Below are 56,382 nucleotides of genomic sequence, written 5' to 3'. Positions count from 1 at the left end.
CATGATCACGCCGGCGCCGAGGAAGCCGATGCCGGAAATCACGTAGGCCACGGTCCGGACGCCCCCGTCCGGGCCGGTCAGGCGCATGCCGAGATCCACGAAGGCGCTCGCCCCGACCGCGACCAGCACCGCCGTGCGCAGGCCCGCGGTGCGCTGCCGGTACTGCCGCTCGGCCCCGATGATCGTGCCCAGCACGAAGGCCACGAGCAGGCCGATCGCGGATTTCAGTTCTTCGGGGAGGGCGGCGTAGCTGGTCATCCGGCGTCTCATGGGAGCGGAGAGGTGACGGAACCGTGACACCATGGCCCGGCCGGGATCGGAAAGCGTGTCCGAAGCGGGATTGACGGCCGCACCGGGCAGCGGGCACACCGGCAAGAGCCTGAGGATCCCTTAAGAATCCGGGACCCGGCCGAGGAGACGTGCAGGATGCAGCACACGGCCCAGGACAAGGCCCGGAACATGGCCCGGGACATGGCCCGACGGGCGGATCCGCTCCGCACCGGATCGTTCTCCGCATGAGCGGCGCCACGAGCGGCGCCCTCGCCGAACGCAGGCCCGACACCGCACCCGACAAAGGGTCCAGCAGCACGCCCGACGCCGCCCTGCACGGCCGCGTCATGGCGCTGCGCGAGGGGCTCGAGCGCGGCCTGATCGGCAGCGCCGGCCTCGTGGAGCGCCTGCTGATCGGGCTCCTCACCGGCGGGCACCTGCTGATCGAGGGCGCGCCGGGGCTCGCCAAGACCCGCGCGGTCAAGCGCCTCGCCGACGGCCTCGACGGCTCCTTCGCGCGCATCCAGTGCACCCCGGACCTGATGCCGGCCGACCTCACCGGCACCACCGTCTGGCGTCAGGACAGCGGCACCTTCGAGTTCCTGCCCGGGCCGCTGTTCCACGCCCTCGTGCTGGTGGACGAGGTCAACCGCGCCCCCCCGAAGGTGCAGTCGGCGCTGCTCGAATCGATGGCCGAGGGGCAGGTGACGGTCTCGGGGACGACGCACCGCCTGTCCGACCCATTCATGGTCGTGGCGACCCAGAACCCGATCGAGCATGCCGGCACCTTCCCGCTGCCGGAGGCGCAGCTCGACCGCTTCCTCCTCCACGTCGTGGTCGACATGCCCGACGAGACCACCGAGCGGGCGATCCTCGACCTCGTGGAGGGCGAGATCACCCACCACGTCGACGCGATGACCGTGCGGCTGTCGCTGGCGGACGTGCGCGCCGCCCGAGAGGCGGCGCTCGCCACCTACGTGTCGCCGGCCCTCAAGGACTACCTCGTCCGGCTGGTGGCGGCGACCCGCACCGATGCGGCCGCCCCGGACCTGCGCGCCATGATCGAGCACCCGGCCTCCCCCCGCGGCACCCTGGCGCTGATGATGGCCGGCAAGGCCCGGGCCTGGCTGCGGGGGCGCGACCACGTCACGCCCGAGGACGTCGCGGAGCTGGCCCGCGACGCCCTCTCCCACCGGATCGGCCTGACCTGGCGGGCGGCCGCCGAGGGCCGGACGGCGCGCGGCCTCGTCGGCGAGCTGGTGCAGCGGGTGCGGGCGCTCTGACGGTGTTCGGGTTCGGGCAGGCGCGGCGCAGATCCCCTCTCCCCGCCGCGGGGGCGGTCGGCCCGACCGCCGGGGGCCCCTTCCCCGCCCGGGAGGCGGGGCGAGACCGCGCCGAGCACGGCATCCACCTCTCGGGCGAGGCCCTGATGGGCCTGCGCCACCTCGCCCGGCGGGGCTCCGCGCCCGCCACCCGGACGCTGGCGGGCCTGCCGGGCGGCATCGTCACCCGGCGCCGCGGGCGCGGATCGGAGCCGGAGGACGTCCGCCTCTGGTCCGAGGGCGACGACCGCCGCTTCATCGACCGCAACGCCACGGCCCGCACCGGGCAGCTGCACGTCCGCACCCACCACGACGAGCGCGACCGCGCGGTGGTGCTGCTCGCCGATTTCCGGCCCGCGATGCTGTTCGGCACCCGGAGGGCCCTGCGCTCGGTGGCGGCCGCCGAGGCCCTGGCGCTGCTCGGCTGGCGGGTCGCCGCCGACGGCGGCCGGGTCGGCCTCGCGGTCGCCTCCGCCGGGGCGCCGACCGTGCTGCGGCCGGCGGGCGGCGAGCGCGCCATGATCGCGGTCACCGGTGCCCTCGCCCAGGCCCACGCCGACGCCTTGGGGGCCGAATCCGGCGCGCCGGCCCGCGCGGAGCCGCCGCTGGAGGCGACGCTCGCCCTCGCCCGCAGCCTGCTGCCGGCCGGCGGCCACCTCGTCATCGCCAGCGCCCTGGACGATCCCGGCCCGGGCTTCGACGAGCTCCTGACCCTGCTCGCCGAGCGGATCGCCATCCGGCTGATCCTGGTGAGCGACGCCTTCGAGCGCGCCCGGCCGCCGGGCTACTACCCCTTTGCCCTCGCGGACGGCCGCCGCGGGACCGCGCTGCCGACCGCGGGAGGACAGGCGGACGCGTCCGCCGAGGCCCGGCTCGCCGACTACGCCCGCCGCGGCATCGCGGGCGTGCGCCTCGACGTCGAGACCGGCCCGGAGGCCTACGCGCCGCTCATGGAGCGCCTCGATGCCGTGCTGTAAGGCCGGACCCGGCGGCGCGATCCCCGGCGACCTGATCCGCGGCGCGACCCGATGAATCCCGTCGCGCCCGCCGAGATCCCCCTGTCCCTCGACCAGCTCCGGGGCCTGCACCTGCCCGGAGGCGCCGCCGGCGCCGTGCAGGGCGAGGTCGTGGCCGCGGCGGCCCTGGGCTTCCTCGCCGCCCTGCTGGTCGGGCTCGTGCGCTACGCGCGCGGCCGGGCGCGGGCCACCCTGCGCCGGGCGGCGCTCGCCGAGCTCGCCCGGAGCCGTGGCCTCGACCCGGAGGCGCGCCTCGTCGCACAGGCCCGGCTGCTGCGCCGACTCGACCGATCCCTCGACCGATCCGGCGAGGCCGAGGCAGGGACCGGGACCCGGGCGACGGGCCCGGACTGGGCGGCCCGGCTGGACGGGCTGTTCCGGACCGACTTCTTCACCCGGGGCGCCGGCCGGGTGCTCGCCGACGGGCTGTACCGGCGGCAGGATCCCGACCTCGACGCCCTGGACGCCGAGCTCGCCCGCCTGATCGGGCGGCTGCGGGCATGAGCGGATTCCTGCCCGCGTGGCTCAGCGCGCTCCTGTCGGCCTTCGACCTCGCCGCGCCCTGGGCGCTGCTGGCGCTGCCCCTGCCGCTGCTGGCCGCGCGCCTGATCCCGGCGGAGCCGGAGGGGGGCAGCGGCGCCCTGCGCGTGCCCGCGACCCTGGTGGCCGGCGCGCGCGCCGGCGCCGACCGCGCGGCCCGCGGGCGCCGGCGGGCCCTGCTCACCTGGACGCTGTGGATCGCCCTGGTGGCGGCGCTGTCGGGCCCGCGCCTCGTCATGCCGGCGGCCGCCCTCCCGGCCTCGGGCCGCGAGATCATGATCGCCATGGACCTGTCGGGCTCGATGGAGCGGCGCGACTTCGCCCTCGACGGCGAGACCGTGAACCGGCTCACCGCGGTCAAGCGTGTCGGCACCGACTTCATCCGGCGCCGGGCCGGAGACCGGATCGGCCTCGTGATCTTCGCCGACCAGGCCTACGTGGCGGCGGCGCCGAGCTTCGACACCGCGGCGGTCGCCCGGGCGCTGGACGAGGCCACGATCGGCATCAGCGGCCGCTCCACCGGGATCGGCGACGGCCTCGGGCTCGCCCTGCGCCGGCTGGACCCGCGGGACGCCGGGGGCGACGCCGCCGGGGCCAGGCCGGGCGAGAAGGCCGCGAAGGCCGTGATCCTGCTGTCGGACGGCGCCAACAATGCCGGCCAGACCGCCCCCAAGGACGTGGCGGAGCTCGCCAAGGAACTCGGCATCAAGGTCTACACGATCGCCCTGGGGCCCCGCGACATGGCCGACGCCGACGGCGAGCAGGACGTGGTCGACACCGAGACCCTGCGCGACATGGCGCGGGCGAGCGGCGGCGAGGCGTTCCGGGTGCGCACCACCGAGGATCTGGTCCGGGTCGCCGACGCCATCGACCGGCTGGAGGGCGGCCGCGCGCTCGCCCCGCCCGTGCCGCTCCGCCGGGACCTCTGGCCCTGGCCGGCCGCCCTGGCTTTCCTCAGCGCCGCGCTCCTGCTGGCCAGCCGGAGGGGCGCGTGATGGTTCGATACCCCGCGCGCCCGACCCTCCCCCGCGTCCCGCGGTGCCGGGGCGCGGCGCCGGCCTCGGGGGCGGGAATGCGGGTCGGAGGGTCCGCCCGATGAGCGCCCTCGACGCCGTCGCCCTCCTGCGCCCCTGGTGGTTCCTGGCGATCCCGGTCGTGGTCCTGCTGGCCCTTCGCGCCGCGTGGCGCTCGGCGCCGCTGGGCGACTGGGCCCGGGCCGTCGATCCGGCGCTGATGGCCCATCTCGCCCGGGCCGGCGCGGTCCTCGGCGGCCGGCGGCAGGCGAACCTCGCCGCCGCGCTGGCGGCCGGGCTGATCGCCCTGGCGCTGACCGGCCCTGCGGTGGAGCAGGCGGACGGGCGGACCTTCCGCAACCTCGACGAGACCGTGCTCGTCGTCGACCTGTCGCGCTCGGTCACCGAGGGCGGCAACCTCCAGGGCGTCCGGCAGGCCGCCGCCGCCGTGGCGGAGGCCGCCGGCACCCGGGCGGTCGCCCTCGTGGTCTACGCGGGCGACGCCTACCTCGCCGCCTCCCCGACCACGGACCGCGACAGCCTCGGCACCACCCTGTTCGCCCTCGACGCCGACACGGTGCCGGACCGCGGCTCGCACCCCGAGCGCGGGCTGGCGCTGGCCCGCCGCACCCTCGCGGAGGCCAGCGTGGTGGCGGCCGACGTGGTGCTGATCAGCGACGGCGACGGCATCGGCGAGGCCGCCACCCGCGAGGCCCGCGCCATCGCCGAGCACGGCTGGCGGCTCCAGGCCCTCTACGTCCCGGCCGACAAGCCGCTGCCGCCCGGCGCGCCGAAGCCCGACCGGACCGCCCTCGACGCCCTCGCCCGGGCCGGCGGCGGCACGGCCGCCGACATCGCGACCCCGGGCCCGGTGCTCGACGCGGTCGGGGCCGGCCTCGCCCAGCACCTCGCGGCGGGCGGCTACGGCGTCCTGGCCTACGCGGATCTCGGGCGCTGGCTGCTGCTGCTGGCGGCGCTGCCGGCGCTGCTGCTGTTCCGCAGGAGCGCGTGATGCGGCTGACCCTTCCCGAGACCGGCCTCGCCGCCCCGCTCCGGGCCGGCCTGCCGCCGCGCTGGCGGCGGCTCGCCCGGATCGCCGGCCTCGCCCTCGCCGGGATCGGCCTCCTGGCGCTGCTCGGGGTCTCGCAGCCCCGCACCGGCTTCGGGCGGCTGCTGATGGGTCTCGGCCTGCCGGGCCTCGCCGCGGACGTGTTCGTCGATCCGGCCTGGCGCGCCGCCGCGCTCTACGAGGCCGGCCGCTACGAGGAGGCGGTCGCGCTGTTCCGTGCCGGCGGGCGGCGGGCGAGCTACAATCTCGGCAACGCTCTGGCCAGGGCCGGCGACCTCGACGGGGCGCTCGCGGCCTACGACGAGGCCCTGCGCTTCAACCCCCGCGACGCCGACGCCCAGGCCAACCGCTCGCTGATCGCCCGGATGCGGGCCGAGGTGATCGACCGCGGGCCCGGCGGCGGCATCGCCAACGGCACCGCCCAGTACGGCGCCCGCTACAACAACACCGCCAACCAGGACCAGAACAACGACATCAACGCCGCCTCCAGCGGCGAGGGTCTCGCCGGCAACAAGGAATCGAACGCCAGCGCGTCGCTGCCCGGCAACAGCAAGGTCGCCCGCCGCGGCAAGGCCGAGCAGCAGTCGATCGACGCCGGCAAGGGCCAGGCCCGGGGCTCGGCCGGCGACGCGGCCGGCCGCGGCCGGACCGGCGGCGGCTCCGCCATGGTGGCCGAGGCGCCCGAGCGCGAGGTCCGCCGGGTGACCAAGAGCTTCGAGGCCCACGAGATCCGCCCGGACCGGCTCTGGCTCCAGACCCTGCCGGACGATCCCGGCCGCTATCTCAAGCTGCGCCTGCGCGCCGAGCAGACCCGCCGGGTCGAGGCCGGCACCGCGATCCCCGCCGGGAGCAACCCGTGGTAAGTGTTTTCGGCGTTTCCGAGCGGCGCGCCCTGACCCGCGCCCTGACCCGCGCCCTCATCCTCCTCGCCCCCTTCCTCGCTCCCCTGCCCGCCCGGGCCGAGATCGAGCCGGGCGACCTCACGCTGACGGTGACCGCGGAGCTCAACGGCAACAGTGCCCCCTTCCCCCGCGAGATGGTGCTGCTGAAGATCCACGGGGTCTACAAGCAGCCGATCCTGCTCGAGGAGGTGGTGCAGCCCTCCCTCGCGAACTTCTCGTGGACGCAGCTCGGCCGCGACCACTGGAGCCGGACCAAGCTCCCCGACGGCCAGAGCGCCATCGCGTTCGACCGCACCGTGGCGGTCTTCCCGCACCATGCCGGCCAGTTCACCATCGAGCCGTTCGTCCACAAGCTCACCGTCAACGATGTCGGCGAGCGGCGGGTCGTCGAAGTCCGCTCGAAGCCGATCCCCTTCCCGGTCGCACCCTGGACCGAGCCCACCGGCGGCCCCGACGCCAAGGAGCCCTGGTGGCTGCCTGCCAAGGACGTGGCGATCACCGATTCCTGGAGCCCGGACCCGGAGACCATCAAGGTCGGCGAGACCACCCGCCGGATCGTCACCCTGGAGGCCCAGGGCATGGTCGCCGAGGGCCTGCCGCCCCGGCCGGTCATGCGCACCCGCGGCATCATCACCTTCGCGGGTCCCGTCACCCGCGAGACGCTGCTGACGCCCTCGGGACCCGTGGCGCGGGCCACCTACCAGTGGGACGTGAAGCCCGGCGTGCCGGAGATCATCCCCCTCGACGCCATCGCGATCCCGTGGTTCGACACCAACACCCGCACGATGCGCGAGACCGAGATCCCGGCCCGGCAGATCGGCGGCGGCCTGCCCGACCGCGAGACCGAGCGGGCGCCCCCCGCGATCCCCTCGCCCCTCGTCGTCGCCGCCTCGGCGCTCGCCGCCTTCGGGCTGGGCCTCGCGCTGATCGGCTTCGGCCTCGGGCGGCCGCGCCTGCGCCTCTCCGGCGCGGTGCGCCGGGCCCTGCGCGCGGCGGCCCGGGCCGGCGACCCGGCCGGGTTCCGCGCGGCCCTCGACGCCGCCGAGCGCGAAGTCCCCGACCTCGCCCGGACCTGGCGGGCGCGGCCCGATCTCGCGGCCGCCTTCGCGGCCCTCGACCGGGCGGTCTTCGGCGCGGCGGGCGCCCCGGTCCCGGATCTCAGGGCCCTGGCCCGGACCCTGTCGCATGCCGCGCCGGGAGAAGCCGCGACCCCCACGGCGGACCGGCTCGCACCGCTCGACGGCCCGGTCCGCTGAGCGCGGCGCAGCGCGGCTCCGCATCTCGTGAAGGCGGGCGCGGGAACGCAAGCCGGGACCGGGATTTGGGCTGCCGCAACCGCCCGGCACCGGAGATCCCCATGCCCGCGACCCCGCACCGATCCGTCCGCGCCGCCACGCGCCGTCCGACCATGGGCGCCCCGACCGTCGCCCTCGCCACCGCTCTCGTGACCCTCCTGGTCCTGCCGGCCGCGCTGCCGTCGGCGGCCCTCGCCCGGTCCTCCGGCACCGAGCGCACGCTGAAGATGGTCGACACCGACCACGACGGCACGATCGACCTGGCCGAGGCCCAGGCCGCCGCCGGCAAGGTCTTCGACGCCGCCGAGACCGACAAGGACGGCACCGTCGACGCCAGGGAGCTGAAGGGCCGGCTCAGCAAGAAGGACCTGAAGGCCGCCGACACCGATTCCGACGGCACCCTCGACCGCAAGGAATACCTCGCCCTGGTCGCGCAGCGCTTCAAGGCGGCCGATCCCGACAACGACGGCACCCTCGACGTCAGGGAACTCAAGTCCCCGGCGGGGCGCAGCCTGCTGCAGCTCCTGAAGTAAGCGCGCCTCCCGGACCTGCCGCCGTTGCACAGTTCATGAGCAAGTATTATTCCTGTGCAACGGCTCACGTTCTGAGCAGGCATCAATATTTTGCACTATCTTGCGTCATCTGAATTGGCCTCGTAGGTTTCGGTTATCCGAGCGGTAAAGCATCGGGTGAACCACCAGGGAGGAGCGCGATGGCACGCGCCAACGAGGTCAAGGACAGGTTTCGCGCGCGGCTGCAGGCGGCCGACGAGCGCAGCAACGACTTCCGGCGGAAGCTGCTCGAGGACGGGTCCCGGGCGCTCCAGCCCGTCATGGGCGTGCTGAACCTGATGGCCGAGGTCCTCAACGAGGAGGACAACGTCCACGGCAGCATCACCGGCCTCGAGGCGAAGATCGATCAGGACAACTTCATCAGCCTGTGCGCGCAGCTGCGCGGCACCGAGTCCGAGCAGAAGATCAAGATCAAGTACGGTCCGGAACTCGGCGGCAGCAACTACATCTCGGTCTCGGGCCTGAACCAGCGCTACAACGAGCGCCTCGTGCCGGGGGCGGCGAGCTGCTCCATCGGCCGGACGGTCGGCAGCGACATCCAGCTCGACGAGCACCGGGGCGACGAGCTGGCCGAAGTGGTCCGCGAGGTCGTCGAGGACTTCTACGCGGCCCAGATCGAGCAGCGCAGCCACTTCGCCTCCGCGCGCTGACGCCAGCGGCGCCGCGAACCGATCCGCGCGCCGCCGGCATCCGCCGGCCCGCCCCCGTCCTCGGGGGGACGGCCGGACCCCGCCGAAGGGCTCGGCCCTTTGGAGGCGCCGCCTCAGTCGGCGATGAACTTCAGCCGGTGGTCGCGGTAGAGGTCGACGATCGCCGCGGCGGTCTCCTCGATGGACCGGCGGGTGACGTCGATCGTCGGCCAGCGGTTCTTGGTGAACAGCCGGCGGGACATGGTGATCTCGTCCGCCACCGCCGAGCGGTCGACGTAGAGGGACGATTCGTCGGCGTTGAGGCTCGACAGCCGGTTCTGCCGGATCTGCACGATGCGCTCCGGCGACGCGAACAGGCCGACCACGAGAGGCTTGCGGGCCCGCTCGATCGCCGGCGGCAGCGGCATGCCCGGCACCAGCGGCAGGTTGGTGGTCTTGAGGCCGCGATTGGCGAGGTAGATCGAGGTCGGCGTCTTCGACGTCCGGCTGACGCCGAGCAGGATCACGTCGGCCTCCTCCAGATTGTCCGGCAGGTTGCCGTCGTCGTGGGCCAGCGTGAAGTTCATCGCGTCGATGCGCTTGAAGTACTCGGCGTTCAGCATGTGCTGGGCGCCGGGCCGCGCCGTGGTCTCGGCGCCGAGATACGCGCGCAGCAGGTCGTGGACCGGCCGCAGCACCGACAGGCAGGGCGAGCCGGTCTCCCGGGCGACCTCCTCCAGCCGCTCGCCGAGGTCGCCCCCCACCAGCGTGTAGAGGACGAGGCCCGGCGCGGCCCGGATCTCCGAGATCACCCGGTCGAGCTGCGCGGCCGAGCGCACCAGCGGGTAGACGTGCTCGATCGCCGACACGCCCTCGTACTGGGCGGCGGCCGCGCGCCCGACATTGATCAGCGTCTCGCCGGTGGAGTCGGAGACGAGGTGGAGGTGGAAGTAGCTGCGGCCCATTCCGATCGCCTCTGCGGTCGACCTCTCGGCCGACTGTGCGGTCGCCTCGCGCGGCGCCCACGTTGTCCACCGCCGGCCGCCAGGGGAGTCGATGAGTGTGGATAGGATGCCCCGCCGGGCCGGTCCAGGGCGATCCCGGTGCGCGCTGTCGACTCCGCCGTTCACAGGCAGATGATCGGGACGCGCCGAATCCGGCTCTCTGGACGAATCGGCCGCGAATCTGGCGCCCGTACACGACTCGGCGTTGCCAAGGCGCTGTCGGACCATCCGGTTCTCGCAAGTTGGCGGAAATCCTTTAAAGCCCCGTTAACGGCGCGGCGGCGGGGACCGCCTGTGGACGCTTTTGTGCCCCCGAGATTCGGCCCCCCAGAAGAAAAAACAGACTCCAAGATTCTCTCTTATCTTTTCGAAGGGGCCTGTGTGGGGATCGGCGCGCCTCGACTCGACAGGACGCCCGCCGACGGGCATGCGGGGTGAGGGACACGGGATGGGAGCGACCATGACGGGGACGGAGCGCGAGCCCGGGCAGACGACGTCGGGGACGACGTCCGAGCGCAAGGTGCTGCGGGTCCTCGAGGGCGAGGCGATCGGGCCGCCCCCCGCCTGGATGATGCGCCAGGCCGGGCGCTACCTGCCGGAATACCGGGCGACCCGGGCCGAGGCCGGCTCGTTCCTCGACCTCTGCTACAGCCCGGACTTCGCCGTCGAGGTGACGCTCCAGCCGATCCGGCGCTTCGGCTTCGACGCGGCGATCCTGTTCTCCGACATCCTGGTCGTCCCCCACGCGCTCGGCCAGGACGTGCGCTTCGTGGAGGGCGAGGGACCGCGCCTCGACCCGCTCGACGGTCGGGACGCGTTCGCGCGCCTGCGGGAGGCCGGCGACCCGGCGATCATGACCCACCTCGCGCCGGTCTTCGAGACGGTGACGCGGCTGCGGGCCGAATTGCCGGGCGAGACCACGCTGCTCGGCTTCTGCGGCGCGCCCTGGACGGTGGCGAGCTACATGATCGGCGGCCGCGGCACGCCGGACCTCGCCCCCGCGCGGGCGCTCGCCGAGGGCGACACCGCCCTGGTCGACACCCTGATCGACCGCCTCGTCGCCGTGCAGACCGAGTACCTCGTGCGCCAGCTCGAGGCCGGCGCCGACGCGGTGCAGATCTTCGAGTCCCACGCCGGCACCCTGCCGCGCGCCGTGCCCTCTGCCGTTCCGGCCTCGGGCGGCACGGTCGAGCCCGTCGGCGACGTCGCCGAGAGCGCCTTGCCGGGCGCACCTGCCTCCGATGCCCTCACCCGCTGGTCGCTGCGGCCGATCGCCCGCATGGTGGCGGGCGTCCGCGCCCGGGTGCCGGGGGCGAAGATCATCGTGTTCGCCCGCGGCTCGGGCCTCGACGGCCACGCCCGGGTGGTGCCGGAGACCGGCGCCGACGCGATCGGCGTCGACTGGGGCGTGGACCTGAAGGCCCTGCGGCAGACGGTGCCGGCCGCGACGGTCACGCAGGGCAACCTGCATCCCGACACGCTGATCGCGGGCGGCGCGGCCCTCGACGCGGCGGTGGACGCGGTGCTCGAGGCGACCGCCGGCCTGCCGCACATCTTCAACCTCGGCCACGGCATCACGCCGCAGACGCCGGTGGCCCATGTCGAGCGGATGCTCGCGCGGCTGCGCGGCCAGGGCTGAGGCCGCGCGTGCTGTACGACTGGATCAAGGCCCTCCACGTCATCAGCCTGATCGCCTGGATGGCCGGGATGCTCTACCTGCCCCGGCTGTTCGTCTACCACGCGAGCCTGCCGCCCGGCGCGGAGGCGCAGTCCGCGACCTTCAAGGTGATGGAGCGCCGCCTGCTCAAGGCGATCATGAACCCCGCCATGATCGCCACCTGGGTGTTCGGGCTGGCGCTCGCCTGGATGAGCGGCTTCTACGCGAGCGTCTGGCTGCAGGCGAAGTTCGCGCTGGTGCTCGCGATGTCGGGCATCCACGGCTGGCTCGCCCGGATGGTCAAGGATTTCGCCGCCGACCGGAACACCCGTGGGCACAAGTTCTACCGGGTGCTCAACGAGGTGCCGACGCTGCTGATGATCGGCATCGTCATCCTGGCGATCGTCAAGCCGGGCCTCTGATCCCGCGATCCCGCGATCCTGTGATCCCGGCCGGAGCCTTTCCGCGGCCGGCCCGTTGGGAGGCCATGTCGAAGCCTCTCGTCCTCGCCCTCGCGCTGGCCGCCCTCGCGGGCCCGGTCGCCGGCGCGATCACCGCGTCCCCCGCCCGGGCCGCGAGCTTCCCGTGCGACAGGGCCGAGGCCCCCGACGAGAAGGCGATCTGCGCCCATCTCCCCCTCAACGACCGGGACGTCGAGATGGCGACCCGGTTCGAGATCCTGAAGAGCGTGCTGCCGATGGGCGGCCAGGCCAAGCTGCGCGACGACCAGGAGGCGTGGCTGACGGAGCGTCGCGCCTGCGGCGGCGACGTCGGCTGCCTGACGGCCGCCTACGACGCCCGGCTGAAGGTCCTGCGCGGAGTCCTGGCGGAATTCGCCAAGCAGGGCCCGTGAGGTCCCGCGCTCAGGCCGCGCGCGGCAGGACCGCGGCGTCGACGCGGCAATCCGGCCGGCACGCCGCCACGCAGGCGCGCGCCAGCGCCTCGGTGGCGTCGACCAGCAGGCCCGACGAGTCGCTCCCGGCGAGCGCGAGCGGGATCTCCGTGCAGGCCATCACCACCCGGTCGCAGCCGGCCTCGGCCAGCGCCCGGACCTGCGCCTCCAGCAGCGGCGTCGCCTCGGCCACCCGGTGCGCCTTCACCAGCCGGATCGCCGCCGCCACCGCGGCCTGACCCGCCTCATCGGGCGCGCGGCACGCGAGCCCGTGCCGCGCCAGCCGCTCCGGGTAGAGCCCGGACCGCAGGGTGCCGTCGGTGGCGAGCAGGCCGATCCGGCTGCCGCTCCCGGTCCGCGCCAGGGTCTCGGCCAGGGTCTCGGCCACCGCGTCGACGATGTGGAGGATCGGCAGGGCGGTCGCGGCCTGCAGCGCCGCGTGCCAGTGATGAGCGGTGTTGCAGGGGATCGCGATCCGGGTGGCGCCGCCGGCCTCGAGGCGCGCCAGGGCGGCGCGGAGCGCCGGCAGCGGGTCCGGGCCGGTGCCCAGGATCGCGTCGGCGCGGTCGGGGATGTCGACGGCCGAGCAGACCAGGGTCGGGATGTGGTCCTGATCGCGCCCCGCGGGCGTCGCCCGCACGAGCTTGGCCAGGAAATCCACCGTGGCCATCGGGCCCATCCCGCCGAGTACACCGAGCATCGCCGCCTCCGACCGTCGCGGCCGCCGTGATGGGCCGCGGCGGGGCGGGAATCCAATGCCGTGTCGGCACCGGCCATGCCGATCTGGCACCGGTTCCTAGAGTTCGGCCGCCAGGGCGGCGGCCGCGGCCCAGACCGCCGCGACCGCGCCGCCGCGACCGGCCCTGCGGTAGAGCCGGATCTCCAGCGGCGTGCCCGGCCCGGCCGCCACGAGGCTGCCGTCGGCGAGCTCGCGGGCGACGAGGCTCTCGGGCAGCCACGCGCGGCCGTGGCCCGCGAGGACCATGAACTTCAGGGCCTCCGCCATGGCGTTCTCATTGACGTGGGCGGCCGCCGCCCCGTCACCGGCGAGCGCCGCGACCCGGCCCAGGAACGAGTCCCGGGGGTAGCCGAGCCCGGGCCGGTCCGCGGCCGGCCCCGGCCGGTGCACCGGCACGAGGCTGTCCCGGCCGATGGTCAAGTGCGGGAAGGCGGCCGGGTCGAGGGGGATCGGCACCAGGGGATGGTGGTAGGTCAGCAGCAGGTCGTAGCCGCCCTCGGCCAGCGCCTGCACGCAGGCGTGGAAATCGTCCGGCAGGAGCCGGCTGCCGAGCGGCCCGGTGCGGGCCTCGACGTCGCGGAACCAGCCCGGGAAGACGGTCAGCGCCAGGGTGTGGAGCGCCGCCACCGAAACGGTCCGCGGCGGCGGCCGGATCCGGGCGCGGAGCGCGTCGCGGCTGCCGTGGAGCCGCCGCACGGTCTCCTCGGCGGTCTCCAGGAACAGCCGGCCCTCCGGCGTCAGGGCCGTCGGGTAGGTGCTGCGGTCGACCAGCGCGACCCCGAGCCAGCCTTCGAGCGCCCGGATGCGGCGGCCGAAGGCCGGCTGGGTGACGTGGCGCTCGACCGCCGAGCGCGAGAAGCTGCCGGTGCGCGCGAGGCTCAGGAAGTCCTCGAGCCATTTCAGCTCCATCTCGGCTCCATCGCGCGGCGGTCTCAGAGCCGCGCCAGGAGCCGCTCCGCCAGCGGGTTCTCGGCCGCGAAGGCGTAGTCGACCCGCCGCACCGTGACGGCCCGCGCGCCGGCCTCGACCAGGGCGCCGGCGAGCTCGAACACCGCGGCCTCCCGGCAGCGCAGGACGATCTCGCCCTCCGGCCCCCGCGGCGCGCCGTAGGGCAATTCGGCCTCGTGCAGGCCCGCGATCGTGGCGAGGTCGATCGTGCCGCTCTCCGGCAGGGCGGCGCGCACCTCGCGGGTGGTCCGGGCGCGCTCCTCGGCGGCGATGCGGCCGAGCACCGTGCGGAGCGCGGCCCGCTGGCCCTCGCCCCAGGGGGCCTTCAGCGAGGCGACGAGGTTCGCCTCCGAGCGCAGGATGATGCCGTCGTCCAGCACCTTCAGGGCGTTGGCCGAGAGCGTCGCCCCCGTGGTGGTGATGTCGACCACGATCTCGGCCGAGCCCGCCGCCGGCGCCCCCTCGGTGGCGCCCAGGCTCTCGACGATCCGGTAATCGGCGACGCCCTTCTCGGCGAAGAACCGGCGGGTCAGGTTCACGTACTTGGTGGCGACCCGCAGGCGCCGGCCGTGGCGGGTCCGCATGCCGGCCGCGACCTCGTCGAGGTCGGACATGTCGCGCACGTCGATCCAGGCCTGGGGCACGGCCACCACCACGGTGGCGTTGCCGAAGCCGAGCGGCGTCAGCAGCTCGACCTGGTCGCGCACGTCCGGCAGGGTCTCGCGGATCAGGTCCTCGCCGGTGACGCCGAGATGGGCGGCGCCCGAGGCGAGCTGCGCGGCGATCTCGGAGGCCGAGAGGTAGCGCACCTCGACGTCGGGCACGCCGATGAGCTTGCCCCGGTAGTCGCGGGCGCCCGCGCCTTGAGCGAGCTTCAGCCCGGCCCGGCCGAAGAACGCGCTGGCATTCTCCTGCAGGCGGCCCTTGGACGGGACGGCGAGGATCAGCGGCATGGCGGCCGCGTCCGAGGCACTCATCGGCCGGCTCCCGCCACGCGCTCGATCCAGAAGGTGCATCCCACCGCCGGCAACGGCGCCGGGCTGCCGAGATGGCCGAGCAGGCCGTCGTAGCGGCCGCCGCCGACCAGGGTCGGCCCGTCCCGCTCGGTCACCTCGAAGATGAAGCCGGTGTAGTAGTCGAGGTTGCGGGCGAAGCCGCCCTGGAAGCGGAAGCGCTCGATCGGCAGGCCGCGGGCCGCGATGAAGCCGGTGCGCTCCTCGAACAGGTCGAGGGCGGCCGCGAGGGCGTCGTGCCGCAGGCCCGCGTCGGCGACGAGCGCCCGCAGGTCGCGGGCGGCGGCGTCCGGATGGCCGGCGATCGCCCGGTAGCGGTCGAGGAGCGCGCGGTTCTCGGCGTTGAGCCCGGCGCCGCCATGGGCCTGCGCGGCGGCCTTGGCGAGGAAGCGCTCGGCGATCTCGCCGGCGCTGCGCCCGCCCACCGCCGAGATCCCGGCGATCGCCAGCACGTCCTCCACGAAGGCGCGCACGCCCCGCGGGTCCTGGCCCTGGATCGCCGCCAGCAGGCCCGCGTGGGGATCCTCGGGACGGGTGCCCTCGGCGCCGTTGGTGACGGCGTCCAGCGAGCGCCCGGCGGCCAGCGCCCGGAGCGTCCGGCGCTTGGCGGCGGGCGGGACCGCGAGCCCGTCGAGGAGCGCCACGGTCAGGCCCATATCGCCGAGCCGCACCGCCGGGTCGGTCCGGCCGAACAGGGCGAGGCCCTCCAGGGCGAGGCCCAGCACCTCGGCGTCGGCCGCCGGCGTGTCGGTCCGCCCGATCGACTCGATGCCGGCCTGGAAGAACTCGTCGGGCTCGTCGGCGGCGAGCCGGAAGACCGGGCCGCAATAGCTGTAATCGGCCGCCTGCCCGTCGGCCTCCGCCCGGTGCAGGCGGCAGACCGGGATGGTGAATTCGGGCCGCAGGCACAGCTCGGCGCCGCCCGCATCCTGGGTGACGAAGATCCGCCGGCGGATATCCTCGCCCGAGAGTTCGAGGAACGGCTCCAGCGGCTGCAGCACCGGCGGCGTCACCGGCCGGTAGCCCGCCGCCGCCAGATGCGCGGAGAGCCGCGCGCGCGCCGCGTCCCCCGCCCCCGTCTCGCCCGCCTCCGGTCGTGTCATCGCGATCCACCTCGCGGGGCAATCCACCTCGCGGGCGCTCTGTAGCAACCGCGACCGGACTTGGCGACACGCACCCGGGAAGCGTGGGGCCGGCGCGCCGCGCAGAACTGCGCAGACCCCGCGCCGCGGCCGGATTCCGCTACGGCGTCAGTGACCGGACCGGCTCAGAGCGGCTCAGAGCGGCCGGAGGCTGCCGAGGCGCGCGCCGCGCGGGCGCCGGACCGGCTTGCGGCGGGCGAGCACGGTCAGGGCGGGCGCCCCCGCCATCCCGGCGCTCAGGATCGGCGCGCTGCCGGTCCCGGGCGTGGCCTGCGCGACGGCGCTGGGCAGCCGGCCGAGGACCGGCCGGGCGGCCCAGGCGGGTCCCGCGCCGGCGCAGAGCAGGCCGAAGGACAGGACGAGGATCTTCGCGCGCATCCCGACATCTCCGCGGCACCGACCGACGACAACGCCGCCGGAGCCTCTGCGTTCGACGTGCGGTTCGACTTACGGTTCGATGCGCGAGTGTCTCAGATCTCCGTTGACGGAAAATGCCGGGCCAGCACGGCGCGGACCTGCGCCACCAGGTCGGCCTCGGGACACGAGAATTGCGCGGGCCGCGCGGCCTTCCACTCGGCGTTGCTGGCGATGGACTCGGCCGCCCGGGCGCCCTCGATCAGGTCCTTGATCTGGACCTCGCCGGCCAGGCGCTCGTTCGAGCCCTGGATCACCGCCACGGGCGCGCGGCGGCGGTCGGCGTACTTCATCTGCGCCTTCATGCCGGCGGCGCCGAGGTAGAGCTCGGCCCGGATGCCGTCGGCGCGCAGGAGCGCGACGAGCCGCTGGTAATCGGCCATGTTCTCCCGGTCGAGGACTAGCACCACCACCGGCCCGGGAGCCTCGGCGCCGGCGATCAGGGGGCTGCCCACGAGCTGGAGCGCCGAGAACAGCCGCGAGACGCCGATCGAGAAGCCGGTGGCCGGGACCGGCTCGGCCCGGAACCGCCCGACGAGGCCGTCGTAGCGCCCGCCGCCCGCCACCGAGCCGAAGCGCACGGTCTGGCCGTCCTCGTTGGTGACCGGGAAGGTCAGCTCGGCCTCGTAGACCGGGCCGGTATAGTACTCGAGGCCGCGCACCACGCTCGGATCGGCCCGGATCACGTCGTGGCCGTAGCCGGCGGCGGCGCAGAGGCGCATGATCGCGTGCAGCTCGGCGATGCCCTCGCGGCCGGTCTCCGAGTCGCCGACCGCCTCGTGCCAGCCGGCGAAGAACTTCTCCCAGAACGCCACCTTGTCGGCGCCGTCGCCGGCATCGGCCTGGAACGACACGTAGGCGAGGATCCGGCCGATCGCCGTGGCGTCGAGGCCCGCGCCCTTGGTGAAGTCGCCGCTCTCGTCCTTGCGGCCGGACCCGAGCAGGTCGCGCACCCCGTCGACGCCGAGCCGGTCGAGCTTGTCGATCGCCCGCAGGACCGTGAGGCGCTGGCCGGCCTTGTCGGGGCCGGCGAGCCCGATCGCCTCCATGACGCCGTCGAGCACCTTCCGGTTGTTGACCTTGACCACGTACTGGCCGCCGAGCCCGAGGCGGTTCAGCGTGTCGGCCATCAGCATGCAGGTCTCGGCATCGGCCGCGACGCTGCCGGCGCCGACGATGTCGGCGTCGAACTGCATGAACTGGCGGAAGCGGCCCGGCCCCGGCTTCTCGTTGCGGAACACGTAGCCGGCCCGGTAGCTCCGGTAGGGCTTGGGCAGCCCGTCGTAGTTCTCGGCCACGAACCGGGCCAGCGGCGCCGTCAGGTCGTAGCGGAGCGACAGCCACGCCTCGTCGTCGTCCTGGAACGAGAACACGCCGGCGTTCGGACGGTCGAGGTCGGGCAGGAACTTGCCCAGGGCCTCTGTGTACTCGACGAACGGCGTCTCCAGGGCCTCGAACCCGTAGAGCTCGAAGCTCCTGCGGATCGTCTCCAGCATCCGCCCCTGCGCGGCGATCTCGCCGGCGCGGCGGTCGACGAAGCCGCGCGGCAGGCGGGGCTTCAGGGTCTCGGCCTTCTCGGCCTTCGGGGTCTCGGGCTTGGACATGGGCGCATTCGCTCTCGCGGACCCGGAATCCGGGTCCCGCATCGAATCTTCGATCGTCTCCGGCGGGCGGAGATCCTGCGGCCGGGCTCTAGAGCATGCCGGGCGAAAGGGGAATTCGGTTTGCGGGCGCTCTGGCCGCCCGATCATCCAGCAATGTCGTCCTTGCGGGCGGAGCGAGCGATCCAGGCAGCGCCACGCTTGTCGAGGTCGCGCCGCCCTGGGTCACGTCGCTGCGCTCGTGATGACGGAAAGAGCGCATCGACCGGAGCGGTGAAGCGGAACCCTGCCGGAACTCCGCACGCGCCGATGCGCCTTTTTCCGGATCGGGTTCCGCTTCGCTCCACTGGTCCGGCACAGGGCGCGGTTCACCCGGACCTAAAGACCTCAGTACGGCGCCGTCAGCTTGAGCCAGAGCAGTGCCGCGAGACTCACCACGGCGATCGGCATCTGCAGCGGGCGCAGGCGGGCATGCGACAGGGGCACCTCGCCGGCGCGCGCCGCGATCGGGTCGAGGATCCCGATGGCCGCGTAGCCGAGGATCAGCATCGCGAGGGCCGGCACCGCCTTGCCCATCACCGCCGCGAACAGGCTGCCCAGCCCGAGGCCGTAGAGGACCAGCATGGTGACGATCTGCGACACCTGCGGGCCGCCCTCGGTCCGGAAGCTGACGCCGCGGCGCACGCCGGCCAGGAACAGCAGGATCGAGGCGGCGTAAAGCAGGGTGAACAGCGCCACGAGGTAGTCGAGGGGTTTGCCGTTCAGCCACCACGCCACGGCGGTGCCGACGGCGATCGGCAGCATCGGGCCGAAGCCGAAGACGATCTCGAGCCAGGGGATCCGGCGCGGCTCGTGCGTGGTGAGGGTGCGTCCGGTGGCGTCGTCGCGCATGGCGGTCTGGGGGAACTCTCGATTCGACGGTCTGCTGCGCCGCAGCACCGGGACAGGGAACGGCCGCGCGCCGGCCCGGTTCCGAAACCCGGGTCCGGGCCCGGTTCGACGCGGTCCGTGTAGCGCCGCCGCGGCGCTCCGGCGAGGCCCCGCCGGTCCGTAAACGCGTCACCCGGTCGCCCGCGTCCCCGTCGGCGTCCCGGGCCAATGTCCGGGCCCTTGAGTGCGGGCGAGAAAGGCGTTATCTGTGTCTGGCCCTCATCACAAGGTCTGCGCCGCAGCGCGCCCGTGAGCCGCGAGGGTCCTGCCTCATCGGTTTCGCCAACCTGACCCCGGGCCCCTCGCCGCAGCGCGGCCCGCTCTCCGGTGCCCATCCCCCGGGCACCTGGCACTGAACCGGCCCTCCCACCACCTCCGTCGGTTGCAAGATACCCCCATGACGCCAAATCCCGACGCCCTCGCCGACGATATCGAGACCGGGGAGCCGGCCGACGCGCCGACCATGCCCGCCGCCCTCGAGGGCGTCCGCGAGGTCAAGCTCCAGGACCTCAAGTCGAAGACGCCGACCGACCTGACGGCCTTCGCCGAGGAGGTCGAGGTCGAGAACGCCTCGACCATGCGCAAGCAGGAGCTGATGTTCGCCATCCTGAAGCAGCTCGCTGCCAAGGAGGTCGAGATCATCGGCTCGGGCACCGTCGAGGTGCTGCAGGACGGCTTCGGCTTCCTGCGCTCCTCCGACTCGAACTACCTGCCCGGCCCCGACGACATCTACATCTCGCCGACCCAGATCCGCCGCTTCGGCCTGCGGACCGGCGACACCGTCGAGGGCCCGATCCGCGGCCCCAAGGACGGCGAGCGCTACTTCGCGCTCCTGAAGGTCAACACGATCAACTTCGAGAATCCGGAGAAGATCAAGCACAAGGTCCACTTCGACAACCTGACGCCGCTCTTCCCGACGAAGCGGTTCAAGCTCGAGCTGGACAACCCGACCAAGAAGGATTTCTCGCCGCGGATCATCGACATCGTGGCGCCGATCGGCAAGGGCCAGCGCGCCCTGATCGTGGCGCCGCCGCGCACGGGTAAGACCGTGCTGATGCAGAACATCGCGCAGTCGATCACCCTCAACCACCCCGAGTGCTACCTGATCGTGCTGCTCATCGACGAGCGGCCCGAGGAGGTCACCGACATGCAGCGCTCGGTGAAGGGCGAGGTCATCGCCTCGACCTTCGACGAGCCGGCCACCCGCCACGTGCAGGTCGCCGAGATGGTGATCGAGAAGGCCAAGCGCCTCGTGGAGCACGGGCGCGACGTGGTGATCCTGCTGGATTCCATCACGCGCCTCGGCCGCGCCTACAACACCGTGGTGCCGTCCTCCGGCAAGGTGCTGACCGGCGGCGTCGACGCCAACGCCCTGCAGCGGCCCAAGCGCTTCTTCGGCGCCGCCCGCAACATCGAGGAGGGCGGCTCGCTCTCGATCATCGCCACGGCGCTGATCGACACCGGCTCGCGCATGGACGAGGTCATCTTCGAGGAGTTCAAGGGCACCGGCAATTCCGAGATCATCCTGGACCGCAAGGTCTCCGACAAGCGCATCTTCCCGGCGATCGACATCACCCGCTCGGGCACCCGCAAGGAGGAGCTGCTGGTCCCGCCGGACTCGCTCAAGAAGACCTACGTGCTGCGCCGCATCCTCAACCCGATGGGCGTCACCGACGCGATCGAGTTCCTGCTCGACAAGCTGCGCCAGACCAAGAGCAACGGCGACTTCTTCGACTCGATGAACACCTGAGGCCGTCCCCGGCCGCGGGCATCGCCGCCGTCCCCGCGAGCGGAGCGATCCAGGCAGCGCCGCGGTGGCAAGCCGCGCGCTGGCCTGGGTCACGTCGCTGCGCTCCGGTCCCTCAGGATCGGGGAGCGGATGGGACGGGGGTCGCGCCCGCCGTGCGGGACGCCTGTCCCGCGGCGGCACGAAACGCGATTCCGGCCCGATCGGGCCGTTGACCGTCTCCTAACCGGCCTCTGCCAAGGTTCCATCCGGGCGCCAGGTAGCGTATCGGCCCCGCGACAGCCCCGCCGGCCGGTCCATCCCGGCGGCGGGGCTCGTCGCAGCCCGGCTTGCACCGATCCCCGGATCCGTGACACTGGCGCGATGCCCCGCTCGCCCTGGACCGGTCCGGATCCGCTCCTCCTCGCCTCGACCAGCCCGACCCGGCGCCTCCTCCTGGAGAGCGCCGCCCTGCCGGTCGAGACCGCCGCCCCGGACGTTGACGAGCGCGCCCTCGAGGCGGCGAGCGCCGGCCTGTCCCCGCCCGACCTCGCCCTGCACCTCGCCCGCGCCAAGGCCGAGTCGGTGGCGGCGCGCCATCCCGGGCGGATCGTCCTCGGCGCCGACCAGGTGCTCGACCTCGACGGCACCGTGTTCCACAAGCCGGCCGACGGCGCGTCGGCCCGGGCGCAGCTCGCCCGTCTGTCCGGGCGCACCCACGCCCTTCATTCCGCCGTGGTCCTGGCCGGGGTGGTCGAGGACGCCTTCGTGGAGACCGCGCGGCTGACCCTGCGCCCCCTCGATGAAAGGGCGATCGCGGCCTATGTGGACTGCGCCGGCGCGGAGCGCGTGCGGGCGAGCGTCGGCGGCTACCAGCTCGAGGGGCCGGGGATCCACCTGTTCGAATCGGTCGCGGGCGATCACAGCACCGTGCTGGGCCTGCCGCTTCTGCCGCTCCTCGCGCGGCTGCGCGCCGCCGGGCTTCTGGCTTTCTGAGGGAGTACCGCCTTGGCGGGACACGACCATTCGCACGGCGGCCACGGAGGGCATACCCACGGCGGCCACGCCCAGGGCGGTCATGCCCATGGCGGCCTCGGCGGCCACGCGCACGCGCCGAAGGATTTCGGCACGGCCTTCGCCATCGGCATCGTGCTCAACACCGCCTTCGTGGTGATCGAGGCGGCCTACGGCTATCTCAGCAACTCCATGTCGCTGGTGGCCGATGCCGGCCACAACCTCTCGGACGTGCTGGGCCTCGCGGCGGCCTGGATCGCCGCGATCCTGGTGCGCCGCCGCGCCAGCGCGCGCTTCACCTACGGCTACCGCGGCTCCTCGATCCTGGCCGCCCTGTTCAACGCCGTGTTCCTGCTCATCGCCATGGGGGCGGTGATCTGGGAGGCGCTGGTCCGGCTGGTCCACCCGGAGCCCGTCGCGGGCACGACCGTGATGGTGGTGGCGGCGGTGGGAATCCTGGTCAACGGCCTGACCGCGTGGCTCTTCGCCAGCGGCGCCAAGGGCGACATCAACGTCCGCGGGGCGTTCCTCCACATGGTGGCCGACGCCGCCGTCTCGGCCGGGGTCGTGGTGGCGGGCCTCGTGATCCAGCTCACCGGCCTCGCCTGGCTCGACCCGGCGGTCAGCCTCGTCATCGCCGCCCTGGTGGTCTGGGCGACCTGGGGCCTGCTGCGCGACAGCGTGGCCATGTCCCTCGACGCCGTGCCGCCGGAGATCTCCCCGGACGCGGTGACCGGCTTCCTCCTCGAGCGGCCGGGCGTCGCCGGCCTCCACGACCTGCATATCTGGCCCATGAGCACCACCAGCGTCGCCCTGACGGTCCATCTCGTGATGCAGGAGGGGCATCAGGCCCACCGCCAGCCCGGCAACGGCTTCCTCGCCGAGACCGCCGAGGGCCTGCGCGACCGGTTCGGCATCGGCCACGCCACCCTCCAGGTCGAGGAGGCCGGCGGCCCGGCCTGCCGCCTCGCTCAGGATTGCGCGGCGTGAGCGGCGCCCAGCCCCGCGCCTTCGTGGTCGGCCACCCGATCGCCCACTCGCGCTCGCCGCTGATCCACGGCCACTGGCTCGCCGTGCACGGGATCCCGGGCTCCTACGAGCGGCTCGACGTGGCCCCGGAGGCCTTTCCGGACTTCATCCGCGCCCTGCCCGCGTCCGGCTACCGGGGCGGCAACGTCACCATCCCCCACAAGGAGGCGGTCTTCGCGCTGGTGGACACGCTCACGCCGCGGGCGAAAACCATCGGCGCGGTCAACACCCTGGTGGTCGGGCCGGACGGGCGGATCCGCGGCGACAACACCGACGCGCCGGGCTTCTGCGCCCATCTCGACCACAGCCTGGGCGCGGCCTGGCCGGACCGGGCGGGCGGCACCGCCCTGGTGCTCGGCGCCGGCGGCGCGGCGCGGGCGATCGTGGTCGGGCTCGCCGAGCGCGGCCTGCGGCGCGTCTGGGTCGCCAACCGCACCGCGGCCCGGGCCGAGGCGGTGGCGGCCCTCGCGCCGGGCGTCGGCGCGGCGCTCGCCTGGGACGACCTGCCGGCGGCGCTTCCCGAGACAGGCCTCCTCGTCAACACCACGTCCCTGGGCATGAAGGGCCAGCCGCCCCTCGCCGTCGACCTGTCGCTCCTGCCGGCGGACGCGGCCGTGGCCGACATCGTCTACGCGCCCCTGGAAACCGAGCTCCTGGCGGCGGCGCGGCGGCGGGGGCTCGCCGCCGTGGACGGGCTCGGCATGCTGCTGCACCAGGCGGTGCCGGGCTTCGCGGCGTGGTTCGGCCCGCGCCCCGCCGTCACCCTCGAGCTGCGCGACCGGATCGTGGCGGACCTCGCCGGATGACCCCGAAGGCCGGATCCGGACCCGTCATCCTCGGGCTCACCGGCTCGATCGGCATGGGCAAGTCGGCCACGGCCCGGATGTTCGCGGAGCGCGGCGTCCCGGTCCACGACGCCGACGCCGCCGTCCACGCCCTCTACGGGCCGGGCGGCGCGGCCGCCGCGGCGATCGGTGCGGCCTTTCCCGGCGTGCTCGACGATCGCGGCGGCGTCGACCGGGCGCGGCTGCGCGCCGCGGTGCTCGACGCGCCCGACCGGATGGCGGCGCTGGAGGCCATCGTCCATCCCCTGGTGCGCGCGGCCAGCACGGACTTCCTGGCGCGGCACGCGGCGGCGCCGCTGGTCGTCCTCGACGTCCCGCTCCTCTACGAGACCGGCGGCGAGGGCCGCTGCGACGCGGTCGCGGTGGTGAGCGCCCCGCCCGAGATCCAGCGCGACCGGGTGCTCGCCCGTCCCGGCATGACCGAGGCGGCCTTCGCGGCGATCCTGGCCAAGCAGATGCCCGACGCCGAGAAGCGCGCCCGGGCAGATTTCGTCATCGACACGGGCCGGGGTTTCGCCGCCGCCGAGGCCGCGGTCGCGCGGATCGTCGAGCGACTGACGGCGCACCGTGCGCCGCCGCACCGCGGCGACGGATGAAACGCCCGGAGGATTGAATATCTGCGGTTGTGTTCCGGGGGGAATACGGACGGCAGGATGGACGTGATGGCGCGGCGCTGGGGCGGGATTTGTCGCATTCGGTCGGGCGGCATCCGGGCCGCGACCCTTCTCGCGCTGCTGGCGGCCGGGCCCGCGCAGGCCCAGTACGCCGCCAGCTGCCCGCCGCCGAAGAAGTTCGCGGCCGGCGCCTGCGTCACCGTCTGCCCGGGCGGCTACGAGGACCGGGGACCCGTCTGCGTCTACCGCAACACCTCTCGGTAGGGCGAGGCGCTCGACGGTTGGTCGACGGTGATGGACGGGGACGGCCGTGCAGGGCGGGTTAACCGCCCGGGCTTATCCCGCTAGGGTCCGCCCCCACCCCCCCGCGAGTCGCGAGACCCATGCTGCGCGAGATCGTCCTCGACACCGAGACCACCGGCACGGAGGCGAAGGGAGGCGACCGGCTGATCGAGATCGGCGCGGTGGAGCTCCTCAACCACATCCCCACCGGCCGGACCTTCCACCGCTACTGCAATCCGCAGCGGCCGGTCTCCGAGGGCGCCTTCAACGTCCACGGCCTGTCCGACGCGTTCCTCGCCGACAAGCCGCTCTTCGCCGAGATCGCCGGCGAGTTGCTGGCCTTCCTGGCCGACGGGCGGCTCGTGATCCACAACGCGCCCTTCGACGTCGGCTTCCTCAACATGGAATACGCCCGGCTCGGCGCGAACGCCCCGCCGCCGATCCAGCTGGAGGACGTCGTCGACACCCTGCCGATGGCCCGGCGCAAGCACCCGGGCGCGGCCAACAACCTGGACGCCCTCTGCAGCCGCTACGGCATCGACAACACCCGGCGCACCAAGCACGGGGCACTCCTCGACGCGCAGATCCTGGCCGAGGTCTACGTCGAGCTGCTCGGCGGCAAGCAGACCAGCCTCGGCCTCCTGGAGGCCGCGACGGCCGCCCCCGTGGCCGGATCGGCGGCCCTGGCGTCGGCGGCTCCGGCGGCGCCCCGCCCCTACCGGTCTCGCCTCACGGATGCAGAGCGTGCCCGGCACGACAGCTTCCGCGCGAGCCTCGGTCCTGCCGCGATCTGGGCCGAGTATATCGGGGCGGACGATCCGGCCTGATCGCCGGTCCGTCCCGCTCTCCGATCCGCACGCCTGCCGCGCGCCGCCGGCTGTTGCCGCATCGCACAGGGGTGTTTATTGCAATGCACAAAACGCCGTCGACGGAGCCTCTCGCGGGGTGACGGAGGCTGGCCCGCGCGGTGACGGTGCACTCCCTCGGGGGAGGCACGGGCGCGCCGGATCCGGCCGTGACGGAGATGCTGAGGCAGTGAGGCGCGCACGCATGACCGAGGATTTCGGCAGTCGCGACGGACAGCGCGACGACAAGACCGGCCCGTCACCCTTCGCCGACATGATCGAGGCCACCCGCCTGACCGGCCTCGGCCGGCTCGAGGAGGCGACCGCCCTCATCCAGCGCAGCCTCGGGGGGCAGAAGGCTCCGCCCGCCGATCCGCCGGCCGCGCCGCAGCCTCCCGCGCGCCGCGACGCGCCGGCCGCCGAGACGCGCAGTCCCGCGGCGGAGTCCGGGACGCGGATGCGCGAGGTGGTGGGGCAGGTCGTGCGCGGGCTCGCGCCGGTGCTGAAGGGCCTGGGCAACCCGCTCCGGTCGCCGGCCCCGCCGCCCGCCGACCGGGCGGGCGGGACCGGGGGCCGCTTCGTGTCCCTGACCCATGCCGAGCCCGCCGGCACCCGCGAGTACAAGCTGTTCATCCCGAGCCACCCGGACCGGGCGGCGCCGCTGATCGTGATGCTGCACGGCTGCACGCAGAACCCGGACGATTTCGCCGCCGGCACCGGCATGAACACCCTCGCCGAGCGCGCCGGCGTGTTCGTGGCCTACCCGGCCCAGAGCCGCCAGGCCCACGCCCAGCGCTGCTGGAACTGGTACGAGCCCCGGGACCAGGGCCGCGGCGCGGGCGAGCCGGCGATCATCGCGGGCCTCACCCGCGCGATCATGGCGGAGCACCCGATCGACCCGGCCCGGGTCTACATCGCCGGCCTGTCGGCCGGCGGCGCCGCCGCCCTCAACATCGCTCGCGCCTACCCGGATCTCTACGCCGCCGTCGGCGTGCATTCGGGCCTCGCGGCCGGCTGCGCCCGGGACCTCGGCTCGGCGCTGATGGCCATGCAGGTCGGCGCCCCCGGTCTCGGCACCCCGACATCCTTCGGTACGCCCGCGCCCGCCACCCGCGTCCCGACGATCATCTTCCACGGCGAGGACGACGGTACCGTGAGCGTGCGCAACGCCGATCAGGTGCTCGCCCAGGCCAAGGTCGCCGGGCTGACGCCGCGGTCGGAGACCTTCGAGGGCCGCGGCCACCCCTTCACCCGCACCCGCTACCGGGACGAGGCGGGCCGGGTCGTGGTCGAGGATTGGCGGGTGCGCGGCGCCGGCCACGCCTGGTCCGGGGGCCGCCCCGACGGCAGCTACACGGATCCCGAGGGGCCCGACGCGTCCCGGGCGATGCTCGACTTCTTCGCCGAGCACCGGCTGGGACCGGCGGGGCGCCCGTAAGGGGTTTCCGGAGGGCCGCGCGCGCTGGCGGGTTGTCAGGGCGCGGCCCTGCTGTATCGCAGGGCGCTGCCCCGCCTCCACAAAAGGTCCCGGACCTTTTGCATCCAGGACCTCCCATGAGCACCACCCCCGCGCCGATCCCGACCCTCCAGGGCCTCGCCGAGGTCGCCGACCGGTACGACCTGATCCTCTGCGACGTCTGGGGCGTGCTGCACGACGGCCAGAAGGCCCACACGGCCGCCGGCGAGGCGCTGATCCGCTTCCGCGGCCTCCCGGGCGCGCGGCCGCGCCGGGTCGTCCTCGTCTCGAACGCGCCCCGGCCCGGCGACGGCGTCGGCCGCATCCTCGACCGGTTCGGCGTGCCGCGGGAGGCCTACGACGCGATCCTGACCTCGGGCGACCTCACCCACGACCTGATCGCCGCGCGCCCGGGTGCCCGGATCCGGCATCTCGGGCCGGAGCGCGACCTCGGAATCTTCCAGGGGCTCGACCTCAGCCTCGTCCCGGAGACGGAGGCCGACCTCGTCGTCTGCACCGGCCTGTTCGACGACCGCAGCGAGACCCCCGACGATTACCGGCCAGAGCTGGAGCGCCTGGCGGCCCGCGGGCTGACGATGATCTGCGCCAATCCCGACCTCGTCGTGGAGAGCGGCAACCGCCTGATCCCCTGCGCGGGCCTGCTCGCGGCGGCCTACGCGGAGATCGGCGGCCCCGTGGTCTACGCCGGCAAGCCGCACCGCCCGGTCTACGAGGCGGCGCTCGCCAAGGGGGCAGCGCTCACCGGGGCCCCGGTGGACCCGGCGCGGGTCCTGGCGATCGGCGACGCGATCCGCACCGACATCGCCGGCGCCCGCGGCTTCGGCATCGCCAGCCTGCTGGTGGCCCGCGGCATCCACGCGGAGGAACTCGGCGTCACGGCCGCGCATCACCGCCTGGGCGACGTGGCGGACTGGCTCGGCCGGCAGGCGGTGCATCCGGACGCGGTGATCGAGCGGCTGGTCTGGTAACGGCCGGTCCTCCGAGGCGGGCCCTTCGAGACGGATCCTGCGCGTATTGCCGCCAGTCTAACCCCCTGAAATCCCCGACAAGCTTGACACCGCGCGGGAAATTGCGTGGATTCGCGCGTGTGAATCGGTCCCGCGCGCAGCAATCAGCCCCGACATTCGCCTCACGCGTCGGGCGATTCGACCGGAAGACCTGTCCGATGGCGGCGCGCGCGACGATCGGGGCCGGCGAGACGGCGGGTCTTGCGTGACCCTGGTCTCCGGACTGCCCGATTTCCTGCTCTATCTCGGCACCGCGACCGGGCTGATCGGCCTCTACCTGCTGATCTACACCCTCGCCACCGCGCACAACGAGCTCGCGCTGATCCGCCGGGACGTGACGGCGGCCGCCGTCGCGCTGGGCGGGAGCCTGGTCGGCTTCACCCTGCCGCTGGCGGTGGCGATCTACAACGCGCGGTCGCTGCTCGACTGCCTGATCTGGGGGCTGATCGCCCTGGTGATCCAGATCGCGATCTACTGGCTCGTGCGCCTCGCGGTGCCGGACCTGTCACGGCGCATCGAGGAGGACCGCGCCGCCGCCGCGATCCTCCTCGGCGCGGCCTCGCTGGCGGGCGGCGTCGTGAACGCCGCCTCGATGACCTATTGAGGCGCTGGTGACGGAGACCGCGCCACGTCCCGACGCAGCCTCCGGCGACGCCGCCGGCGGGCCCGGGACCGGCTTCGCCGCCACCCGCCGCTCCAAGCGCTCGGCCGCCGTGTCGCTGGTCCTGGTCGCCGGTGCCGGCGCGGCCGCGCTGACGCTCGGCGGCCTCGACCCGTCCCAGCGGGAGGAGGAGGCGCTCGTCTACGGGACGCTCGGCGCCTGCATCGCCCAGCAGCTGCGCGGCGCCGAGGCCTGCATCGCCGCCTACAAGAGCGCGCAGGAGACCTACGCGGCGACGGCGCCGCGCTACGAGACCGAGGCCGATTGCCAGCGCCACCACGGGACCGGCGGCTGCACCCCGGGCGCGCAGGTCACGGAGGCCGCGCGCGGCCGCTACCTGCCGGTGATGGCCGCCTTCATGATGGGGCGCACGGACGCGCAGGACCTGCCGGTCCAGCCGCTCTACCCGCACGCGCCCGAGGAGGAGCGCGACGAGGCCGGGGCCGCGACGGCCGGGCACGGCGGCGGCTACTGCACCGGTGCGGGCGGGCGGGTCGCCTACGCGGGCGGCGCCTCGCGGGTCCACGTCCCCGCCTCGGTCGCCCGCACCACGAGCGCGACCCCGCGCACGATCAGCCGCGGCGGCTTCGGCGGCACCGGGCGTGCGACGGCGTTCTCCGGAGGCTCGAGCGGCCGCGCCGGCGGGTTCGGGGGCGGATCCGGGGGCGGCTGATGCGCCGCGTGCCGGTCCCGGAGCGGCCCGACTGGCGCCAGCACGCCGCGCGGGCCGGCTTCACCTTCCACACGTTCGACGGCGCCCCCTACTGGGACGAGAGCGCCTACTACGCCTTCAGCCTCGCGGAGATCGAGGACGCCATCGAGGCGCCGAGCGCCGCGCTGCACGACCTCTGCCTCGCCTTCGTGGACCGGGCGGTCCGGGACGCGGTGATCCTCGCCTCGCTGCGGATCCCCGAGCACGCCTGGGACGCGATCCGGGCGAGCTGGGACCGGCGCGATCCCAGCCTCTACGGGCGCTTTGACTTCAGCTACGGGGGCGACGGGCCGGCCAAGCTCCTCGAGTACAACGCCGACACGCCCACCGCCCTCTACGAGAGCGCGGTCTTCCAGTGGCTCTGGCTGGAGGACGGGCTGGCGCGGGGGCGCCTCCCCGCCGGCGCCGACCAGTTCAACACCCTGCACGAGGCGCTGGTGGCGCGCCTCGCCGCCGTGGCGCCCCCGGAGGGCGTCGCCTTCGCGGGCTTCCCCGACGCGCCGGAGGATCGCGGCACGCTGGCCTATCTCCAGGACTGCGCGCTCCAGGCCGGCCGCCCCGCCCCCTTCCTGCCGGTCGAGGCGATCGGGCTCGACGCGGACGGGCGCTTCGTGGACGCGGCCGGCGCCCCGATCGGCTGCCTGTTCAAGCTCTACCCGTGGGAGTGGATGTTCGCCGACCCGTTCGGCCGCGCGGTCGGCGCGGCCACGACCCGGTTCCTGGAGCCGCCCTGGAAGGCGGTGCTCTCCAACAAGGGGCTGCTGGCCCATCTCTGGGCGATGGCGCCGGGCCATCCCAACCTGCTGCCGACCTATTTCGAGGCGGACCCGGCCAAGGCCGCGCTGGGCCGGAGCTTCGTGAAGAAGCCCCTCTACGGGCGCGAGGGCGCCAACGTGCTGATCGTGCGCGACGGCGCCGTCGCGGCGCGCGACGAGGGGCCCTACGGCGGCGAGGGCTACGTGCGGCAGGCCCTGGCGGAGCTGCCCGATTTCGCGGGCCGCCGCGCGCTGGTCGGCAGCTGGATGGTCGGCGACCGGCCCGCCGGCCTGTGCCTGCGCGAGTCGGACGGCCTCATCACCACCGACCGGGCCCGCTTCGTGCCGCACCTCATCGACCCGTGACCCAGTCCCGCGCCGCCGCGGCTCACCGGCCCAGCGCCGCGAGCTCCCGCCGCATGTTCGACCGCGCCGGCCCCTCCAGCTCCGCCCGGGCCCGGGCGGTGACGAACAGCGGCCGGCCGGATGCGAGGGCCCCCCGCAGGAAGGCCGCGCGCCCCTGCCGGTAGGCGGCCGCGCCCACGACCGGGACGAATTCCCGCGCCACGCCGGCGGCGTAGCCGTCGTAGGCGGCGGGCGCCGCCCCCAGGATCGCCATGTCTAGGTCGAGGAAGAGCGCGACGTCCGCGGCGAGCGCGGCCGGGAGACCGTCCGGGACGGCGTGCCGCTCGGTCGCCAGGATCATCGTCTCGGCCGCCGCCAGCGTGGGCGCCGGGACCGCGCCCTCCGGCAGCGCCCGCAGGAGCGCGGCGCTGCGGCGCTCGTTGTCCGCGGCGCCCGGCCGGTAGACGGCGTCGTGGAACCAGATCGCCAGTTCCACCGCGTCGGGATCCCGGACCGTCCCGCGGCGGGCGCGGAACGCCTCCAGCAGCGCGTCGATATGCGCCTGGCCGTGATAGACCTGGTGCGGCTCGGCCAGCCGGGCGCGCAGGTCAGCCAGGATGCGGGGATGGCCGTCGAGCATCGGCCGATCCTCTACCCGATCCGCCGCCGCGGGACGAGGCGGATCGCGCCGCAGGCCCGGGAAGACGCTCCGGGCACCCGCGATGGACTTCCCGGCCTCGCGCTCCGACGCCCCGCGAGATCATCGTCCCCGCGACGATGATCGGGGATGTGATCGTCGAACGCCCCGATAGACGCGCCGCTGTCGATCCCGAGAGATTTATTGGGCGCGATCGACCCGATCCCGCGTCTGGTCTTCGCGCGGAACGCCGGCTACAGGGGCAGAACCATCTGGAGGATCCCCAGCGCCCATGAGAGCGACGAGCCTGAGAACGACGACTTGGTTGATGCTGACGGCGCTGCTCGCCGCCGCCCCGGCCCGTGCGCAGGCCCCCGCGCAGGCCCCCGCGCAGGCCCCCGCGCAGGCCCCTGCCCCGGCACCGGCGGGGCCGGCGACCAAGCCCGAGAGCGATCCGGCTCAGGAGACGATCCGCAAGCTCAACGCCTATGTCGGGCTCCTCAACCGGACCCTGCGGGCGCAGGAATCGCTCGGCCGCTATCAGAGCTGGGTCAACATGAAGACCGGTCCGACCGGCCGCGAGCGGATCATCTACGGCCTCTACGGGCTCTACGACGTGCGCGGCGAGATCGCGAAGGCGGAGGCCGCGACGGCGCAGCCGCCCGCGATGCCGGACCTCGACGGCGCCGTGAAGACCTACATCGCCGCCTATCAGGCGCTCGCCCCGACGGTCACCGAGGCGGAGGGCTACTACGAGCGGCAGGATTACCGCGCGGACAAGATGGAGCAGGGCAAGGCGCTCCACGCCAAGCTCGCCGTCGCGGGGCCGGCCTTCCTGGCGGCGCGCGCCAAGGTCGACGCCGCGCTGCGGGTCGAGAAGGAGAAGAGCGACGCGCTGGAACTCGCCGCCATCGAGGCGCGGGAGGGCCGCAAGGCGCGCTGGCACGTCGCGAACGTGATGACCGCCTGCCGCAAGGTCATGGACCTGCTGCCCACCGACGCCAAGCCGGTCGTCGACATGGCGGCCTTCGACGCCGCGCTCGGGCGCTACGCCGTCGCCGTGAAGGACATGGACGGGTACAGCGCCGCCAACCCGAACTCCTTCCACGTGTTCGAGAGCCGGCCCCGCGCGCTCCTGGGCAAGCTGCGCGAGTTCGACGACAAGCTCGCCAAGGCCAGGGGCGACGCCCGGCGCGGCGCCGGGCGCGACGTGACCTGGATCGTGAACGACTACAACATGATGGTGTCGACCGCGCAGACGGCCACGACCTTCTCGCGCTGACCGGGGGCGTCCTGGGGTGTCCGGGCCCCCGTCAGCGGGCGCTCCGGCCCGGTTCCGTCAGCCGCAGCGAGGTCGCGGCCGCGGTGACGGCCGCCTGCCAGCGCGCCTGCTCGGCCGCGGGGTAGCGGACGCGCAGGGTGACGAAGGCGCCGCCGCGGCCGCCCGCCAGCAGGGTCTTCCGATACAGAATCCCGGCCGCCGTCGTGCAGGAGAGCACGATCCAGCCGGGCTTGCGCGCCGCGTATTCCGGCGGCTGCCGCAGGCAGGTCTTCCGGTCCGCGGCCACGACGGCGTCGAGATCCTGGTCGAGCACGTCGTTCAGGCCCGACACCGTCAGGTGCAGGTGGCCGTCGGCCGAGCGGAAGGCCTGCCCGTCGCCGTTGTCCGGCGGCGGCTCCGCGACGAGGTCGGCGGGCACGTCGACGGAGAAGCCGAAACGGGCGTTGACCACGTGGCGCAGCGCCGGCGTGTCCGGCAGCGCCCGGCTCCAGTCGCGCCGGACCTGCGCGATCCGCGCGGTGTAGGCCCGCGTCAGGCAGGCCGTGTCCGGGCAGGCATCGCGGACCCGCGCGCGCCAGCGCGCGTGGTCCTCGCCGAAGGTGTCGATCGCCTGGCCGGTCTCGCCGTCGACCCCGCGCGTCTCGCCCACGATCCGGTCGAACAGGCGCCTGAGTTCCTCGTCCAGCCGCGTTAGGGCGGGGTCGGCACAGATCAGCGTCTCGACCCTGTCCCGGATCCCGGCGCAATCCGACGCCGCCCGGGCGCCGACGGTGCCGAGCGCACAGACTGCGCCGACGAGGCCTGTTCGGAGGATCGATCGGGGGATCGATCGCGGGCTCAGGCGCGCCGGACGGGCTTGGCTACGCACGGATATCCTCCTGTGGCGGTCTGGACGCGATCGGCCGTCGGGCCTTCCGGATCCGGGCAGGATGGCGCGCCGCCGCTCATCGGCCCGTCGTGGTCTTGAGCATCAGGATGTCGATGTCGCGCCGGGGCACGTAATCCGTCACGACGCTCTCGAAGGTCGTCGGGCCGGTCTTGCGGAGTCCGGTGGCGCAGAACGACACGAGCGTCGTCGGATCGCCCTTGTCCACGGTCAGCTTGAACGTGCCGATCGGTCCGGCCCAGTTGCCGCCGGAGGTGATCACGTAGGACAGGTACTGCTCGAAGGCCTGCACCCCCTGCCCGCCCGCAGCCTCGATCCTGCGCGCGAGCCCCTGGGCCGCCTTCAGGAAGGCCGCGTCCGTGCAGTATTTCCGCGCGTACTCGGCCTTCTCGTCGGCGCCCTCGGTCGGGGTCCCGAACGACAGGCTGGAGAGGCCGCCGACGCCCGGGACGTAGCTCTGCCGGACGACGACGTCGCGGCCCGCCGGGAAGACCTGCCGGCGCCAGAACTTCGACCGCAGGGTCCAGACCGGGAACAGGCTCGTCGTGCCCTTGCCCATGTCCTGGGGCTCCAGGAGGCCGTCCGCCACGAGGCCGCGGCGCTGATCCGCGCCGAGGGCGGCCAGCGCGGCCTCGGTCGCCTCGACCGTCGGGACGAGGGGGATGCCGAGGCTCCGCAGCCGCCCGGTCACCTCGACCTCCGGCTTGCCGGCCGGCGTGACGAAGGCGCGCTGCTCGACCTGCGAGTCGACCGGCCGGCCGTCGACCTCGGTGGTGAAGCGGAGGAAGTTGTCGTGCTTCGGGTCGGCGATGCTCAGCATCGCGTCGGGACCCCCGGAGATGTCGGGCATCGGGAACGCGATCGTCGTCTCGACGTCCCGGTCGGTCAGGTTGCGGAAGCGGTAGACGATCCGCACCGCCTTCTCGGACAGGAAGAGGTCCTCGGAGACGAGGGCGATCCGGTCCGTCTTCTCCAGGACCAGACCGCCGGTCGCGAGGGTCGCGACGCTGTCGTCGGCCCGGGCCGGACGCGGCAGGGCCGACGACAGAGCCGTCGACAGGGCCGCCGACAGGATCACCGGCAGGAGCAGGGTCAGGCGCGGGATGCGGGTCGTGGATGGGATTCGCACGGCTGTCGGGCTCGCGGGTTGGATCCGTCGGTGCGGGGCGGGGTGAGAACCGGCGCGTCGCCGGTCAGCGATCGGCGGGCGGGTTTCGGACGATCCGGTCACGCCTCCGGCTCAGTCGCGGAGCGGGCTCGGCAACCGTCGGTCCCGGTGGGAGACGGGCCTCGATCCGCCGCCCCAGGGCGGTGAGCGCTTCGGCGAAGGCGTCATCGGTCGCGGCACACCATCCTCCCCGCGGCGCGCCCGCACGCGCACCACCGAATCTCGGACGGACCGAATGGAAGCTTTCGGGCAGAGTTGAGGCCGACCGAGAGGGCCATGTCAGGTCGAGGCGCCAGGTCGAGGCGTCAGGTCGAGGCTGTGAGAAGACACCGCCGTCGGCGGCCGCGCGCGATTGCGCCGCCGCGACCGTTCGGTCTATCGGCTGCCCGGGATGGCCGGCGGCCCCGGGCGCCGGCTCGATCCGCGACGATCTGCGAGGAGCGCCCCGTGCCAGCCGAAGACGCCCCGATCGGCCGCTTCCCGATCCCCCGCCTGGAGACGCTGCCGGACGACATCCGCGCGCGGATCGAGGCGGTGCAGGAGAAGTCCGGCTTCATCCCGAACGTGTTCCTGGTGCTCGCCCACCGTCCGGACGAGTTCCGGGCGTTCTTCGCCTACCACGACGCGCTCATGGACAGGCCGGGCAACCTGACCAAGGCCGAGCGCGAGATGATCGTGGTGGCGACCTCGGCCATCAACCAGTGCCAGTACTGCGTGATCGCCCACGGGGCGATCCTCCGGATCCGCGCCAAGGACCCGCTGATCGCCGACCAAGTGGCGATCAACTACCGCAAGGCCGACATCACCGACCGGCAGAAGGCGATGCTCGACTTCGCCATGCTGGTCAGCCAGTCCGCGCACCAGGTCGGGGAGGCCGCGTTCGCGGCGCTCAGGGCCCACGGCTTCGACGACGCGGATGCCTGGGACATCGCCGCCATCGCGGCCTTCTTCGGCCTGTCGAACCGGCTGGCGAACGTCAGCAACATGCGGCCCAACCCGGAATTCTACGCGCTGGGTCGCGGCTGACGGCGCGGCGTCCCTCGCTGCCGGTTACCGGACCGCCGGAGCGGGTTCCGGGCGTCCACCACGCCTTCAGAAGGCTCGGCGCCCCCGCGGGACCGCCGGAGCCCCGCCGTGCGACCTGGCGTCGCGCGCGGGGAGCGGATGAAACGGCTCCGGCCCTCTGAGCCCGGCGGCGACCGCGCGCGGGGACGGGGGGCGGACGGGGCGCGCCGTCCTTACCAGTGCTTTAAGCCTATAGGAGCCGCCCGGTCCGGCTGTTAACAGGCGTTAAATTTTGTGGCCGACCCGGTGAGGGGGCGAATCCCGGCTTGAACCTTCGAAGCGGCGCGGCCCAGCGTCTCGACCTGACCGCGTGCGATCGCGAGCCCATCCACATCGTCGGCAGCGTCCAGCCGCACGGGTTCCTGCTCGGCCTCGAGGCCCGGTCCCTCACCATCGTCCAGGCGAGCGCCAACGCCCCCGCGGCGGCCTCCGTCGGCACCGTCCTCGACGCGGCCCTGCCCGACCTCGCGGCCGTCGTCCGCCACCACCTGGAGGCGGCGGAGCCCCAGGACGGCGCCCTCTATCTCCGGACCGTGACGCTGGAGACCGGCGGCGGGCGCCAGGCCTACGAGGTCGCGGCCCACCGGGTCGACGAACTCGTCGTGCTGGAGCTGGAGGAGATCGACGCGGCCGCGGCCGAGATCGGCGTCGACGTGCTCACGCCGCGCCTGCGGGCCTTCGTCGAGCGCCTGCAGACCGCCCGCACCGTCGAGGATCTCTGCCAGTTCGTCGCCGAGGACATCCGCCAGATCACCGGCCTCGACCGGGCCCTGGTCTACCGGTTCGACCGCGACTGGCACGGCACGGTGCTGGCGGAGGCCGGCAACGGCGTCCTGCCCTCCTACCTCGACCTGCGCTTCCCCGCCTCCGACATCCCCGCCCAGGCGCGCGAGCTCTACCGCCGGAACCGGTTGCGCATCATCCCGGATGCCGGCTACGTCCCCGTGCCGATCCGGCCGGCCACCACGCCCTCCGGCAAGCCGCTGGACCTCAGCCAGTCGGTGCTGCGCTCGGTCTCGCCGGTCCATGTCGAGTACATGCGCAACATGGGCACGATGGCGTCCATGTCGGTGTCGATCCTCGTCGACGGCGCCCTCTGGGGCCTGATCTCCTGCCACAACCGCGCGCCCAGGCGCGTGCCCCTCCAGGCGCGCAATGCCTGCGACGTGCTCACCCAGATCTTCGCCCTGCAGCTCTCGGCCCGCGAGCGCGGCGCCCAGTCCGAGAAGCGGCTGGCGCTGGGCGCCGTGCAGGCGCGCCTCCTCGCGTTCATGGCCGAGGAGGACAGCTTCGTCGACGGCCTGCTCAACCACCCCGACGACGTCCTGGCCCTGGTGGACGCGACCGGCGCCGCGGTGGTCACGGCGGACCGCTGCCGGCTGCTCGGGGCGACGCCGACCGAGCGCGAGGTCCGCGCCCTCTATCGGTGGCTGTCCGAGCGCGAGGATGCCGAGGAGGTCTTCGTCTCCGAGGCCCTGTCGGAGGCGTTCCCGGCCGCCGCCGCCTTCTCCGACCGGGCGAGCGGCCTCCTGGCGATCTCGGTCTCGAAGAAGTACGCGAGCTACATCCTCTGGTTCAGGCCCGAGGTCGTGCGGACCGTGAAGTGGGGCGGCAACCCCGTGAAGGCCGTCCGGCCCGACCCGGAGGGCGGCCCGGACCGGCTGCACCCGCGCAAGTCGTTCGAGATCTGGAAGGAGACCGTGCAGGGCCGCTCCCTGCCCTGGTCCGACCCGGAGGTGGAGGCCGCCGAGGACCTGCGCGCCTCGGTGCTCGGCATCGTGCTCCGCCGGGCCGAGGAGCTCGCCGCCATGAGCGAGGAGCTGCAGCGCTCGAACAAGGAGCTGGAGGCGTTCTCGTACTCGGTCAGCCACGACCTGCGCGCGCCGTTCCGCCACATCGTCGGCTACGCGAACCTGCTCAAGACCCGCGAGGGCGCCCAGCTGTCCGACAAGGGCCGGCACTACGTGGAGACGATCATCGAGGCGGCCTTCTCGGCCGGCACCCTGGTCGACAGCCTCCTGAGCTTCTCGCAGATGGGCCGGCACGCCCTCAACAAGGTCTGGGGCGACATGAACGCCCTGGTCGAGGAGGTCCGCCGGAAGGTCCTGCGCGACGTCACCCCCGACCGGACCCTCCGCTGGGAGATCGCGCCCCTGGGCCGCGCCTATGCCGACCCGGTGATGCTGCGGCTCGTCATCGAGAACCTGCTGTCGAACGCCGTGAAGTACACCCGCGGCACCCCCGACGCGGTGATCGCGATGGGCAGCCTCCCGCCCCGGGAGGGCGAGGCGGTCTACTACGTGCGCGACAACGGCGCCGGGTTCGACATGGCCTACGTCGACAAGCTGTTCGGCGTCTTCCAGCGGCTGCACCGGGTCGAGGAGTTCGAGGGCACGGGCATCGGCCTCGCCAATGTCCGCCGCATCGTCGAGCGCCACGGCGGGCGGACCTGGGCCGAGGGCAGGCTCGGCGCGGGCGCCACCTTCTACTTCACCCTGCCCATCCGGGAGGAGGCCCACTGATGGCGGGACTGAAGCCCATCCTCCTGGTCGAGGACAACCCGAACGACATCGAGCTGACGCTGGCGGCCCTCGAATCGAGCCAGCTCGCCAACGAGATCGTCATCTGCCGCGACGGCGCCGAGGCCCTCGACTTCATCTACCGGCGGGGCGCGCACGAGAAGCGGCAGGCCCAGGACCCCGCGGTGGTCCTGCTCGACCTGAAGCTGCCGAAGGTCGACGGCCTGGAGGTGCTCGCCAAGATCAAGGGCGACCCGGTCACCCGCCAGGTGCCGGTGGTGATGCTGACCTCGTCCCGCGAGGAGACCGACCTCGTGCGCTCCTACGATCTCGGGGTGAACGCCTTCGTGGTGAAGCCGGTCGCCTTCGAGGAGTTCTTCGCGGCGATCAAGGAGATCGGCGTGTTCTGGGCCCTCCTCAACGAGCCGCCGCCGTACCGGGGAGGCTGGCCATCGAACGCGTGATCGGACCTTCCGCGGGCCCGCTGCGCATCCTCCACCTGGAGGACAGCGACCTCGACGCCGAGCTGATCGAGGCCGAGCTGGAGACCCTCGGGCACCCGGTCGCGATCGAGCGGGTGATGACCCGCGACGCCTTCGCCCGCGCGGCGGTCGCCGGCCGGCACGACCTGATCCTGGCGGACTACGTCCTGCCGACCTTCGACGGCGTGAGCGCCCTCGGCATCGCCCGGGCGCAGTGCCCCGACACGCCCTTCATCTTCTGCTCGGGCACGCTCGGCGAGGACGTCGCGGTCGAGGCCCTGAAGAACGGCGCCACCGACTACGTCGTCAAGCAGCGCCTCGACCGCATGCCGCGCACGATCGTCCGGGCGCTCGCCGAGGCGCGGGCCCGCGCCGACAAGCGCGAGGCCGAGGCCGCCCTGCAGGCGCTCAACGAGACGCTGGAGGTGCGCATCGCCGAGCGGACCCGGGAGCTCGCCACGGCCAACGAGGCCCTCCAGGCCCAGATCGTCGAGCGGGAGCGGGCGGAGGACGCCCTGCGGCTCGCCCAGCGCCTGGACGCGGTCGGCCAGCTCACGAGCGGCGTCGCGCACGACTTCAACAACCTGCTGACGGTGATCGCCGGCAACATCGAGTTCCTGGAGAAGGCCGTCTCCGACGCGCGCTCGAAGCGCCGCCTCGCCATGATGCGCGGGGCCGCCGAGCGCGGCGCCCGGCTCACCGCGCAGCTCCTCGCCTTCTCCCGGCGCCAGCGCCTGGAGCCGACGCCGGTCAGCCTCAACCAGACGGTCGCCTCGATGCGCGACTTGCTGCAGAGCTCGATCGGCGGCGCGGTCCGGATCGAGACGACCCTCCAGCCCGACCTGTGGCCCGCCCTGGTCGACGCCACCCAGATCGAGCTGGTGATCCTGAACCTCGCCATCAACGCCCGCGACGCGATGGCGGTGGGCGGCCGGCTCGCCATCGAGACCGCCAATGTCAGCGTCGCCGGGGCGCCGACCCGGCCTGAGCAGCCGGCGCCCGGCGCCTACGTCATGGTGGCGGTGAGCGACACCGGTACCGGGATGACGCCGGACGTGCTGGCCCGGGTGTTCGAGCCGTTCTTCACCACCAAGGAGGTCGGCAAGGGGTCGGGTCTCGGGCTCGCCCAGGTCTACGGCTTCGTCAAGCAGTCCGGCGGCGGCATCCGGATCGACACGGTCGCGGGCGAGGGCACCTCGATCAAGGTCTACCTGCCCCGGGCCGCCGAGCCCGAGGGCGCCTTGCCCCGCCTGCCGGCCGCGGCCGAGGCCGCGCGGACGCACCCGCCCGGGAGCGGCCCCCGGCTCCTCGTGGTCGACGACGACGCCGAGGTGCGCGAGGTGACGACGACCCGCCTGATCGAGGCCGGCTACGCGGTGCGCGAGGCGGCCTCGGGCCTCCAGGCCCTGGCCGCCCTGGAGGCGGATCCGGGCGTCGACCTCGTCGTGATGGACTTCGCCATGCCGGGCATGAACGGGGCCGAGACGGCCCTGGAGGTGCGGAAGCGCTGGCCGGCGCTGCCGGTCCTGTTCGTCACCGGCTTCGCCGACACCACCGCCCTGACCGAGGCCGGCGCCGTCGGCGCCGACGCGATCGTGCTGAAGCCGTTCCGCGTCGGGGAACTCGAGGGCAAGGTCGCCGCCGCCCTGGCGGCGCGCCCGCCGGCGCAGCTCCGGCTGATCTCGGGCCGCGACAGGAGCGCCTGAGGGACGTCGCGCTGGCGTCCCGCTGGCGTCCCTGGGGCTCTCCCGGGCGTTCTCCACACGGCGTGCGGGCCCCGCACGGCGTCCCGGGCGGCGCGTGCGCGCCGACGCGGTTGCGCGAACCCGCCCGCTGGGGCACCGATGGCGCTGTCCTGTCCCGCCGGTTCCTCGCCCCATGTCCGAGTCACGCGCCTGGTCCGATGCCTGAGACCGTCGGGACCGCGCCCCCGGCCTTCCTCGCGGAGGGCGGTGCGATGGGCGCCCGGATCCGCGCCCACGACTGGTCCGGCTCGCCGCTCGGCCCGCCGGACAGCTGGGCGCCCTGCCTGCGGGCGACCCTGAGCCTGATCCTGGGATCGCGGTTCCCGATGTTCGTGGCGTTCGGGCCCGACCTCGTCTTCCTCTACAACGACGCCTACGCGGAGATCCTGGGCGACAGGCATCCCGCGGCGCTCGGCGCGCGCTTCCGCGACGTCTGGAAGGAGATCTGGCCGGAGATCGGCCCCCTGATCGACCGGGCGCTCGCCGGCGCGGCGACGTGGTCCGAGAACATGCCGCTGACCATGAACCGGCACGGCTACGACGAGCCGACCTGGTTCACCGTCTCGTACGCGCCGGTGCGCGACGAGGCGGGCCGGGTCGCCGGCCTGCACTGCGCCTGCACGGAGACGACCGGCCGCGTCCAGGCCGAGGCGCGCCTGCGCGAGGCGGAGGCCCGGATCCGGGCCCTCGCCGACCACCTCCCGGGCGGCTACGTCTACCAGCTCGCCATGGCCCCCGACGGCGCCGACCGGCGCTTCCTCTACGTGTCGCAGGGCTTCGAGCGCATGACCGGCCTGGCGGCCGGGGACGTGCTCGCCGACCCGGCGGTCGCCTACGACCTGATCCTGCCGGAATACCGCGCCGCGGTCGCCGAGGCGGAGGCCGCCGCGATCCGCGACCTCGCGCATTTCGACGTCGCGGCGCCCATGCGCCGGCCGGACGGCACCCACGTCTGGACGCGCATCATCTCGGCCCCCCGCCGCGTCGGCGACACGCTGGTCTGGGACGGGCTGCATCTCGACGACACGGTGCGCCGCCGGACCGAGGAGCAGCTGCGGGAGAGCGAGCGGCGCCTGCGGCTCGCGACCGAGGCGGCCGAGATCGGCCTCTGGGACGTCGACGTCGTCGCCGACACCCTGTTCTGGCCCGCGCGGGTCAAGGCGATGTTCGGCATCTCGGCCGACGTGCCGGTCACGATGGCCGATTACTACGCCGGCCTGCATCCCGAGGACCGGGCGGCCACGAGCGCGGCCTACGCCTCCGCCCTCGATCCCGCGCGGCGCGCCGTCTACGACGTGGAGTACCGCACCGTCGGCAAGGAGGACGGCGTCGTGCGCTGGGTCGCCGCCAAGGGGCGCGGGATCTTCGAGGGCGCGCGCTGCGTGCGGGTGATCGGCACGGCGATCGACATCACCGCCCGCAAGCAGGCCGAGGAAGCCCTGCGCGCCAGCGAGGCGCAGTTCCGGGTCCTGTCGCAGGTGCTGCCGAACTTCGTCTGGGCGACCGACGCGGCCGGGGCGGCGAACTGGTTCAACGCGCGCGTCTACGCCTACGCGGGCCGGGAGCCCGGCACCCTCGACGGCGCGGGCTGGCGGGGGATCATTCATCCCGACGATCAGGACCGGGTCGACGAGGAATGGCGGGCGGCCGTCCGGTCGCGGGCCGACTACCAGTCCGAGTACCGCCTGCGCCGCGCCGACGGCGCGTATCGCTGGTTCCTGGCCCGGGCGCAGCCGGTCCTGGGCGCCGACGGCGCGGTCACCCGCTGGGTCGGCACCAGCACCGACATCGACGACCAGAAGCGGCTCATGGCCGAGCTCGTGCGCTTCAACCTGACCCTGGAGCAGCGCGTGGCCGAGCGCACGGCCGAGCACGACCGGGTCTGGCGCAACTCGCGCGACCTGCTGGCCGTGGTCGGGGCCGACGGCATCTTCCGCGCGGTCAATCCGGCCTGGCAGACGATTCTGGGGCACGAGCCCGCCGCGGTGGTGGGGCGCAGCTTCCTGGACTTCATCTGGCCCGAGGATGCGGGCGCGACCCAGGAGGCGCTCGAAGCGGCCGCCGCGGCGCGCGACCTGACCGATTTCGAGAACCGCTACCGGCACAGGGACGGCACCCTGCGGCTGATCTCGTGGCGCACCTCCGTCGAGGGCGCGCAGGTCTACGCCTACGGCCGCGACGTCACCGCCGAGAAGGCCCAGGCCGAGGCGCTCCGGCACGCCGAGGAGGCGCTGCGGCAGTCGCAGAAGTTGGAGGCGGTGGGCCAGCTCACCGGCGGCGTCGCCCACGACTTCAACAACCTCCTGACGATCATCCGCTCGTCGGTCGACTTCCTCCGCCGGCCGGACCTGGCGGAGGAGCGCCGGTCCCGCTACCTCAACGCCGTCTCGGAGACGGTGGACCGCGCGGCGAAGCTCACCGGCCAGCTCCTCGCCTTCGCGCGGCGACAGGCGCTGAAGCCCGAGATCCTCGACGTCGGCGCGCGGCTGCGCGGTGTGGCCGACCTCCTCGACACGGTCACGGGCGCCCGCATCGCGGTCGTGACCGAGCTGCCGGAGCGGCCCTGCTTCATCCGGGTCGATCTCAGCCAGTTCGAGACCGCGCTGGTCAACATGGCGGTGAACGCCCGGGACGCCATGGACGGCGCCGGAACGCTGACCCTGCGCCTGCGCTGCGGCGCGGCGCTGCCGCCGATCCGCGGCCATGCCGGCGCGCCCGGCCCGTTCGCGGCGATCGACCTCGTCGACACCGGCACCGGCATCGCGCCGGACGTGCTGGCGCGGGTGTTCGAGCCGTTCTTCACCACCAAGGAGGTGGGCAAGGGCACCGGACTCGGCCTGTCCCAGGTCTTCGGCTTCGCCAAGCAGTCCGGCGGCGACGTCGCGGTCGAGAGCGCGCCCGGCCGCGGCGCCACCTTCACGCTCTACCTGCCGCAGGTCGAGCCCGAGGCGTCCTGCGCCGCCGCCGCGGAGGCCGCCGCCCTCGACCCCGGCGGCGCGGGGCAGCGGGTTCTGGTGGTGGAGGACAACATCGAGGTCGGCCGCTTCGCCACGCAGATCCTGGAGGATCTCGGCTACGCGACGACCTGGGCGACCAACGCCGAGGAGGCGCTGGATCAGCTCGGGGCCGACGGCGCGGCCTTCGACGCCGTGTTCTCCGACGTGGTCATGCCCGGCATGGGCGGGATCGCGCTGGCCCGGCTCCTCCGGCAGCGGATGCCGCACCTGCCGGTGGTTCTGGCCTCCGGCTACAGCCACGCCCTCGTCCAGGAGGGGATCCGCGAGTTCGAGCTGCTGCCCAAGCCCTACTCCGCCGACCAGGTCTCGCGCGTGCTGCGCAAGGTCGTCGGCGCGCGGCGGAGGCGGCCGAGGGGCGGGCAGCCGGGCGGGCAGCCCTGACGCGGCGGGGCGCTGCCGGGACCAGCGGAGACCTGACAGAGACCTGACGCCGCAGCCGGGCGGCGACGGGCGGTCCCGGCGCCATGTTCCCGCGGGAGGTTCCGCGCGCGCGGGAGACGCCGCGCCCGCCCCCGGAGGTCCCATGGACAGGGTCATGTACGCGCTCGTCACCCTGGCGGAGGCGGTGCTCGGGATCTTCGGCGTGCGGGCGCTCTACGAGCAGCCCGCCTACGCGGTCGTCGAGCGCCTCGACCGCGGGGTCGAGATCCGGTCCTACGCGCCGCGCCTCGCGGTCGAGACCGACGCGCGCGGCCAGGGCGACGGCGACGCCTTCGGGCGGCTGTTCCGCTACATCACCGGCGCCAACCGGGCCGGGGACCGCATCGCCATGACGGCGCCGGTCGAGAGCGGCGGCCAGCGCATCGCCCAGCACATCGCCATGACCGTCCCGGTGGAGCGGGACGGCACCGGCACGATGCGGTTCTTCCTGCCCCGCGCGGTGGCGGCGGCCGGGGCGCCGGCCCCGACCGAGCCGGGGGTCCGGCTGGTCGAGGTCCCGGCCGAGCGGGTCGCGGCCCTGCGCTTCTCCGGCCGCCTCACCCCGGAGGCGCGGGCCGCGCAGGCGGGCATCCTCGCCGCCGTCCTGGCGGCGGCCGGCCGCGCACCGGCGGGTGCGCCCTTCGTCATGGGCTACGACCCGCCCTTCGCGATTCCGTTCCTGCGCCGGAACGAGGTCGCCGTCCGCCTGCCGCCGCCGTGAGAGCCGGGACCGGTCCTGACGACCCAGTGGGCGGCCTCGGACGCCGCCCCGGAGGACCGGCCCGATTGCGCAATTATCCCGCGATGTCCTTCATAATAATCCCGAAGACTTGCCGCGATCTTCCTCTTTTGTTGTCTTTGCGCCACAGGGCCGATCATTCGAGCCCGCAAGTCGTCCCCGGCAGGGATTAAACAGAATGTGAATTGAGGTCGCGGCCCGACCCGAGATCAGTGAGGCGCACGCAGCCGACGCGAAGCGGCGCGTGCCTTCGAATCCAGGTTGGGGGAAGATATGCGGGCCCTGCGAGGCAGCTTGATCGCGTCCGTGGCTCTGTTGCCGGGTGTCGCGCAGGCTCAACAATCCGTCACCCTCGGCGAGATCAGCGTCGTCTCGACGTCGCCGGTGGGTGCGGGCGGCGGCAATTCCAGCGGCGCCCAGAATCTCGATACGCTCGCCCAGGCCGCGCCGACCTTGCCGGCCCCGGCCGGCGGGGTGCGGCTGCGCGGCTCCGAGCAGCCGCTCAACAAGATCCCCAGCACCGTCGAGACCGTCACCGCGCGGCAGATCGAGGTCGATCAGGGCTCCGACAACGTGATCGCCACGCTGGCGCGGCGCACGCCCGGGGTGAACCTCAACGACTCGCAGGGCAATTCGAACCGGGTCGATCTCAGCTACCGCGGCTTCACGGCCTCGTCGGTGCAGGGCGTGCCGCAGGGGCTCGCCGTCTACCAGAACGGCGTGCGCATCAACGAGGCCTTCGGCGACGTCGTCAATTTCGACCTGATCCCGCCGCAGGCGATCCAGCGCATCGACGTGGTCACCGGCAACCCGGTCTTCGGCCTCAACGCCATCGGCGGCGCGGTCAACATCCAGATGAAGAACGGCTTCACCTGGCAGGGCACCGAGATCTCGGCCTGGGGCGGCTCGGACGCGCGCACCGCCGGCTACCTCGAGTACGGCAAGATCTCCGGCCCCTGGAGCTTCTACTTCACCGGCGACGGCCTGAACGACCGCGGCTGGCGCTACCAGAACCCGAGCACGATCGGCCGCCTCTACGCGGATCTCGGCTACCGCTCGCAGGATTCGGAGTTCCACCTGATCGGGCTCGCCGCCCGCAGCTTCTACGGCGCCGCCGCCGCCACGCCGGTGGACTTCACCCATCTCGACCCGCGGGCGATCTTCACCTACCCGCAGACCCAGACGACGCAGGTGGGCACGCTCCAGCTGACCGGCCGGGTCGACCTCTCGCCGACCTGGGACCTCGCCGGCAACGCCTATTACCGGCGCTTCAGCGAGTTCTACGTCGACGGCAACCAGGGCAACTTCGAGAACTGCAGCAGCCGCAGCAGCTTCCGGGGCTCGCTCTGCTACCAGGACGACGCGTTCAACGTGAACGCGCCGCCCACCAGCCAGGTGGCGGCGCGCCGGGCCTACGCCAACCAGTTCGCGATCCTCGGCCTGAACAACCAGACGATCCCGTTCGTCCGGAACATCCCGTACGGCACGATCGACACGACCCGGACGGAGGCCGAATCCTACGGCGGCTCGCTCCAGGCCGCCAACCGCGACCGGATCTTCGGCCTGAACAACGCCTTCGTGGTCGGCGGCAGCGTCGACGCCTCGAATTTCTCGTTCAAGTCGGCGAGCCAGCTGGGCGTGATCAACCCGAACCTGTCGATCACCGTCGATCCGAACAACCCGTACTACGGCACGATCCCGGGCCTCGGCACGCCGGACATCCGCACGCTGGGGGCGATCGGCCTCGCGCCGGGCAACGTCAGCGGCTCGACCCTGTATCTCGGCCTCTACGCCACCGACACGCTGGACGTGACCGACCGGCTGTCGCTGACCGGCGGCTTCCGGCTCAACTACGCCCGCATCCAGACCCGGGACCAGACCGGGTTCTCGCCGGACGTCACCGGCGTGCACGAGTACACCAAGGTCAACCCGCTCGCGGGCCTGACCTACCAGTTCGACCCGGCGCTGAACCTCTACGGCGGCTACTCGGAATCGAACCGCGCCCCGACCCCGCTGGAGCTGTCCTGCTCCAGCCCGACCCAGCCGTGCCTGCTGCCGAACTCGCTCGTGGCCGATCCGCCGCTCAAGCAGGTCACCGGCCGGACCTACGAGGCCGGTTTCCGCGGCGTGATCCCGGCCTTCCTGTCGGGCGGCGCCCTCACCTACAAGGCCGGCGTCTACCGCACCGACCTGAGCAACGACCTCTACCAGGTCGCCGTCGCGGGCAACGCCGCCCGCGCCTACTACATCAACGTCCCGGCGACCCGGCGCCAGGGCATCGAGGTCGGCGCCGAGTACGCGGTCACGCCCGACCTGCTAGTCTACGCCAACTACGCCCTGGTCGACGCGACCTTCCAGTTCAACGCGACCCTCTCGTCGCCCAACAACCCCCTGGCGAGCACCGGCGCGGCCGGCGGCGCCGTGGGCGGCGACGTGATCCCGAACGGCGGCATCCGCGTCCGGCCGGGCGACAAGATCCCGCTGATCCCCGATCACCAGATCAAGGCGGGCTTCGAGTACAGCATCACCCCGAACTGGCGCTTCGGCCTCAACGTCTCGGCCTTCTCGTCGTCCTACTACCGGGGTGACGAATCGAACCTCAACCGCAAGCTGCCAGCTTACTATGTGATGAACCTGACGACGAAGTATCAGGTCAGCAAGAACCTGGAGATCTTCGGGCTGATCACCAACCTGACCAACAACCGCTACGCCACGTTCGGCACCTTCGCCGAGACGGGCGCGGTCGCCGGCAACCTGTCGATCAACGACCCGCGGACCACCACCCTGGCGCAGCCGCTCTCGATCTACGCCGGCCTGACCTACCGGTTCGGGGCGGATCCGGTCCCGATGGCGCCGGAGCCGATCATCCGGAAGTACTGATCCCGTCCACGGGACGATGATGCGAGGGGCCGTGGGATCCACGGTCCCCGTTCTGTTTCGCGTCATCGGTCCTTGGCGGCCAAGAGATTGGCCCGGTCTTTCAAACCCAGATGAGTGCGGCCGCCGACCCGATCTGTATCCCTGATCGGCCGCCGGCGAGGCTTGCGGGCGCTCCCGTCCCGGTCATCCCGATCCTGGAGACACCCATGCCGCGCTACTTCATCGACACCGCCGACCACGTCGCCGTCCGGGACGACGAGGGCACGGTCCTCCCGGACCGGGCCGCCCTGCGGGACCTGCTGCGCCGGACCCTGACGGCGCTCCTGCACGACGAGGGCGAGGAGACCGGGGTGAACGACTTCACCGCCCGCGCCTACGACGAGGACGGTCGCCTCGTGATGCGGGCCCGGGCCAGCTTCCACGTCGTGGACCCGTAGGGGACGCCCGGCAGGACGTCCCCGCGCCCCGGTCAGGCCGCGTCCGGCATGCGGTCGAGGAGCTTGTCGAGGGTGATCGGGTAGTCGCGCACGCGGATGCCGGTGGCGTTGTAGATCGCGTTCGCGACCGCGGCGCCGACCCCCGAGATGCCGAGCTCGCCCACGCCCTTGGCCTTCATGGGCGAGGACATCGGGTCGACCTCGTCGAGGAAGATCACCTCCTGGTGCGGGATGTCGGCGTGGACCGGCACCTCGTAGCCGGCGAGGTCGTGGTTGGCGAAGAAGCCGCGCTTGGTATCGACGGCCAGTTCCTCCATCAGGGCCGCCCCGGTGCCCATGACCATCCCGCCGATCACCTGGCTGCGGGCGGATTTCGGGTTGAGGATGCGGCCCGCCGCGCAGACCGCCAGCATCCGCCGCACCCGGACCTCCGCCGTATAGGCATCCACCGCGACCTCGACGAAGTGGGCGCCGAAGGTCGAGACCTGCTGGGTCTTCGAGAACTCACCGAACTCGATCGCGTCCTCGGCCACGAGCTCGCCATCGGCGGCGGCCCGGGCGAGCGGGATGGCGCGGTTGCCGGCGCGGACCTCTCCGTCCTCGAACACCGCGTCGGTGGCGTTGAAGCCGAGCTTCTGCGCGACCGCCTCCCGCAGCTTCACGCAGGCCGCGTAGACGCCCGCGGTCGACGAGTTGGCGCCGAACTGGCCGCCCGATCCCGACGAGACCGGGAAATCCGAGTCGCCGAGCCGCGCCACGACCCGGTCGAGGGGCACGCCCATCATCTCGGCGGCGGTCTGCGCGATGATCGTGTAGCTGCCGGTGCCGATATCGGTCATGTCGGTCTCGACCGTGACCGTGCCGTCGGCGGAGAGCCGCACCCGGGCGCCCGACTTCAGCACCATGTTGTCGCGGAACGCCGCCGCCATGCCGTGCCCGACGAGCCACTGCCCCTCCCGGACCTGTCCGGGCTTCGGGTTGCGCCTGGCCCAGCCGAACCGCTCGGCGCCGAGCTTGAGGCAGCCGACGAGGTCGCGGTGGGAGTAGCGCAGGTCCGGCTGGGTCGGGACGACCTGCGTGTCGTTGCGGATGCGGAACTCCACCGGGTCGAGGCCGAGCTTCTCGGCCATCTCGTCCATGGCGACCTCCAGCACCGCGAGGCCCGGGGCCTCGCCGGGGGCGCGCATGGCGTTGCCCTCGGGCAGGTCGAGCCGGGCGAGCTTCATGGCGGTCAGGCGGTTCGCCCCCGCGTAGAGGTACTTGGTCTGGTTCACGGCCGTCTCGGGATCGCCCTCCGGCAGGTTGCCCGAGACGCTCTCGTGCGCGATCGCCGTGATGGTGCCGTCCCGCTGGGCGCCGATCCGGACCCGCTGGATCGTGGCCGGGCGGTGCGTGGTGTTGTTGGCGATCAGCGGGCGGGTCAGCGCCACCTTGACCGGTCGCCCGGTGGCCTTCGCGGCGAGCGCCGCCAGCACCGCGTCGGCGCGCACGAACAGCTTGCCGCCGAAGCCGCCGCCGACGTAGGGCGCGTCGAGCCGGACCTTGTCCTTCGGCAGGCCGAGCATCTTGGCGAGGCTGCCGTGGCCCCAGCCGATCATCTGGTTGGCGGTCCAGAGCGTGACCCGGTCGCCGTCCCAGGCCGCCGTCGTGGCGTGCGGCTCCATCATGGCGTGGCTCTCGTCGGACGTCGTGTAGGTCGCGTCGAGCGTCACGGGGGCCTGCGCGAAGGCGCCCTCGAAGTCGCCGGTCCGCTCCTCGCCGTTGCCGCCGCTGCCCTCGCCGCTGTCGGCTGGGACCGGCTCGGCGGTCTTCGCCGCGGCGGCGAGGTCGAACGCACCGGCCTCGGGGGCGTAATCGACCGTCACCAGGAAGGCGGCCGCCCGGGCCTGCTCGAAGGTCTCGGCCACCACGACGGCGATCGCCTGATGGTAGTGCTGGATCACGTCGCCGCCGAACAGGTAGGCGACGTTCATCACGCCGCGCTCGATCCGCGGCGTGTCGAGGGTGGTGACGATCCCGATGACGCCGGGCGCCTGCCGGGCCGAGGCCGTGTCGATGCTGCGCACCCGGCCCTTGGCGATGGCGGAGCCCAGCACGTAGCCGTAGGCGGCGTCGGGGGCCGCGTCGTGGCGCTCGTACGCGTAGGGCGCGGTGCCGGTGGTCTTGTACTTGCCGTCGATGCGGTCGGTGGGCAGGCCGACGACCTTGAGGCGGTCGATCGGGTTCGGGCCCGCGGCGGTGTCGAACTTCATGGCTCAGGCCCTCGCTTGGTTGAGCGCGGCGCCGAGGGTCCGCTCGGCGAGCTTCAGCTTGTAGGCGTTCTCGTGGGTGGGCTCGGCGTCGGCGAAGACCCGGTCGGTCACGGCCCGGGCGCCCTTCGGGAGATCGGCCTCGGCCGCCTCGACCCGCCAGGGCTTGTGGGCGACGCCCCCGAAGGCGACGTGGCCGGAGCCGTCCTTGCCCAGGATCGCCGCCACCGAGACCAGCGCGTAGGCGTAGGAGGCGCGGTCGCGGACCTTGCGGTAGATGTGCGTGCCGGGAACGGGCTTCGGCAGCGTCACCGCGGTGATGAGCTCGCCGGGCTCGAGGTTCGTGTCGCGCGACGGGTCGTCGCCCGGCAGGCGGTGGAACTCGGCGATCGGGATCTTCCGCGCGGCGCCCCCCGCGTCGATCGTCTCCACGGTGGCGTCGAGGACGCGCATGGCCACCGCCATGTCGCCCGGATGCGTGGCGATGCAGGCCTCGCTGGCACCGATCACCGCCAGCTGGCGGCTCACGCCGTCGAGCGCCGAACAGCCGGAGCCCGGCTGGCGCTTATTGCAGGGCTGGGCGGTGTCGTAGAAGTACGGGCAGCGGGTCCGCTGCAGCAGGTTGCCGGCGGTGGTCGCCTTGTTGCGCAGCTGGCCGGAGGCGCCGGCGAGCAGCGCGCGGGCGAGGACCCCGTAATCCGCGCGCACCCGCGGATGGGCCGCGAGATCGGTGTTGCGCACCAGGGCGCCGATGCGCAGGCCGCCCTCCTCGGTCGGCTCGACCGCGTCGAGGCCGAGCCCGTTCACGTCGACGAGGTGGCGCGGGGTCTCGATCTGCAGCTTCATCAGGTCGAGCAGGTTGGTGCCGCCGGCGATGAACTTGGCGTCGGGCGTGGCGGCGACGGCGGCGGCGGCCGCGGCGGGCGTGCCCGGGCGCTCGTACGTGAAGGACTTCATGCGCGGCTCCCGGCGACTTCGGTGATCGCCTCGACGATGTTGGAATAGGCGCCGCAGCGGCAGAGGTTGCCGCTCATCCGCTCGCGGATCTCGGTCTCGGTCACCTGCGGCGCCGCGCCGAGATCCGCCGTGACGTGGCTCGGGATGCCGGCCCTGATCTCCTCCAGGACGGCCACGCCCGAGCAGATCTGGCCCGGCGTGCAGTAGCCGCACTGGTAGCCGTCGTGCTTGACGAAGGCCGCCTGCATCGGGTGCAGGCTGTCGGGCTGCCCCAGGCCCTCGACGGTCACGATCTCGGCGCCCTGGTGCATGATCGCCAGCGTCAGGCAGGCGTTGATGCGCCGCCCGTCGACGATCATCGTGCAGGCGCCGCACTGGCCGTGATCGCAGCCCTTCTTGGACCCGGTCAGGTGCAGGTGCTCGCGCGCGGCGTCGAGCAGGCTGGTGCGGGTGTCGAGTTCGAGCGTGCGCCGCTCGCCGTTCACCGTGAACGTGACGGCGGCGAGGACCGGTGCGTCGGTCCGCGCAGGTCTGGCGCCCGGGTCCTGGGGCACGGTTTCGGCGCTCACCATCAAGTCTCTCTCCGGTTCAGATCACGAAGGCGCGGACGGGCTTCCGGTCGCCGGGGCCCGCGGGCGGAACATCCCGGCGAAACATCCCGGCAAGACATCCCGGCAAGACATCCCGGCAAGACATCCCGGCAAGACATCCCGCAAAGCGGCGGCACCCTGGATCGACTCCAAGGTAGAGCCCGCTCCCGCGATGGTCAGGGGGGCGGCGCGGCCGGGGACGCGAAAGTTGCGGCGGGCCGCGCCGGGACCCGCCCAAACGAAAGGGCCGACCCGAAGGCCGGCCCCGATCGTCGCGTGGCGGACGCGCCTACTCGGCCGCGGTCATCTCGGCGGTGTAGTGGCCGCACCAGTCCTGGGCGGCGACCACCGGCCAGAGGCCCTTGGACTCGGGCGCGGGCTGGCTGACCGGCGGGTTGAAGCGGCACAGGCCGGCATCGTTCTGCGCGACGGCGCCGTTGCCCTTGTGCTCGTCGAAGAACCGGCAGGTCTCGCACTTGGCGTTCATGGTCGGGCTCCTGTGAGGCCGGCGGCCCGGGGGCCGTCCCGGCGGGGGACGAGAGCTTGGACCTTAGAAGTGATCCAATCTGCGGGGCCAACGTCGGAGCGATCGGGCGGGTTCCCGGCGGCGGATCGGCGATCCCGCTCAGCCGACCGCGGCGAGGCCCGGCTCGGCCCGGGCGGACTCCTCGGCGGGGCCGGCGGGACCGCCGACCGCGGCGGCGTAGTCGGTGATCGGGCGCGGCCTGCCGAACAGGAAGCCCTGCATCTCGCCGCAGGCCTCCTCGGTCAGGAACTTCATCTGCGCGTGGGTCTCGACGCCCTCCGCGACGACGCCCATGCCGAGGCTGCGGCCGAGGCTGAGCACGGCCCGGACGATCACGGCGGCCTGCGGCCCGGTTCCGAGCTGCGCCACGAAGGAGCGGTCGATCTTCAGCTTGTCGAACGGGAAGGCCTGGAGGGTCGCGAGCGACGCGTAGCCGGTCCCGAAATCGTCCATGCTGATCCGGATGCCGTAGCTCTTCAGGCGGCGGAGGATGCCCACGGCCCGCGCCATGTCGTTGATGATGATGCTCTCGGTGACCTCCAGCTCCAGGCGGTCCGGCGAGAGACCGGTCTCGGCCAGGATCGCCAGGACGGTCTCGGGCAGGCCGGGCTTCTGGAACTGGCGGGGCGAGAGGTTGACGGCGACCTTCAGGGGCTGTGCCCACTGGGCCGCCTCGCGGCAGGCCTCGCGCAGCACCCAGTCGCCGAGCGCCACGATCAGGCCGGTCTCCTCGGCCAGGGGCACGAACACGTTGGGCGACACGCTGCCGCGGACCGGGTGGGTCCAGCGCAGGAGCGCCTCGAATCCGACGAGCGCCCCCGTGTGGCCCTCCACCTGCGGCTGGTAGTGCAGGCTCAGGGTGTTGTCGTCGAGGGCCTGGCGCAGGTCGCGCTCGAGCACCCGCCGCTCCTCGGCCTCCTCGTCCATGGCGGGGGTGAAGATCCGGTACGTGCCGCGGCCCTCGGCCTTGGCCCGGTAGAGGGCGAGGTCGGCGCGGCGGTACAGCGGCTCGGCATCCGTCCCGTGCTCGGGGGCCAGCGCGATGCCGACGCTCAGGCCGACGCCGACCCGGTGCCCGCCCACGCTGAACGGGCTGTGGAACAGCGCGATGAGGCGCTCGGCCAGAACTTCGGCCTCGGCCGCGCCGCCGGCCGAGAGCACGGCGAACTCGTCGCCCCCGAGCCGGGCCACCGCTCCGTCCCCCGCGATGCCCCGCAGGCCGGTCGACACGCGCCGGAGGAGCTCGTCCCCGGCCTGGTGGCCGAGGCTGTCGTTCACGCTCTTGAAGCCGTCGAGGTCGAGGTACAGGACCGCGCAGGCGCCGCCGCGCTGGACGATGTCGACGAGGCTGCGCGCGAGGGTCTCGTGGAACAGCGCCCGGTTCGGCAGGCCGGTGAGGACGTCGTGGCGGGCGAGGCGCGCCACCTCGGCCTCCGCGGCCTTCCGCTTGGTGATGTCGGTGAAGGTCCGCACGAAGCCGCCATCCGCCAGGGGCACGGTGCGGATCTCGAGCACGAGGCCGTTCGGCCGCGCCCGCTCGTGAACCTGCGTCTGCCCGGCCTCGCCGCGCTCGATCCAGGTCCGGATCGAGCGGTCCGGGCGCCGGCGCTCGCGGCGGCTCGCCTCGTGGCGCAGCACAGCCCGGTAGCTCGGCCGCGCCTGCATCATCGCCCGGGGCAGGTCGAGGAGTGCCAGCGCCCGCTCGTTGCAGACCCGGACCACGCCGCCGGCGTCGACCATGATGAGGCCCTGGTCCATGCTGTCGAGGGTGGCGTCGAGCAGCAGGGTCTTCTCCCGCAGCATGCGGCCCTGCCGGGCCAGGGCGACGTTGATCCGGCGCAGGTGGTCCAGCATCAGCGTCAGCGCCGCGAAGGCCAGGATCACCGCCATCACGCCGGCGATGCCGCCGGCCAGGACGCCTCGGGCGAGGCCGAGCCGCGGGACCGCCAGGGCCGGGTCCGGCACCACGCGGGCGGCGGCCATGGCGAGGAAGTGCAGGATCGCGATGGCGAGGGTCAGGACGGTCGCGGCCGCGAGCCGGGCCCGCGCGCCCGCGCTGCCGACATGGATGGCCATGCCGGCGGCCGCGAGTCCGCAGCCCGCCGCGATCGCCGTGGCGGCCATGGCGGGGTCCCAGGTGAAGTGTCCCGGCAGCCGCACGCCGGCGATGCCGAGGAAGTGCATGCAGGCGATGCCGATCCCGAGCACGAGGCCCGCCCCCGCCCCGGCCCAGCGCGACGGCGTGGCCCGGGCGAACAGGAAGGCCACGGTGGCGGCCGCGATCGCGACGATCAGCGAGAGCAGGGTCGTGCGCGGCTCGTAGCCCAGCACCACGCCGGGATCGTAGCCCAGCATGCCGATGAAGTGGGTGCTCCAGATCCCGGCCCCGATCGAGAAGCCCGAGGCCAGGAGCCAGACCGGCCCGTGCCCGTCGGCGCGGACCTGGACGCGCTGCTCGAGCTTGAGGGCCACCGCGCAGGAGATCCAGCACACGCAGGCGGCCAGGGCGACCACCCAGCCGGTATGTTCCTCGGTCAGGCAAGCGAACGCGCGATACATCGAGGTGCCCCGCCCATCTGCGACGGCGGGAACCTTAACCCGCGGATACTAATCAGAAGTTGCATTTCGACCGGACACGGGTCCGGTCCGCGATGCGGACGAGGCTCTTCCGGGCGCCGCCGGGCGCCGGTCAGGCCGCAGATCAGGAGTTGAATGTTCGGGCGCGGCGGCGGTCCGCCCGCCCGTGCCCGTCGCGGCGCCCGTCAGCCGCGCCCGTCGCCGCGGATCTCGATCGGCCGCGCCGCGAAATCCGTCAGGAGTTCCTGGAGCTCGTCCTCGTGGACGAGGCGCGCCGCCTCCTCGGGCGCGAACCATTGCAGGGTGCGCTGGGCCTGTTCCGGCCAGCGCTCGTGCTGGGCCTCGACCCGCAGCGGGTAGACGCGGACCATGCAGGGGAAGGCGCGGCCGTGGTCGAAGCGCTTCTGGTAATGGTACCGTCCGACCGGGTTCGCGGCGATCTGCCCCTCGAGCCCCGCCTCCTCGTAGGCCTCCCGCGCGGCGGCCTGATGGGCCTTCCGGCCGGTCATCGGCCAGCCCTTCGGGATGATCCAGCGTCCCGTATCCCGCGAGGTGATCAGCAGGACTTCGATCCGGCCGTCGGCGCCGACGCGGAACGGCAGGGCCGCCACCTGCTTGAGCGGTTTGACCTGCGCCTTGCGGAGCAGCTTCTTCAAGTTCGGCCGCTTGGATGCCGTCTTCAGCGCTGACCTCGCGGACGGAGAAGGGCGGGATTTCTGATGATGCTTCTGCAATCGACGGCCTCCTCACGCTTTTACATAAGTTTAACACGATCCCATTGCAGCCCGCGCGCATTGGCACCGAGCCATGCCTGTAACGCTGTGCTCATCCCCTCCAGGCGGCTTGTCGCGGGCCGGCTTGTCGGCGAAGGCTGACGCGTCAAACGTCCACGAGGCGCGGCATGGCTGTCGAGATCGAGCGCAAGTTCATCGCGAACCCGTCGGTTCTGGCGCTGTGCCGGGCGGGGACGCCCCTGGTTCAGGGATACCTCTTCACCGACGCGGCCAACACGATCCGGATCCGCCGGGCCGGTGAGCGCGCGCTGATCACGTGGAAGAGCCCGCGCCGCGGCGCCAGCCGGGACGAGATCGAGTTCGCCATCGCGCCGGAGGACGGCGCGGCGCTCCTCGCCACCGTGCCGCCCGGCCGGCGGCTCGAGAAGACCCGCTACCGGGTCGCGCATGCCGGGGCGGTCTGGGACGTCGACGTGTTCGGCGGGAACCTCGCGGGCCTGATCCTGGCCGAGATCGAACTGGAGCGCGAGGACCAGCCGGTGGTGCTCCCTCCCTGGGTCGAGCGCGAGGTCACCGACGACGCGCGCTACCGCAACTCGCGGCTGGCCGCGGGACCGGTGCCGGAGCGGTGGGCGGCCTAGGTCCCCGACGCGCCGGGCGGATCCGTCCGGTCGAACATCTCGAACATCCGGGCCCGTGAACATCCCGGGGCGGCCACCGTTCTCACGGCATGCCCCGGACCCTGATCACCTGGACGCAGAACGAGACCGCCGGCGTGCCGCTCCCGCGCTTCGTCGGCCGGGTCGGGACGGTCGTCGTGGGGATCTGTGCCTACGACGGATCGAGCCGGTTCTGGACCTGGTGGAGCCCGCTGGCCGAGGACATCTGGGGGCACGGCCAGGACGCCGAGGGCGCCCGGCAGGGCTGCGAGGCCTGGCTGCGCGGATGGCTCGAGAACTTCAGGCCGTTCTTCACCTGACGCGGCCGGCCGCGAGGGCGCGGCCGGGCCGTCGGCGCGGGATCAGCGCATGAAGTGCGGCAGGCGCCGCTTCCAGCGCTCGCCGAGCCGCAGCTCGTTCGTCCGCCGCCCTGCCGTCGACCGGGGCGCCGGGCCCTGACCCGACGCGGGACCCGACGTGGGACCCGACGCGGCCGGCGGCGGGACGCGGGCGGGCGCCGCGTCGACGGGCGG

53 protein-coding genes (1 of these 53 only partly in view) are annotated in these 56,382 nt (G+C 73.4%); 35 read left to right on the top strand and 18 right to left on the bottom strand.

Going from position 1 to position 56,382, the window contains the following annotated elements; genetic code table 11:
* Positions 1-258, bottom strand: the 5' end (the start) of a protein-coding gene (locus ACLBYG_RS16805; protein ID WP_056533658.1) for an MgtC/SapB family protein. The gene continues 453 nt to the left of window position 1, outside the view; 258 of the gene's 711 nt are visible here — the first part of the coding sequence; its start codon is at positions 256-258; the stop codon falls past the left edge of the window.
* A 257-nt stretch (positions 259-515) separates the two neighbouring features.
* Between ACLBYG_RS16805 and ACLBYG_RS16800 the strand changes: the two genes are divergently transcribed.
* From ACLBYG_RS16800 to ACLBYG_RS16760, 9 genes are all read left to right on the top strand, one after another.
* The gene (locus ACLBYG_RS16800; RefSeq protein ID WP_020094037.1) at positions 516-1,553 is read left to right on the top strand and encodes an AAA family ATPase; all 1,038 of its coding nucleotides are present in this window, start codon (positions 516-518) and stop codon (positions 1,551-1,553) included.
* Between the two features lie 146 nt (positions 1,554-1,699).
* Positions 1,700-2,569 (top strand): DUF58 domain-containing protein, encoded by an 870-nt coding sequence (locus ACLBYG_RS16795; RefSeq protein ID WP_447682197.1) that lies wholly within the window; start codon positions 1,700-1,702, stop codon positions 2,567-2,569.
* A 51-nt stretch (positions 2,570-2,620) separates the two neighbouring features.
* The gene (locus tag ACLBYG_RS16790; RefSeq protein WP_100252493.1) at positions 2,621-3,112 is read left to right on the top strand and encodes a DUF4381 family protein; all 492 of its coding nucleotides are present in this window, start codon (positions 2,621-2,623) and stop codon (positions 3,110-3,112) included.
* Entirely contained in the window at positions 3,109-4,143 is a 1,035-nt protein-coding gene (locus ACLBYG_RS16785) for a VWA domain-containing protein (protein ID WP_447682143.1), read from the top strand. Before ACLBYG_RS16790 ends, ACLBYG_RS16785 begins: the two co-directional genes overlap by 4 nt.
* Positions 4,144-4,243: 100 nt before the next feature.
* Positions 4,244-5,173 (top strand): VWA domain-containing protein, encoded by a 930-nt coding sequence (locus ACLBYG_RS16780; protein ID WP_447682142.1) that lies wholly within the window; start codon positions 4,244-4,246, stop codon positions 5,171-5,173.
* Positions 5,173-6,093, top strand: a complete 921-nt coding sequence (locus ACLBYG_RS16775) for a tetratricopeptide repeat protein (protein WP_447682141.1) — start codon at positions 5,173-5,175, stop codon at positions 6,091-6,093. Before ACLBYG_RS16780 ends, ACLBYG_RS16775 begins: the two co-directional genes overlap by 1 nt.
* Entirely contained in the window at positions 6,087-7,388 is a 1,302-nt protein-coding gene (locus tag ACLBYG_RS16770) for a hypothetical protein (RefSeq protein WP_447682140.1), read from the top strand. The genes ACLBYG_RS16775 and ACLBYG_RS16770 overlap by 7 nt, the downstream gene beginning before the upstream one ends.
* 101 nt (positions 7,389-7,489) lie before the next feature.
* Entirely contained in the window at positions 7,490-7,960 is a 471-nt protein-coding gene (locus tag ACLBYG_RS16765; protein WP_447682139.1) for an EF-hand domain-containing protein, read from the top strand.
* Between the two features lie 179 nt (positions 7,961-8,139).
* Positions 8,140-8,649 carry a hypothetical protein gene (locus tag ACLBYG_RS16760; protein WP_020094045.1) on the top strand — a complete coding sequence of 170 codons (510 nt, stop codon included), beginning with the start codon at positions 8,140-8,142 and terminating at the stop codon, positions 8,647-8,649.
* A 113-nt stretch (positions 8,650-8,762) separates the two neighbouring features.
* Here ACLBYG_RS16760 and ACLBYG_RS16755 read toward each other — a convergent pair whose 3' ends face one another.
* The gene (locus tag ACLBYG_RS16755; RefSeq protein WP_020094046.1) at positions 8,763-9,593 is read right to left on the bottom strand and encodes a pyruvate, water dikinase regulatory protein; all 831 of its coding nucleotides are present in this window, start codon (positions 9,591-9,593) and stop codon (positions 8,763-8,765) included.
* Positions 9,594-10,092: 499 nt separating this feature from the next.
* Here ACLBYG_RS16755 and ACLBYG_RS16750 point away from each other — a divergent pair, with 499 nt between their 5' ends.
* From ACLBYG_RS16750 to ACLBYG_RS16740, 3 genes are all read left to right on the top strand, one after another.
* Positions 10,093-11,271 (top strand): uroporphyrinogen decarboxylase, encoded by a 1,179-nt coding sequence (locus ACLBYG_RS16750; protein ID WP_447682138.1) that lies wholly within the window; start codon positions 10,093-10,095, stop codon positions 11,269-11,271.
* An 8-nt stretch (positions 11,272-11,279) separates the two neighbouring features.
* The gene (gene hemJ, locus ACLBYG_RS16745) at positions 11,280-11,711 is read left to right on the top strand and encodes a protoporphyrinogen oxidase HemJ (RefSeq protein WP_020094048.1); all 432 of its coding nucleotides are present in this window, start codon (positions 11,280-11,282) and stop codon (positions 11,709-11,711) included.
* A gap of 65 nt (positions 11,712-11,776) precedes the next feature.
* On the top strand, positions 11,777-12,142 hold the full coding sequence (locus tag ACLBYG_RS16740) for a lysozyme inhibitor LprI family protein (RefSeq protein WP_020094049.1): 366 nt from the start codon (positions 11,777-11,779) through the stop codon (positions 12,140-12,142).
* 10 nt (positions 12,143-12,152) lie between these two features.
* Here the strand turns inward: ACLBYG_RS16740 and ACLBYG_RS16735 are convergent, their stop codons facing one another.
* The 7 genes from ACLBYG_RS16735 to ACLBYG_RS16705 all read right to left on the bottom strand — a co-directional run bounded on the left by ACLBYG_RS16735 (position 12,153) and on the right by ACLBYG_RS16705 (position 18,929).
* Positions 12,153-12,881: an aspartate/glutamate racemase family protein gene (locus tag ACLBYG_RS16735; protein ID WP_447682137.1), complete on the bottom strand. Its 729-nt coding sequence runs from the start codon at positions 12,879-12,881 to the stop codon at positions 12,153-12,155.
* A 96-nt stretch (positions 12,882-12,977) separates the two neighbouring features.
* Positions 12,978-13,829: a LysR family transcriptional regulator gene (locus ACLBYG_RS16730; protein WP_091978952.1), complete on the bottom strand. Its 852-nt coding sequence runs from the start codon at positions 13,827-13,829 to the stop codon at positions 12,978-12,980.
* 23 nt (positions 13,830-13,852) lie between these two features.
* Positions 13,853-14,845, bottom strand: coding sequence for an ATP phosphoribosyltransferase (hisG, locus tag ACLBYG_RS16725; protein ID WP_091680945.1), 993 nt, complete (start codon positions 14,843-14,845; stop codon positions 13,853-13,855).
* Complete coding sequence (locus ACLBYG_RS16720; protein WP_091680943.1) at positions 14,842-15,984, bottom strand: ATP phosphoribosyltransferase regulatory subunit; 1,143 nt, start codon at positions 15,982-15,984, stop codon at positions 14,842-14,844. The genes hisG and ACLBYG_RS16720 overlap by 4 nt, the downstream gene beginning before the upstream one ends.
* A 174-nt stretch (positions 15,985-16,158) precedes the next feature.
* Positions 16,159-16,401: a hypothetical protein gene (locus tag ACLBYG_RS16715; protein WP_447682136.1), complete on the bottom strand. Its 243-nt coding sequence runs from the start codon at positions 16,399-16,401 to the stop codon at positions 16,159-16,161.
* Between the two features lie 92 nt (positions 16,402-16,493).
* Positions 16,494-18,041, bottom strand: coding sequence for a histidine--tRNA ligase (gene hisS, locus ACLBYG_RS16710; protein WP_447682135.1), 1,548 nt, complete (start codon positions 18,039-18,041; stop codon positions 16,494-16,496).
* A 384-nt stretch (positions 18,042-18,425) separates the two neighbouring features.
* The gene (locus ACLBYG_RS16705) at positions 18,426-18,929 is read right to left on the bottom strand and encodes a DUF3429 domain-containing protein (protein WP_012321210.1); all 504 of its coding nucleotides are present in this window, start codon (positions 18,927-18,929) and stop codon (positions 18,426-18,428) included.
* Between the two features lie 436 nt (positions 18,930-19,365).
* On the opposite strand from ACLBYG_RS16705, the gene rho reads away from it, so the two are divergent.
* The 12 genes from rho (at position 19,366) to ACLBYG_RS16645 (ending at position 30,301) form a co-directional block, all read left to right on the top strand.
* The gene (gene rho, locus ACLBYG_RS16700) at positions 19,366-20,718 is read left to right on the top strand and encodes a transcription termination factor Rho (RefSeq protein WP_447682134.1); all 1,353 of its coding nucleotides are present in this window, start codon (positions 19,366-19,368) and stop codon (positions 20,716-20,718) included.
* A gap of 360 nt (positions 20,719-21,078) precedes the next feature.
* Positions 21,079-21,690, top strand: coding sequence for a Maf family protein (locus ACLBYG_RS16695; protein WP_427508958.1), 612 nt, complete (start codon positions 21,079-21,081; stop codon positions 21,688-21,690).
* A 12-nt stretch (positions 21,691-21,702) separates the two neighbouring features.
* Positions 21,703-22,698, top strand: a complete 996-nt coding sequence (locus ACLBYG_RS16690) for a cation diffusion facilitator family transporter (RefSeq protein ID WP_447682133.1) — start codon at positions 21,703-21,705, stop codon at positions 22,696-22,698.
* Positions 22,695-23,543, top strand: a complete 849-nt coding sequence (locus ACLBYG_RS16685; RefSeq protein WP_447682132.1) for a shikimate dehydrogenase — start codon at positions 22,695-22,697, stop codon at positions 23,541-23,543. The genes ACLBYG_RS16690 and ACLBYG_RS16685 overlap by 4 nt, the downstream gene beginning before the upstream one ends.
* Positions 23,540-24,178, top strand: coding sequence for a dephospho-CoA kinase (coaE, locus tag ACLBYG_RS16680; protein ID WP_447682131.1), 639 nt, complete (start codon positions 23,540-23,542; stop codon positions 24,176-24,178). Before ACLBYG_RS16685 ends, coaE begins: the two co-directional genes overlap by 4 nt.
* Positions 24,179-24,244: 66 nt before the next feature.
* Positions 24,245-24,460 (top strand): hypothetical protein, encoded by a 216-nt coding sequence (locus ACLBYG_RS16675; protein WP_447682130.1) that lies wholly within the window; start codon positions 24,245-24,247, stop codon positions 24,458-24,460.
* Positions 24,461-24,579: 119 nt separating this feature from the next.
* Positions 24,580-25,305, top strand: coding sequence for a DNA polymerase III subunit epsilon (dnaQ, locus tag ACLBYG_RS16670; protein ID WP_447682129.1), 726 nt, complete (start codon positions 24,580-24,582; stop codon positions 25,303-25,305).
* Positions 25,306-25,528: 223 nt separating this feature from the next.
* The gene (locus tag ACLBYG_RS16665; RefSeq protein WP_091680932.1) at positions 25,529-26,761 is read left to right on the top strand and encodes an extracellular catalytic domain type 1 short-chain-length polyhydroxyalkanoate depolymerase; all 1,233 of its coding nucleotides are present in this window, start codon (positions 25,529-25,531) and stop codon (positions 26,759-26,761) included.
* Between the two features lie 116 nt (positions 26,762-26,877).
* Positions 26,878-27,768, top strand: a complete 891-nt coding sequence (locus ACLBYG_RS16660) for a TIGR01459 family HAD-type hydrolase (protein WP_447682128.1) — start codon at positions 26,878-26,880, stop codon at positions 27,766-27,768.
* 244 nt (positions 27,769-28,012) lie between these two features.
* Positions 28,013-28,411, top strand: coding sequence for a DUF350 domain-containing protein (locus ACLBYG_RS16655; RefSeq protein WP_020094066.1), 399 nt, complete (start codon positions 28,013-28,015; stop codon positions 28,409-28,411).
* A gap of 7 nt (positions 28,412-28,418) precedes the next feature.
* Positions 28,419-29,141: a DUF1190 domain-containing protein gene (locus tag ACLBYG_RS16650; RefSeq protein WP_447682127.1), complete on the top strand. Its 723-nt coding sequence runs from the start codon at positions 28,419-28,421 to the stop codon at positions 29,139-29,141.
* Positions 29,141-30,301 carry a glutathionylspermidine synthase family protein gene (locus ACLBYG_RS16645; RefSeq protein WP_447682126.1) on the top strand — a complete coding sequence of 387 codons (1,161 nt, stop codon included), beginning with the start codon at positions 29,141-29,143 and terminating at the stop codon, positions 30,299-30,301. The genes ACLBYG_RS16650 and ACLBYG_RS16645 overlap by 1 nt, the downstream gene beginning before the upstream one ends.
* A 22-nt stretch (positions 30,302-30,323) precedes the next feature.
* Here the strand turns inward: ACLBYG_RS16645 and ACLBYG_RS16640 are convergent, their stop codons facing one another.
* Positions 30,324-30,920, bottom strand: a complete 597-nt coding sequence (locus tag ACLBYG_RS16640; RefSeq protein WP_447682125.1) for an HD domain-containing protein — start codon at positions 30,918-30,920, stop codon at positions 30,324-30,326.
* A gap of 289 nt (positions 30,921-31,209) precedes the next feature.
* Between ACLBYG_RS16640 and ACLBYG_RS16635 the strand changes: the two genes are divergently transcribed.
* Positions 31,210-32,199 (top strand): YiiG family protein, encoded by a 990-nt coding sequence (locus tag ACLBYG_RS16635; protein WP_447682124.1) that lies wholly within the window; start codon positions 31,210-31,212, stop codon positions 32,197-32,199.
* A 31-nt stretch (positions 32,200-32,230) separates the two neighbouring features.
* On the opposite strand, the gene ACLBYG_RS16630 is transcribed toward ACLBYG_RS16635, so the two are convergent.
* Together ACLBYG_RS16630 and ACLBYG_RS16625 are read right to left on the bottom strand one after the other, a co-directional pair.
* The gene (locus ACLBYG_RS16630; protein ID WP_447682123.1) at positions 32,231-33,067 is read right to left on the bottom strand and encodes a hypothetical protein; all 837 of its coding nucleotides are present in this window, start codon (positions 33,065-33,067) and stop codon (positions 32,231-32,233) included.
* 76 nt (positions 33,068-33,143) lie between these two features.
* Positions 33,144-34,214, bottom strand: coding sequence for a DUF4424 domain-containing protein (locus ACLBYG_RS16625; RefSeq protein ID WP_447682122.1), 1,071 nt, complete (start codon positions 34,212-34,214; stop codon positions 33,144-33,146).
* A 486-nt stretch (positions 34,215-34,700) separates the two neighbouring features.
* Between ACLBYG_RS16625 and ACLBYG_RS16620 the strand changes: the two genes are divergently transcribed.
* The 8 genes from ACLBYG_RS16620 (at position 34,701) to ACLBYG_RS16585 (ending at position 47,557) form a co-directional block, all read left to right on the top strand.
* A complete protein-coding gene (locus ACLBYG_RS16620; protein ID WP_020094072.1) occupies positions 34,701-35,279 on the top strand; it encodes a peroxidase-related enzyme in 579 nt (192 codons plus the stop codon).
* 305 nt (positions 35,280-35,584) lie between these two features.
* On the top strand, positions 35,585-37,840 hold the full coding sequence (locus ACLBYG_RS16615; protein WP_447682121.1) for an ATP-binding protein: 2,256 nt from the start codon (positions 35,585-35,587) through the stop codon (positions 37,838-37,840).
* Positions 37,840-38,301, top strand: a complete 462-nt coding sequence (locus tag ACLBYG_RS16610; RefSeq protein WP_020094074.1) for a response regulator — start codon at positions 37,840-37,842, stop codon at positions 38,299-38,301. The genes ACLBYG_RS16615 and ACLBYG_RS16610 overlap by 1 nt, the downstream gene beginning before the upstream one ends.
* On the top strand, positions 38,298-40,025 hold the full coding sequence (locus ACLBYG_RS16605) for a response regulator (RefSeq protein WP_447682120.1): 1,728 nt from the start codon (positions 38,298-38,300) through the stop codon (positions 40,023-40,025). Before ACLBYG_RS16610 ends, ACLBYG_RS16605 begins: the two co-directional genes overlap by 4 nt.
* Positions 40,026-40,222: 197 nt before the next feature.
* Positions 40,223-43,462: a PAS domain-containing protein gene (locus ACLBYG_RS16600; RefSeq protein WP_447682119.1), complete on the top strand. Its 3,240-nt coding sequence runs from the start codon at positions 40,223-40,225 to the stop codon at positions 43,460-43,462.
* Between the two features lie 142 nt (positions 43,463-43,604).
* Complete coding sequence (locus tag ACLBYG_RS16595) at positions 43,605-44,222, top strand: SOUL family heme-binding protein (protein WP_447682118.1); 618 nt, start codon at positions 43,605-43,607, stop codon at positions 44,220-44,222.
* A 291-nt stretch (positions 44,223-44,513) separates the two neighbouring features.
* Complete coding sequence (locus ACLBYG_RS16590) at positions 44,514-47,120, top strand: TonB-dependent receptor (protein ID WP_042672263.1); 2,607 nt, start codon at positions 44,514-44,516, stop codon at positions 47,118-47,120.
* A 206-nt stretch (positions 47,121-47,326) separates the two neighbouring features.
* The gene (locus ACLBYG_RS16585) at positions 47,327-47,557 is read left to right on the top strand and encodes a DUF6894 family protein (protein WP_020094079.1); all 231 of its coding nucleotides are present in this window, start codon (positions 47,327-47,329) and stop codon (positions 47,555-47,557) included.
* A gap of 32 nt (positions 47,558-47,589) precedes the next feature.
* Here ACLBYG_RS16585 and paoC read toward each other — a convergent pair whose 3' ends face one another.
* The 6 genes from paoC to ACLBYG_RS16555 all read right to left on the bottom strand — a co-directional run bounded on the left by paoC (position 47,590) and on the right by ACLBYG_RS16555 (position 55,112).
* On the bottom strand, positions 47,590-49,809 hold the full coding sequence (gene paoC, locus ACLBYG_RS16580) for an aldehyde oxidoreductase molybdenum-binding subunit PaoC (RefSeq protein WP_447682117.1): 2,220 nt from the start codon (positions 49,807-49,809) through the stop codon (positions 47,590-47,592).
* Between the two features lie 3 nt (positions 49,810-49,812).
* Positions 49,813-50,763 carry an FAD binding domain-containing protein gene (locus ACLBYG_RS16575; RefSeq protein ID WP_447682116.1) on the bottom strand — a complete coding sequence of 317 codons (951 nt, stop codon included), beginning with the start codon at positions 50,761-50,763 and terminating at the stop codon, positions 49,813-49,815.
* Positions 50,760-51,335 (bottom strand): aldehyde dehydrogenase iron-sulfur subunit PaoA, encoded by a 576-nt coding sequence (gene paoA, locus ACLBYG_RS16570; protein ID WP_020094082.1) that lies wholly within the window; start codon positions 51,333-51,335, stop codon positions 50,760-50,762. The genes ACLBYG_RS16575 and paoA overlap by 4 nt, the downstream gene beginning before the upstream one ends.
* A 307-nt stretch (positions 51,336-51,642) precedes the next feature.
* Complete coding sequence (locus ACLBYG_RS16565) at positions 51,643-51,840, bottom strand: hypothetical protein (RefSeq protein ID WP_012321181.1); 198 nt, start codon at positions 51,838-51,840, stop codon at positions 51,643-51,645.
* 138 nt (positions 51,841-51,978) lie between these two features.
* Positions 51,979-54,438 (bottom strand): bifunctional diguanylate cyclase/phosphodiesterase, encoded by a 2,460-nt coding sequence (locus ACLBYG_RS16560; RefSeq protein ID WP_447682115.1) that lies wholly within the window; start codon positions 54,436-54,438, stop codon positions 51,979-51,981.
* 203 nt (positions 54,439-54,641) lie between these two features.
* Positions 54,642-55,112: an NUDIX hydrolase gene (locus ACLBYG_RS16555; protein WP_020094084.1), complete on the bottom strand. Its 471-nt coding sequence runs from the start codon at positions 55,110-55,112 to the stop codon at positions 54,642-54,644.
* Positions 55,113-55,357: 245 nt separating this feature from the next.
* Between ACLBYG_RS16555 and ACLBYG_RS16550 the strand changes: the two genes are divergently transcribed.
* Together ACLBYG_RS16550 and ACLBYG_RS16545 are read left to right on the top strand one after the other, a co-directional pair.
* A complete protein-coding gene (locus ACLBYG_RS16550; protein WP_056533583.1) occupies positions 55,358-55,831 on the top strand; it encodes a CYTH domain-containing protein in 474 nt (157 codons plus the stop codon).
* 89 nt (positions 55,832-55,920) lie between these two features.
* Positions 55,921-56,169, top strand: coding sequence for a hypothetical protein (locus ACLBYG_RS16545; protein ID WP_447682114.1), 249 nt, complete (start codon positions 55,921-55,923; stop codon positions 56,167-56,169).
* Positions 56,170-56,382 lie beyond the last annotated feature (213 nt).

The organism is Methylobacterium sp. D53M, assembly GCF_053345625.1.
This window is presented reverse-complemented; position numbering and strand designations above follow the sequence as displayed.

Bases quoted from the DNA above. Each gene is read 5' to 3' on its own strand.
- ACLBYG_RS16800 (WP_020094037.1), top strand. From the start codon at position 516: ATGAGCGGCGCCACGAGCGGCGCCCTCGCCGAACGCAGGCCCGACACC.
- ACLBYG_RS16795 (WP_447682197.1), top strand. From the start codon at position 1,700: ATGGGCCTGCGCCACCTCGCCCGGCGGGGCTCCGCGCCCGCCACCCGG.
- ACLBYG_RS16790 (WP_100252493.1), top strand. From the start codon at position 2,621: ATGAATCCCGTCGCGCCCGCCGAGATCCCCCTGTCCCTCGACCAGCTC.
- ACLBYG_RS16785 (WP_447682143.1), top strand. From the start codon at position 3,109: ATGAGCGGATTCCTGCCCGCGTGGCTCAGCGCGCTCCTGTCGGCCTTC.
- ACLBYG_RS16780 (WP_447682142.1), top strand. From the start codon at position 4,244: ATGAGCGCCCTCGACGCCGTCGCCCTCCTGCGCCCCTGGTGGTTCCTG.
- ACLBYG_RS16775 (WP_447682141.1), top strand. From the start codon at position 5,173: ATGCGGCTGACCCTTCCCGAGACCGGCCTCGCCGCCCCGCTCCGGGCC.
- ACLBYG_RS16765 (WP_447682139.1), top strand. From the start codon at position 7,490: ATGCCCGCGACCCCGCACCGATCCGTCCGCGCCGCCACGCGCCGTCCG.
- ACLBYG_RS16760 (WP_020094045.1), top strand. From the start codon at position 8,140: ATGGCACGCGCCAACGAGGTCAAGGACAGGTTTCGCGCGCGGCTGCAG.
- ACLBYG_RS16755 (WP_020094046.1), bottom strand. From the start codon at position 9,593: ATGGGCCGCAGCTACTTCCACCTCCACCTCGTCTCCGACTCCACCGGC.
- ACLBYG_RS16750 (WP_447682138.1), top strand. From the start codon at position 10,093: ATGACGGGGACGGAGCGCGAGCCCGGGCAGACGACGTCGGGGACGACG.
- ACLBYG_RS16740 (WP_020094049.1), top strand. From the start codon at position 11,777: ATGTCGAAGCCTCTCGTCCTCGCCCTCGCGCTGGCCGCCCTCGCGGGC.
- ACLBYG_RS16735 (WP_447682137.1), bottom strand. From the start codon at position 12,881: ATGCTCGGTGTACTCGGCGGGATGGGCCCGATGGCCACGGTGGATTTC.
- ACLBYG_RS16730 (WP_091978952.1), bottom strand. From the start codon at position 13,829: ATGGAGCTGAAATGGCTCGAGGACTTCCTGAGCCTCGCGCGCACCGGC.
- hisG (WP_091680945.1), bottom strand. From the start codon at position 14,845: ATGAGTGCCTCGGACGCGGCCGCCATGCCGCTGATCCTCGCCGTCCCG.
- ACLBYG_RS16720 (WP_091680943.1), bottom strand. From the start codon at position 15,984: ATGACACGACCGGAGGCGGGCGAGACGGGGGCGGGGGACGCGGCGCGC.
- ACLBYG_RS16715 (WP_447682136.1), bottom strand. From the start codon at position 16,401: ATGCGCGCGAAGATCCTCGTCCTGTCCTTCGGCCTGCTCTGCGCCGGC.
- hisS (WP_447682135.1), bottom strand. From the start codon at position 18,041: ATGTCCAAGCCCGAGACCCCGAAGGCCGAGAAGGCCGAGACCCTGAAG.
- ACLBYG_RS16705 (WP_012321210.1), bottom strand. From the start codon at position 18,929: ATGCGCGACGACGCCACCGGACGCACCCTCACCACGCACGAGCCGCGC.
- rho (WP_447682134.1), top strand. From the start codon at position 19,366: ATGACGCCAAATCCCGACGCCCTCGCCGACGATATCGAGACCGGGGAG.
- ACLBYG_RS16695 (WP_427508958.1), top strand. From the start codon at position 21,079: ATGCCCCGCTCGCCCTGGACCGGTCCGGATCCGCTCCTCCTCGCCTCG.
- coaE (WP_447682131.1), top strand. From the start codon at position 23,540: ATGACCCCGAAGGCCGGATCCGGACCCGTCATCCTCGGGCTCACCGGC.
- ACLBYG_RS16675 (WP_447682130.1), top strand. From the start codon at position 24,245: ATGGCGCGGCGCTGGGGCGGGATTTGTCGCATTCGGTCGGGCGGCATC.
- dnaQ (WP_447682129.1), top strand. From the start codon at position 24,580: ATGCTGCGCGAGATCGTCCTCGACACCGAGACCACCGGCACGGAGGCG.
- ACLBYG_RS16665 (WP_091680932.1), top strand. From the start codon at position 25,529: ATGACCGAGGATTTCGGCAGTCGCGACGGACAGCGCGACGACAAGACC.
- ACLBYG_RS16660 (WP_447682128.1), top strand. From the start codon at position 26,878: ATGAGCACCACCCCCGCGCCGATCCCGACCCTCCAGGGCCTCGCCGAG.
- ACLBYG_RS16645 (WP_447682126.1), top strand. From the start codon at position 29,141: ATGCGCCGCGTGCCGGTCCCGGAGCGGCCCGACTGGCGCCAGCACGCC.
- ACLBYG_RS16640 (WP_447682125.1), bottom strand. From the start codon at position 30,920: ATGCTCGACGGCCATCCCCGCATCCTGGCTGACCTGCGCGCCCGGCTG.
- ACLBYG_RS16635 (WP_447682124.1), top strand. From the start codon at position 31,210: ATGAGAGCGACGAGCCTGAGAACGACGACTTGGTTGATGCTGACGGCG.
- ACLBYG_RS16610 (WP_020094074.1), top strand. From the start codon at position 37,840: ATGGCGGGACTGAAGCCCATCCTCCTGGTCGAGGACAACCCGAACGAC.
- ACLBYG_RS16600 (WP_447682119.1), top strand. From the start codon at position 40,223: ATGCCTGAGACCGTCGGGACCGCGCCCCCGGCCTTCCTCGCGGAGGGC.
- ACLBYG_RS16595 (WP_447682118.1), top strand. From the start codon at position 43,605: ATGGACAGGGTCATGTACGCGCTCGTCACCCTGGCGGAGGCGGTGCTC.
- ACLBYG_RS16590 (WP_042672263.1), top strand. From the start codon at position 44,514: ATGCGGGCCCTGCGAGGCAGCTTGATCGCGTCCGTGGCTCTGTTGCCG.
- ACLBYG_RS16585 (WP_020094079.1), top strand. From the start codon at position 47,327: ATGCCGCGCTACTTCATCGACACCGCCGACCACGTCGCCGTCCGGGAC.
- paoC (WP_447682117.1), bottom strand. From the start codon at position 49,809: ATGAAGTTCGACACCGCCGCGGGCCCGAACCCGATCGACCGCCTCAAG.
- ACLBYG_RS16575 (WP_447682116.1), bottom strand. From the start codon at position 50,763: ATGAAGTCCTTCACGTACGAGCGCCCGGGCACGCCCGCCGCGGCCGCC.
- paoA (WP_020094082.1), bottom strand. From the start codon at position 51,335: ATGGTGAGCGCCGAAACCGTGCCCCAGGACCCGGGCGCCAGACCTGCG.
- ACLBYG_RS16565 (WP_012321181.1), bottom strand. From the start codon at position 51,840: ATGAACGCCAAGTGCGAGACCTGCCGGTTCTTCGACGAGCACAAGGGC.
- ACLBYG_RS16560 (WP_447682115.1), bottom strand. From the start codon at position 54,438: ATGTATCGCGCGTTCGCTTGCCTGACCGAGGAACATACCGGCTGGGTG.
- ACLBYG_RS16550 (WP_056533583.1), top strand. From the start codon at position 55,358: ATGGCTGTCGAGATCGAGCGCAAGTTCATCGCGAACCCGTCGGTTCTG.
- ACLBYG_RS16545 (WP_447682114.1), top strand. From the start codon at position 55,921: ATGCCCCGGACCCTGATCACCTGGACGCAGAACGAGACCGCCGGCGTG.